General features: G+C 58.3%; 53 protein-coding genes (1 of these 53 running past the window's edge). 28 read left to right on the plus strand and 25 right to left on the minus strand.

Annotated elements, in window-relative coordinates; all coding sequences use genetic code 11:
- Window positions 1-35: 35 nt before the first annotated feature.
- From DA915_RS12955 to tssI, 10 genes are all read right to left on the minus strand, one after another.
- Entirely contained in the window at window positions 36-1,028 is a 993-nt protein-coding gene (locus DA915_RS12955; RefSeq protein ID WP_107676020.1) for a type VI immunity family protein, read from the minus strand.
- A gap of 9 nt (window positions 1,029-1,037) precedes the next feature.
- Window positions 1,038-1,667, minus strand: a complete 630-nt coding sequence (locus tag DA915_RS12960) for a type VI immunity family protein (protein ID WP_192886484.1) — start codon at window positions 1,665-1,667, stop codon at window positions 1,038-1,040.
- Window positions 1,668-1,681: 14 nt separating this feature from the next.
- On the minus strand, window positions 1,682-2,674 hold the full coding sequence (locus DA915_RS12965; RefSeq protein ID WP_107676026.1) for a type VI immunity family protein: 993 nt from the start codon (window positions 2,672-2,674) through the stop codon (window positions 1,682-1,684).
- A gap of 9 nt (window positions 2,675-2,683) precedes the next feature.
- Window positions 2,684-3,820 (minus strand): DUF4150 domain-containing protein, encoded by a 1,137-nt coding sequence (locus tag DA915_RS12970; protein ID WP_107676027.1) that lies wholly within the window; start codon window positions 3,818-3,820, stop codon window positions 2,684-2,686.
- A complete protein-coding gene (locus DA915_RS12975; protein ID WP_153064535.1) occupies window positions 3,817-4,863 on the minus strand; it encodes a hypothetical protein in 1,047 nt (348 codons plus the stop codon). The genes DA915_RS12970 and DA915_RS12975 overlap by 4 nt, the downstream gene beginning before the upstream one ends.
- Before the next feature lie 17 nt (window positions 4,864-4,880).
- The gene (locus DA915_RS12980; protein WP_107676029.1) at window positions 4,881-5,906 is read right to left on the minus strand and encodes a DUF2169 domain-containing protein; all 1,026 of its coding nucleotides are present in this window, start codon (window positions 5,904-5,906) and stop codon (window positions 4,881-4,883) included.
- A 6-nt stretch (window positions 5,907-5,912) separates the two neighbouring features.
- Window positions 5,913-6,161, minus strand: a complete 249-nt coding sequence (locus DA915_RS12985) for a hypothetical protein (protein ID WP_107676030.1) — start codon at window positions 6,159-6,161, stop codon at window positions 5,913-5,915.
- A 79-nt stretch (window positions 6,162-6,240) separates the two neighbouring features.
- Entirely contained in the window at window positions 6,241-7,404 is a 1,164-nt protein-coding gene (locus DA915_RS12990) for a hypothetical protein (RefSeq protein WP_153064536.1), read from the minus strand.
- Between the two features lie 16 nt (window positions 7,405-7,420).
- The gene (locus DA915_RS12995; RefSeq protein ID WP_153064537.1) at window positions 7,421-8,566 is read right to left on the minus strand and encodes a hypothetical protein; all 1,146 of its coding nucleotides are present in this window, start codon (window positions 8,564-8,566) and stop codon (window positions 7,421-7,423) included.
- An 8-nt stretch (window positions 8,567-8,574) separates the two neighbouring features.
- Window positions 8,575-10,686 (minus strand): type VI secretion system tip protein TssI/VgrG, encoded by a 2,112-nt coding sequence (tssI, locus tag DA915_RS13000; protein WP_107676033.1) that lies wholly within the window; start codon window positions 10,684-10,686, stop codon window positions 8,575-8,577.
- A gap of 157 nt (window positions 10,687-10,843) precedes the next feature.
- Between tssI and DA915_RS13005 the strand changes: the two genes are divergently transcribed.
- The gene (locus DA915_RS13005) at window positions 10,844-11,740 is read left to right on the plus strand and encodes a hypothetical protein (protein ID WP_244600706.1); all 897 of its coding nucleotides are present in this window, start codon (window positions 10,844-10,846) and stop codon (window positions 11,738-11,740) included.
- 600 nt (window positions 11,741-12,340) lie between these two features.
- On the opposite strand, the gene DA915_RS13010 is transcribed toward DA915_RS13005, so the two are convergent.
- A complete protein-coding gene (locus tag DA915_RS13010; protein ID WP_107676035.1) occupies window positions 12,341-12,769 on the minus strand; it encodes a hypothetical protein in 429 nt (142 codons plus the stop codon).
- Window positions 12,770-12,991: 222 nt separating this feature from the next.
- Between DA915_RS13010 and DA915_RS13015 the strand changes: the two genes are divergently transcribed.
- From DA915_RS13015 to DA915_RS13035, 5 genes are all read left to right on the plus strand, one after another.
- Complete coding sequence (locus tag DA915_RS13015; RefSeq protein ID WP_107676036.1) at window positions 12,992-14,023, plus strand: amino acid ABC transporter substrate-binding protein; 1,032 nt, start codon at window positions 12,992-12,994, stop codon at window positions 14,021-14,023.
- An 18-nt stretch (window positions 14,024-14,041) separates the two neighbouring features.
- A complete protein-coding gene (locus DA915_RS13020; RefSeq protein WP_107676037.1) occupies window positions 14,042-15,226 on the plus strand; it encodes an amino acid ABC transporter permease in 1,185 nt (394 codons plus the stop codon).
- Entirely contained in the window at window positions 15,223-16,305 is a 1,083-nt protein-coding gene (locus tag DA915_RS13025; RefSeq protein WP_107676038.1) for an amino acid ABC transporter permease, read from the plus strand. The genes DA915_RS13020 and DA915_RS13025 overlap by 4 nt, the downstream gene beginning before the upstream one ends.
- Before the next feature lie 314 nt (window positions 16,306-16,619).
- Window positions 16,620-16,808 (plus strand): hypothetical protein, encoded by a 189-nt coding sequence (locus tag DA915_RS13030; RefSeq protein ID WP_003504152.1) that lies wholly within the window; start codon window positions 16,620-16,622, stop codon window positions 16,806-16,808.
- A gap of 75 nt (window positions 16,809-16,883) precedes the next feature.
- The gene (locus DA915_RS13035; RefSeq protein ID WP_107676039.1) at window positions 16,884-17,939 is read left to right on the plus strand and encodes an isopenicillin N synthase family oxygenase; all 1,056 of its coding nucleotides are present in this window, start codon (window positions 16,884-16,886) and stop codon (window positions 17,937-17,939) included.
- An 84-nt stretch (window positions 17,940-18,023) separates the two neighbouring features.
- Here the strand turns inward: DA915_RS13035 and DA915_RS13040 are convergent, their stop codons facing one another.
- On the minus strand, window positions 18,024-18,998 hold the full coding sequence (locus DA915_RS13040) for a fatty acid desaturase (RefSeq protein WP_107676040.1): 975 nt from the start codon (window positions 18,996-18,998) through the stop codon (window positions 18,024-18,026).
- Here DA915_RS13040 and DA915_RS28660 point away from each other — a divergent pair.
- Genes DA915_RS28660 through DA915_RS13065 form a run of 6 tightly spaced genes read left to right on the plus strand, consistent with a single transcriptional unit; the run spans window position 18,997 to window position 24,595 of the window.
- Window positions 18,997-19,182 carry a hypothetical protein gene (locus DA915_RS28660; protein ID WP_128286955.1) on the plus strand — a complete coding sequence of 62 codons (186 nt, stop codon included), beginning with the start codon at window positions 18,997-18,999 and terminating at the stop codon, window positions 19,180-19,182. The two genes, DA915_RS13040 and DA915_RS28660, sit on opposite strands and share 2 nt — an antisense overlap.
- Before the next feature lie 52 nt (window positions 19,183-19,234).
- Window positions 19,235-20,797: an ABC transporter substrate-binding protein gene (locus DA915_RS13045; RefSeq protein ID WP_107676041.1), complete on the plus strand. Its 1,563-nt coding sequence runs from the start codon at window positions 19,235-19,237 to the stop codon at window positions 20,795-20,797.
- Between the two features lie 42 nt (window positions 20,798-20,839).
- Complete coding sequence (locus tag DA915_RS13050; protein ID WP_107676042.1) at window positions 20,840-21,820, plus strand: ABC transporter permease; 981 nt, start codon at window positions 20,840-20,842, stop codon at window positions 21,818-21,820.
- Window positions 21,817-22,650: an ABC transporter permease gene (locus DA915_RS13055; RefSeq protein WP_107676043.1), complete on the plus strand. Its 834-nt coding sequence runs from the start codon at window positions 21,817-21,819 to the stop codon at window positions 22,648-22,650. The genes DA915_RS13050 and DA915_RS13055 overlap by 4 nt, the downstream gene beginning before the upstream one ends.
- Window positions 22,647-23,621, plus strand: coding sequence for an ABC transporter ATP-binding protein (locus DA915_RS13060; protein WP_107676044.1), 975 nt, complete (start codon window positions 22,647-22,649; stop codon window positions 23,619-23,621). The genes DA915_RS13055 and DA915_RS13060 overlap by 4 nt, the downstream gene beginning before the upstream one ends.
- The gene (locus DA915_RS13065; RefSeq protein WP_107676045.1) at window positions 23,621-24,595 is read left to right on the plus strand and encodes an oligopeptide/dipeptide ABC transporter ATP-binding protein; all 975 of its coding nucleotides are present in this window, start codon (window positions 23,621-23,623) and stop codon (window positions 24,593-24,595) included. Before DA915_RS13060 ends, DA915_RS13065 begins: the two co-directional genes overlap by 1 nt.
- On the opposite strand, the gene DA915_RS13070 is transcribed toward DA915_RS13065, so the two are convergent.
- On the minus strand, window positions 24,577-25,383 hold the full coding sequence (locus DA915_RS13070; RefSeq protein ID WP_107676046.1) for a phosphate/phosphite/phosphonate ABC transporter substrate-binding protein: 807 nt from the start codon (window positions 25,381-25,383) through the stop codon (window positions 24,577-24,579). The genes DA915_RS13065 and DA915_RS13070 overlap by 19 nt on opposite strands.
- An 89-nt stretch (window positions 25,384-25,472) precedes the next feature.
- On the opposite strand from DA915_RS13070, the gene DA915_RS13075 reads away from it, so the two are divergent.
- Window positions 25,473-27,089, plus strand: coding sequence for an FAD-dependent oxidoreductase (locus DA915_RS13075; protein WP_107676047.1), 1,617 nt, complete (start codon window positions 25,473-25,475; stop codon window positions 27,087-27,089).
- On the plus strand, window positions 27,089-27,409 hold the full coding sequence (locus DA915_RS13080; protein WP_003504133.1) for a ferredoxin family protein: 321 nt from the start codon (window positions 27,089-27,091) through the stop codon (window positions 27,407-27,409). Before DA915_RS13075 ends, DA915_RS13080 begins: the two co-directional genes overlap by 1 nt.
- Before the next feature lie 123 nt (window positions 27,410-27,532).
- Here DA915_RS13080 and DA915_RS13085 read toward each other — a convergent pair whose 3' ends face one another.
- Window positions 27,533-28,579: a substrate-binding domain-containing protein gene (locus tag DA915_RS13085; protein WP_107676048.1), complete on the minus strand. Its 1,047-nt coding sequence runs from the start codon at window positions 28,577-28,579 to the stop codon at window positions 27,533-27,535.
- A 367-nt stretch (window positions 28,580-28,946) separates the two neighbouring features.
- On the opposite strand from DA915_RS13085, the gene DA915_RS13090 reads away from it, so the two are divergent.
- The 5 genes from DA915_RS13090 to DA915_RS13110 all read left to right on the plus strand — a co-directional run bounded on the left by DA915_RS13090 (window position 28,947) and on the right by DA915_RS13110 (window position 35,247).
- A complete protein-coding gene (locus DA915_RS13090; RefSeq protein ID WP_107676049.1) occupies window positions 28,947-30,428 on the plus strand; it encodes a sugar ABC transporter ATP-binding protein in 1,482 nt (493 codons plus the stop codon).
- Window positions 30,428-31,462: an ABC transporter permease gene (locus tag DA915_RS13095; RefSeq protein ID WP_003504127.1), complete on the plus strand. Its 1,035-nt coding sequence runs from the start codon at window positions 30,428-30,430 to the stop codon at window positions 31,460-31,462. The genes DA915_RS13090 and DA915_RS13095 overlap by 1 nt, the downstream gene beginning before the upstream one ends.
- A 33-nt stretch (window positions 31,463-31,495) precedes the next feature.
- A complete protein-coding gene (locus DA915_RS13100) occupies window positions 31,496-32,542 on the plus strand; it encodes a substrate-binding domain-containing protein (RefSeq protein WP_107676050.1) in 1,047 nt (348 codons plus the stop codon).
- Between the two features lie 67 nt (window positions 32,543-32,609).
- A complete protein-coding gene (locus DA915_RS13105; RefSeq protein WP_107676051.1) occupies window positions 32,610-33,863 on the plus strand; it encodes an LVIVD repeat-containing protein in 1,254 nt (417 codons plus the stop codon).
- 226 nt (window positions 33,864-34,089) lie between these two features.
- On the plus strand, window positions 34,090-35,247 hold the full coding sequence (locus DA915_RS13110) for an esterase (protein WP_107676052.1): 1,158 nt from the start codon (window positions 34,090-34,092) through the stop codon (window positions 35,245-35,247).
- Between the two features lie 356 nt (window positions 35,248-35,603).
- Here the strand turns inward: DA915_RS13110 and DA915_RS29445 are convergent, their stop codons facing one another.
- Window positions 35,604-35,750 (minus strand): RHS repeat-associated core domain-containing protein, encoded by a 147-nt coding sequence (locus DA915_RS29445; protein ID WP_107676087.1) that lies wholly within the window; start codon window positions 35,748-35,750, stop codon window positions 35,604-35,606.
- Window positions 35,751-36,186: 436 nt separating this feature from the next.
- Between DA915_RS29445 and DA915_RS13120 the strand changes: the two genes are divergently transcribed.
- From DA915_RS13120 to DA915_RS13145, 6 genes are read left to right on the plus strand one after another with little or no spacing between them, the layout of a single operon-like run.
- Window positions 36,187-37,215 (plus strand): LacI family DNA-binding transcriptional regulator, encoded by a 1,029-nt coding sequence (locus DA915_RS13120; RefSeq protein WP_107676088.1) that lies wholly within the window; start codon window positions 36,187-36,189, stop codon window positions 37,213-37,215.
- Between the two features lie 32 nt (window positions 37,216-37,247).
- Window positions 37,248-38,201, plus strand: coding sequence for a substrate-binding domain-containing protein (locus tag DA915_RS13125; protein WP_107676053.1), 954 nt, complete (start codon window positions 37,248-37,250; stop codon window positions 38,199-38,201).
- The gene (locus tag DA915_RS13130; RefSeq protein WP_107676054.1) at window positions 38,198-39,001 is read left to right on the plus strand and encodes an ATP-binding cassette domain-containing protein; all 804 of its coding nucleotides are present in this window, start codon (window positions 38,198-38,200) and stop codon (window positions 38,999-39,001) included. Before DA915_RS13125 ends, DA915_RS13130 begins: the two co-directional genes overlap by 4 nt.
- Window positions 38,998-40,002: an ABC transporter permease gene (locus tag DA915_RS13135; RefSeq protein WP_107676055.1), complete on the plus strand. Its 1,005-nt coding sequence runs from the start codon at window positions 38,998-39,000 to the stop codon at window positions 40,000-40,002. Before DA915_RS13130 ends, DA915_RS13135 begins: the two co-directional genes overlap by 4 nt.
- A gap of 4 nt (window positions 40,003-40,006) precedes the next feature.
- A complete protein-coding gene (locus tag DA915_RS13140; RefSeq protein ID WP_107676056.1) occupies window positions 40,007-41,074 on the plus strand; it encodes a phosphotriesterase in 1,068 nt (355 codons plus the stop codon).
- Window positions 41,075-41,098: 24 nt separating this feature from the next.
- A complete protein-coding gene (locus DA915_RS13145; RefSeq protein WP_107676057.1) occupies window positions 41,099-41,866 on the plus strand; it encodes a glutamine amidotransferase in 768 nt (255 codons plus the stop codon).
- 12 nt (window positions 41,867-41,878) lie between these two features.
- Here DA915_RS13145 and DA915_RS13150 read toward each other — a convergent pair whose 3' ends face one another.
- The gene (locus tag DA915_RS13150) at window positions 41,879-42,775 is read right to left on the minus strand and encodes a ribokinase (protein ID WP_107676058.1); all 897 of its coding nucleotides are present in this window, start codon (window positions 42,773-42,775) and stop codon (window positions 41,879-41,881) included.
- Window positions 42,776-42,799: 24 nt separating this feature from the next.
- On the opposite strand from DA915_RS13150, the gene DA915_RS13155 reads away from it, so the two are divergent.
- Together DA915_RS13155 and DA915_RS13160 are read left to right on the plus strand one after the other, a co-directional pair.
- On the plus strand, window positions 42,800-43,642 hold the full coding sequence (locus tag DA915_RS13155; RefSeq protein ID WP_107676059.1) for a BtpA/SgcQ family protein: 843 nt from the start codon (window positions 42,800-42,802) through the stop codon (window positions 43,640-43,642).
- A 13-nt stretch (window positions 43,643-43,655) separates the two neighbouring features.
- The gene (locus DA915_RS13160) at window positions 43,656-44,900 is read left to right on the plus strand and encodes a Zn-dependent hydrolase (RefSeq protein ID WP_107676060.1); all 1,245 of its coding nucleotides are present in this window, start codon (window positions 43,656-43,658) and stop codon (window positions 44,898-44,900) included.
- A 433-nt stretch (window positions 44,901-45,333) separates the two neighbouring features.
- Here DA915_RS13160 and DA915_RS13165 read toward each other — a convergent pair whose 3' ends face one another.
- The 5 genes from DA915_RS13165 to DA915_RS13190 all read right to left on the minus strand — a co-directional run bounded on the left by DA915_RS13165 (window position 45,334) and on the right by DA915_RS13190 (window position 51,353).
- On the minus strand, window positions 45,334-45,630 hold the full coding sequence (locus DA915_RS13165) for a tol-pal system YbgF family protein (protein ID WP_244600707.1): 297 nt from the start codon (window positions 45,628-45,630) through the stop codon (window positions 45,334-45,336).
- A 445-nt stretch (window positions 45,631-46,075) separates the two neighbouring features.
- Window positions 46,076-47,119: an L-glyceraldehyde 3-phosphate reductase gene (gene mgrA, locus DA915_RS13175; protein ID WP_107676061.1), complete on the minus strand. Its 1,044-nt coding sequence runs from the start codon at window positions 47,117-47,119 to the stop codon at window positions 46,076-46,078.
- Window positions 47,120-47,207: 88 nt separating this feature from the next.
- Window positions 47,208-48,470, minus strand: a complete 1,263-nt coding sequence (locus DA915_RS13180; RefSeq protein WP_107676090.1) for an SfnB family sulfur acquisition oxidoreductase — start codon at window positions 48,468-48,470, stop codon at window positions 47,208-47,210.
- A 10-nt stretch (window positions 48,471-48,480) separates the two neighbouring features.
- Window positions 48,481-49,749: an SfnB family sulfur acquisition oxidoreductase gene (locus tag DA915_RS13185; RefSeq protein WP_107676062.1), complete on the minus strand. Its 1,269-nt coding sequence runs from the start codon at window positions 49,747-49,749 to the stop codon at window positions 48,481-48,483.
- 158 nt (window positions 49,750-49,907) lie between these two features.
- Window positions 49,908-51,353 carry an FAD/NAD(P)-binding protein gene (locus DA915_RS13190; protein WP_107676063.1) on the minus strand — a complete coding sequence of 482 codons (1,446 nt, stop codon included), beginning with the start codon at window positions 51,351-51,353 and terminating at the stop codon, window positions 49,908-49,910.
- 308 nt (window positions 51,354-51,661) lie between these two features.
- On the opposite strand from DA915_RS13190, the gene DA915_RS13195 reads away from it, so the two are divergent.
- Window positions 51,662-53,080 (plus strand): LLM class flavin-dependent oxidoreductase, encoded by a 1,419-nt coding sequence (locus DA915_RS13195; RefSeq protein ID WP_107676064.1) that lies wholly within the window; start codon window positions 51,662-51,664, stop codon window positions 53,078-53,080.
- Window positions 53,081-53,159: 79 nt separating this feature from the next.
- Here DA915_RS13195 and DA915_RS13200 read toward each other — a convergent pair whose 3' ends face one another.
- The 4 genes from DA915_RS13200 to DA915_RS13215 all read right to left on the minus strand — a co-directional run.
- Window positions 53,160-54,161 (minus strand): ABC transporter permease, encoded by a 1,002-nt coding sequence (locus DA915_RS13200; protein WP_107676065.1) that lies wholly within the window; start codon window positions 54,159-54,161, stop codon window positions 53,160-53,162.
- Window position 54,162: 1 nt separating this feature from the next.
- Window positions 54,163-55,170 carry an ABC transporter permease gene (locus DA915_RS13205; protein ID WP_244600709.1) on the minus strand — a complete coding sequence of 336 codons (1,008 nt, stop codon included), beginning with the start codon at window positions 55,168-55,170 and terminating at the stop codon, window positions 54,163-54,165.
- Window positions 55,171-55,195: 25 nt separating this feature from the next.
- Window positions 55,196-56,755 (minus strand): sugar ABC transporter ATP-binding protein, encoded by a 1,560-nt coding sequence (locus tag DA915_RS13210; protein WP_107676067.1) that lies wholly within the window; start codon window positions 56,753-56,755, stop codon window positions 55,196-55,198.
- 89 nt (window positions 56,756-56,844) lie between these two features.
- Window positions 56,845-57,671, minus strand: the 3' portion of a protein-coding gene (locus tag DA915_RS13215) for a sugar ABC transporter substrate-binding protein (protein ID WP_107676091.1). It continues 181 nt past the right edge of the window; the window shows 827 of its 1,008 coding nt (coding positions 182-1,008); its start codon lies beyond the right edge, outside the window; its stop codon occupies window positions 56,845-56,847.

Here is a 57,671-nt window from a genome sequence, read left to right on the forward strand (position 1 = left end):
ATAAGTTTCGTTTAACTTCGCGAGGCTGGGCGAACTTAACGTTCACCATCGTCAAATCGATGTGTCCACCATTGCGTATACTCCATCTCATCGACATCGTAGGGAGCCCGTAGATAGGGATAGTCCCAGTTCTCGTAGCGCAGAGGCTTGAGGAAATCATTGACCGCGCGATAGGCCGTCGGCACCCGCCCCTTGATCAAGTCGCCAAGCACAGGCCGTTCACCCGCCTGGAAAACGACGCCCCCCTCATAGGGATGGAGGACGACCTCGTCTCCCAGCATTTCTCTCGCCTTTCCAAGACCACCGATGCGCGCCAGCAGTTCATCGTTAACGGCTGTCAGCCAATTCACGTCACGGATCACATCGGTGCGGTGTAATATTTCCAGAGTAAAATTGCTGCCATCTTCGTAAAGCAGGCCAGGAAACCGCCGGAACAGAGGATATGCTTTTTCAGTCGCACCCGCGGCATAGGAATAGAAAAAAAGCGACATCCCCGAAACAGCATAAAAAACCCGGAGATCACGGCAGGCGTCAACGAATAAACGAACCACGCCAGTTGGGTCGCGTGATAATTCCGATAGCCGTGTCTGATACATCAAGCGCCCGTTGCCGCCGCGATAGCCGGCGCTTGGAAGAAGGACAGTAAAGTAGTCATGGACCGGATCGGTCGAACGCGGCGCCTGTTTTGGCATATGCCTGATATAGAAGCTCGCAGTCTTCCCCTCATCAAAATATTCATCTTGTGACAGATTTTGCGCAACGTCTTCCCGTGAAGAGATGCGACGTACTCGCTCGTTAAAGGACAACAAATTTGTGTTGCCTTCCGCAAGGTCGTAGTAACGTAGCGCCAGATCGAGCATGGCTTGGCGTGTACGCCGTGTTTCACCAACCCCAAAATAGAACCCGGCCGTCAGCCCGAATAACCATTGAATGGCATTACCGGGCAGCAGGCCGATTTCGTCAAGCTTCCCTAGTTCGCCACGCTCTTCGAGGATCGCCATTGTGGCGAGGAGTTCGCTTATATCCAAAACGCCATCCTAGCGCTCGCCACCATCAAACCGGTGTGTCCACCATTCGGTGTACTCCATCTTATCGACATCACATGGCGCTCTAAGATAGGCGCGCTCCCAGTTCTCGTAACGCAGGGGCTTGAGGAAATCGTTGACTGCACGATATGCTGCGGGCACCCTCCCCTTGTTCAGATCGCCGAACACAGGCCGTTCGCCAACCTGGAAAACAACGCCATTGCCACCGCGATAACCGGCGCCGGGAAGAAGGGCAGTGAAGTAGTCGTGGACCGGATCGGTCGAACGCAACGCCTGTTTTGGCATATGCCTTATGTAGAAACTCGCCGTCTCCCTTTCGTCGTCATATTCCCTCTGCGACAGATATTCCTCAATATGTTTTCCTGCTGAAATGCGGCGTGTCCGCTCATTAAACGATAATAAATTGGTATTGCTCTCTACGAGATCGTAGTAACGCAGTGCCAAGCCGAGCATAGATTGGCGTATTTGACGTGTTTCTCCGTCGGCAAAATAGAACCCGGACGTCAGTCCAAACAGCCATTGGATGACATTGCCGGGCGGCGATCCAATTTCGTCCAGTTTTTCGAGTTCACCCCGCTCCTCAAGGATCGCCATCGTGGTGATGAGTTCGCTTAAGTTCACGAGGCTGAGCAACCTTAACGTTCACCATCGTCAAATCGACTTGTCCACCATTGCGTATACTCCATCTCATCGACATCGTAGGGTGCTCGAAGATAGGGATAATCCCATGCCTCGTAACGCAGGGGCTTGAGAAAATCGTTGACCGCGCGGTACGCTGCGGGCACCTGCCCCTTGTTCAAGTCGCCAAGCACCGGCCGTTCACCCGCCTGGAAAACGACGCCCCCCTCGTAAGGATGGAGGACGATTTCGTCTGCGAGCACTTCTCTCGCCTTCTCAAGACCACCGACGCGCGCCAGCAGTTCATCGTTGACGGCTGTCAACCAATTGACGTCACGGATCACATCGGTGCGCTGCGAAATGATTAACCCAAAACGGATGCCGTCCTCATAGAGAAGGCCGGGAAATCTGCGGAACAATGGATAGGCTCTTTCGGTTGCGCCTGCCGCATAGGAATAGAAGAAAAGCGACATCCCCGAAACGGCATAAAAGACCTGAAGGTCACGGCAGGCGTCAACGAAGAAACGCACAACACCTACTGGATCTCGCGATAGTTCCGACAGCCTCGTCTGGTACATCAGGTGCCCACAGCCGCCACGATACCCAATGCCGGGAAGAAGCGCCGTCAAATAGTCGTGGACCGGATCGGTCGACCGCAGAGCTTGGGCAGGCATGTGTCTGATATAAAAGCCTGCGGTCTCCTTCTCATCAAGGTAATTGCTTTGTGCTAGATGGCGCTCAATGTCATCTCTCGAAGACAGACGGCGCGAACGTTCACCGACCGTCAGCAGATTGGTGTTTCCTGTCGTCACATCGTAGTAACGCGCGGCCAGATCGAGTGCGGCTCGTCGTATCCGCGGTGTTTCACCACCTGCAAAATAGAAACCAGCAGTGAGACCAAACAGCCATTGAATCGCGTTGCCCGGCGGCAAACCGATCTCGTCCAATTTGTCGAGTTCACCGCGCTCTTCGAGGATCGCCATCGTGCCCACGAGTTCGTTTAAATTCATAATATTATCCTACCAGCTTGGTATCGGAGGTCGGCGTCCGCCAGGAAGCCTTGGGCCTGGCAACGGAAGCCAGATCGGCGGGCCATTCTCAAGGCCTTTTTTAAGCTGTCGCCATCGTTCTTCGGCCTCCCATTGGCGTTCCTGTTCGCGCTGCCTCACAGACTCCTCGCAATTGTCACATTCATCCAGCACCACGAATTCCCTGTATCTAGCCCTGTGACGTAATGCGATAGCCTCATAAGCGGCATTCTTCGTGGGATCATTCGGAAACTTGTCGCCGGGAAACTTCATGTCATACATATGGGTCATCTGGCCATTCTCGACTTTCACCACGTCCAGCCAGCGGGAGCCACGCACATTGAACCATCGCGTGCCGCCCCAGGGCGCCCGGCGGGGAACCTTTGGAATGTCGTGTTCCTCTCCCTGCAGGATGACATTACCGGGCGGTTTGTCCGGGAACTGATTGTTCGGGTTGTTCGGATCCCAGAATCCAAGTTCGGAAACATAACCGTAATTGGTGCGCGGATCCCCGACCGGCATGCTGCTACCAAGAACCGTGTTCGGATACTGCGCCTGGATCGTTGCATCGACACAGCGCTGATAGCGGCCTGGGCTCGACTCGTCGTCGCGCGGCAAAACCTGATCCATCCATTCAAGCCCCTCGGTAACGCTGTTTCTCGGACGATGCAGCGCATAACAGCGGCAGCCCACCTCGCAGAGATAACGTTCGGGATGGCCTTCGGGCAGGTCGGTCTTGTAGCCGCCGACCGATAAGGTGTTGCCCTTGTTGAGGAGCATCTTGTCGGTAAGGCGCGTTACTGCGCGGCCTTGCATGAACACGTTGGGAGACCACGACAGGAAAGTGGCCTCATGCAGATGCGTGCCGGATTTGACCCCTCCGGACGAACCGGGCTCGTCACCGATCGATTTGGCGAACCGGGAGCCGCGCACGCCATTCATCGCCCCGCCATGCGAAAACACCGTGGTGGTGCCGTCGGCGAGGTCGCGGGCAAATGCGGTATTCGTATATGGCACGGGCACAGGCTTGGGCGGGGTCAGGCATACATCCGGCAGCGTCGAGCGGACGTAGCCGTTCGAGTTTTTGTGGCAGAGCGTAATCCCGTTGATGCGGATTGTTTCCTTCATGCGTCTATCCTGCCGGTTTCCACGTCGCGCTGGACGCTTTCCACAATTACCGCCGCTCTCAGCCCGTCGCGGGAACTGGCGGACAGAAGGATGTAGAGAGATTCTTCGCCCACCGGCTCTGCCTTTTCTACGCGCGATCCCGGAGCAGGCCCAAGTGCAAGCGCCGCCATCACAAGCCCGCTCGCAGCCCCCAGGTCACCCAGCTGAAGCGACGGCATTTCTGCCCTGTCCGACAGGTCGGCCATTTGCGCGGCGTTGGTTGTGATCGCATACCCAAATTCCTCGGCGCGTACGCGATCACCATTGAGATCGACAATGAAGCGATCCGGAGAAAAGCCACCCTCGAGGAGAGCCCCATAACAGCTCGCAAGAGCGCGGCCCATCAATCCGCGCTCGGGATCGATCGGACTTTCAGGCTCTTCCATGATTGAAAGGCGAGCGATCCGGCCGAGCCGCGTATTGTCTTCCGGACCCAGTGCAAACACGGCCGCAGCTTCGCCGGGAACCATGCCGTAGGGGTTATCCCGTGTCAGCAGTTCACCGTGATAAGCCAGACTGTCGAGCATATCCGAATGAACATAACTGTCGACAACCGCAACAAGAACAACTCTCCCTGTTTTCCTCACGACTTCCGGACCATCCCGGCCAACAAGCCGCAGGCTTTCAGCCTGTCCACCAAAGCAAACGGAGAGACCCTTCACTTGCGCCAGGGGGTTCTGCTGGAGCCTGGCATTAAAGTCCTCAGCGACAGGTCCGCCCTCCATCCAATAGGGTAACAGCAAAAGCATCGCATAATCCGCGCTTTCCTGTCCGCGCTTCGCCAACTGCGCAACGCAATCGGCAAGTGCACAGGCGAGTAATTTTCGCAGTCGCTCGACATAGTCCCGCTCTTCCGTCAAAGGAAAGACCGGCGCAAGGGTTGGGGGTCGCCCATCCGCCATCACCAGGTTGCGGTCCTTCTCGGTGAATCGTTCGCCGCTCGAATAGGCGGCAATTGCCGTTTCAAAGTTTTTGCCCGCAGGGCATGTCAGGCCGGCCGCCAAGATTGAAACCGTCGCTCTCATGAGACGACCCCGGCCATTTGCCTCAGTCGTAGGAAAGAGACTTCAACATCCTGGTCGCGCCCGCCACATGGTACATGCGCGTTCCATACCAGATCCACGAGACGCTCATCGCCGGTGATTTCCACCTGAATCAGCCTGAACCTATGCGTTAGCGTCCTACCGGCGATACGCGTGTCCGCTTCGAGGATACATTGCGGCAGGCGAAATTCGTAACTGCCTTCAGCATGTAGCCCTTCCAGCCTAACCGGCTCGCCACCGCGTAGTTCGCCCGGATAAATCTGGTCGACAGGCGCGGTCTGATGGAAATTTTCGGAGAAATCGGAAGGCAAAAGCGGCGACCTGTTTTTAATCCAAGCCTCATCATAGGTGCCAGCGTGGATACGCCGCGTTGTCCAAGCAGGCTGAATCGCACCAAACCCGACCGGCTGCGAAAGCGGCCGACCTGGATCGAAGAGATCCACGGGAGCTGCAATCTGCGGTATAACCAGTTCCGCGCCCTCCGGGGCACGCTCGAAATGACGTGACCAGCCCCGGCCAATTGGATTGGCTTCGCACTCGGCCCCATCATCATCCCCAAAGAGATCGCTTCCGCCGAGCGAACGCCTCCATGACAGTTCGACGCGTGAGGCCCGCTCTTTTTCGGCAACCTCCCAGCCACGCTTCTTTTTGACCATTCGCGCTTCGCCCGTAACGGCGGCCTGCTTTGTCATTGTACCGACAGCAACCGTGACATCGATCCGATCTATCGGTTTCTCGTCAGGCGCAACGGCTGAGCCATGGATAAGAATATCTGCCGCGGGCCGGAAAGGTGCGAAATCTGCGTCCGCGAGGAGTTCACTTGCCTCGGCATCGCGATAGGCCGGAGAGAGCCGGATAGGCTGCGGCTCAAGAAGATCCGTCATGCCGTCCGGACGCGTACGAAACCGCCCACGCACGGCGACACACCAATATTCCTTTCCGTCGCGGTCCCGAACGAAGTAACCGTCCGCGGCAAAAGGCGTGTTGTTGCTGACAGCCCACATGCCCGATCAGTTCAAATCGATATAGGCGGCGTCCAGCGCGATATTCTGGCGGGCCGTCTGGATAATTTTCTTGCCTTCCACCCTCACGATCCCGTCAGAACCCAGTGAGATGCGGGCTTCTCCGTTGCGGATCGTCAACGTCCCCGAACCATCGAACTCGATCATCGTTGCGAGCTTCAGAAGCTTGCCCCATGCGTCCTCCGGCAACGGAAGAATTTCTGCTAAAAGCGCCTTGCGATCAGGGATCTGATTCATATCGTGCAAACTCCCACTAAATTCACCAGATGGAAGGCCGACCCTAAAAACAAGCGGCGCTTCCGTTGACTACGGACCTTTATTTCAGTTGATCCACCAAACCGTCCCCCATGGTACGCGTGACGAAGTCGGTGTGGATCATGGTTGCAACGTCTGTAGGCGTGGCAGGAAACGCCGTAAGCGAAGCCACTGCGGCGACAACGCCCTTCTTGAAACTCAACACGGTCTTGGCACGTATCTTCTGTCCACTTCCTTGAAGAGTAACGATGTCGATGAAACCTTTATCGACTTCACCAACCTTTTCACCAGGAACGAAACTGACGTCCTCGTCCAACTTGAAGCCCACGTCCGGCATGAGATTCTGCAGTTCGATTTCCACCACTTTCGCGGCGAGCTGCCGCAGTTGATCGCCAGTCGGCGACAGGTCCGACTTGGGTGTTGGAAAAATGAACAGGGACACAGCCGCGTTTCCGTCCGGATCATTGGAATTTGTGAATATCGCCCCGGTATAAGACGGATTGGGATCGCTGTTCTGCGTCAGTTTTTTCCATCCGTCCGGCAGGCGTGCGGAGTAGGCAGTGCCGCCGCTCGACGGCAACTCTTGCCAATGCATCGAGCCTTCAATGCCGTCGGTCGTTTCCTTGTCGAGCTTCAAAGCTCCGAAAAATTGCGCAATCTGGGGTTCGACGCGGGCGGCCTCCTCTTCCGCGTAGCCAGCACGCACAATGAGCAGAGACTTATCCTCGCGCCATACCGAGACCCTCTCACGGCGGTTGAACCCATTATCCGGCCCGAGGGCAAACACATCGCCAGCGTCACGACCATGTTCCTTCATCGCGGACACGGAAGGTGCCCATTCTTTCGCAAAAAGCCGGGCGTAATCAACGCCGCGCGCAACTTTTTCCGGTTTGATCTCGGCGGTGATGATCTGGATTTCGAAATGATCGCGATTGGCGGGATCATAGCCGATTGTCTGCAGCGTGACATTGTCGAAGGTTTCGTACTTGTCCCATTCGGACAGCGCTCGCTGTTCCTTGAACCACATAAACTTGTCGATCTTGACCGAGTGAAAATTAAGATCCTTGGCGTCCTGAAATGTATATGGCTCCGACGCCTTCGCTGTGGTGTCCAGGGTCAAACGGCTCGTATAATCTTCAGCCATAACATCCAATCCAATTGCGGTCGTCATCAAAACCATCGCCGAAAAAGACAGTCGGCGCAGCACCAAAAATAGAGGCTTCAACGTTCGGTTCTCCGTATCATTTTCCCCGCCATCCCTTGATCAGGTCTGCGGCCTTATCAAGACCGGTCAGGCCGGCAGATGCTTTTGCGCCGCCCCCCACGCCAAAGCCAAGTTTCGCGCCGACCTCCGCGCGGGCCTTGCCCTTTTTCACGCCTGCTTCCGCAGATGCTTCAGCCTGAGCGCCAACAGCCCCCTGCAGCTCACCGCCAAGGCACACACCAATATCCCATTTATCTTCGATGAGTTGGTTGTGCTCTTCGAATAGCCAGTTCCACGCTTTGATGACAGGATTGCCAACACGGCTTGGCGTCAGGCAAAGTTCCCCGTTCACCGAGCCCTCGATGACATTGGCCTTGGCCGCAAGTTTCAATGTCCCTGTTACCTCTTCAGGGTTACCGACAAAAGCAACCTCGCCCTCCAGCTCTCCTTTCAGCACCGCGCCTTTTGCGGCTCCGGAGATGACCTGGTCCTTGAGAACCTCGACTTTGCCCTGAGCCGCAGCGGCACTGGCTTTTGCGCTTAATTTGGCATCAACACCGCCTTTGGTGAGGGAAAATCCGGCTTTTCCATCACCTTCAAGAGCTCCGAACTTGTATTCTCCTGAAGCCCAATCCTTTGCCGGGTCGCCAAAGCTGTCTCCGGCCAGTTTTTTATCGGCTTTCCACCATGTATACTCGGCAACCTGGAAATTGCGTTCCTTCCATTTGCCGCGCCAGTCAGTGTCGTGGTCGGTCTTCCCGTCCGGGTTGCGGCGCGTGTAACCCGAAACGAGATACTCTCTCACGCCCCGTTGGTATTTCTTGCCAACGCCGGCTTCCTTGTAGTCCTTGCTCAGTTCACCAAACTTCCAGGCGCTTTCCTTGGTCTCGTTTTCACGTTCTTTCTGAGGAAGGAGTTTGTTTGCGCTGGACGATCGTCCGAAAAGCACGGTCTCGTCCACAGCGGGTATATATTCGCATAGTCCGCCGTTGGAATTGAACGACTGCTGGGAAGCATCCGCGCGATATGGCGGCGTGACCCTCGGAGACACAGGAAAGAACGGGTGGCGCTTGAATGTCGACAGGTCGGTTTTCAACATCTCCAGGACATTGTCGTCATCGTATGCGGAAAACGGCACACCCAGCATGCGAGACGGCGGCAATCCTGATGGTTTCTCAGCCATGGCCCTACTCAGTTCTGTGTAATCTGGTCGGCTTGGAAATGAATATGCTTCCCTTGAATCACGATATGCCCCTCGCGCGACATCGTGAGCATCGAGTTCTCTCCCACTTTAATCGTCAATTGTTCGCCCACCCGGATGTTCATGATGCGCCCGATATCTGTGTCGGAGCGCCCCCGGACGATGACGCTGTGAGATTTACCGACCGTCGTTTGATAAGTGTGTCCAACAACCGTCGATTTGGCACCGCCGACAACCTCCGAGGAACCAATACCAACGACCTGCGAGTGATTTTTCTCGACGAACAGCTGGAAATTCCCTTTTGCAAAATTGAAAGGATCCGGAATCTTGAGTTTGCCCAATGCAGCTCCAACCTTGTCAAAGACGAGCTTCGTCTTGTCCCTCAAAAGGTTCGACAAGGCATTTTCGCCGACTGCAATCGACATGTTGCCCGCTATGACCTCGTCATGATCGCCACCAACTTCCGTCGATTTGTCATTGGCCACGAGTTCCGATTTATCGCGTCCCACACGCTTGGAGTAATCGTTCAGAATTTCAAAATTCGTATCCTTCTGGGCGTGGAGAAATACCTCCTCCTTGGCCGCCTCGTCCTCAAACCGTAATTCGTTAAATCCGGACCCTTTGTGCGTGTTGGTGCGGAATGTGCTGCGCGTCTTGTTCGCCGGCAGCTCATAAGGAACGGTCTGACGTGCGTTCGGCACGACGCCGGTCACCAGCGGCCGGTCTGGATCGCCATCGATAAAGGCAACCATCACTTCCATGCCGATGCGCGGGATGATCTGACCGCCCCAGGTGGAGCCGGCCCAGTTCTGCGCAACACGAACCCAGCACGTATCCGTGCCGTCCTTCTTCGCCTTGCGGTCCCACGGGAACCACAGCTTGATGCGGCCATATTGGTCAGGGTGGATTTCTTCGCCTTCAGGGCCGGCGACGATCGCCACCTGCGTGCCTTCGATGCGAGGCCTTCTGGTGGCCCGGTGCGGCGTCAGCGGCACACGAGCGGGGATCGCTTCGAAGCGATTACGATATTCCGGCTCGTTGCTGTTTGTCTCATAGGAGAGATCAACAATGCTATGGCTTGCCCTAATGATCACATGCTCTTCATAGGCATGCTCTGGATGGGCAACCTCGAAAGGCGTGAAACGGCGGCCGGCCTCCAGAATGCGCGTGGTCGACGAACCGAACACCCGGTCGTGATCGGCCTCGATGGACTGGGTTCTGAGTTTCTGCGCCCGCTCGGCCTCTTCCACCGTCTTGATGCGGGCCGGATATTCGTAAAGCTCGCGCTTCGTCGCATCCGGCATCTGCACCAGCGATGGCGTCATCGTGCCCGGCACCATGCCCGGCGTCTCGAAATTCCAGTCTGCGCCCGCGCGCTGGCCCGAGACATAGGAGAAACGCCGCGCCCAGTCGTTGATGTGGTTGCGATCCGACGAGCCCTGCGCCAGACGCACTGTCCCCTCACCCTGCGCGGCCGGCGACGGCCCAAGCCAGCCGCTGGCGCTATCGGCCACATGCAGCTTGTGGGAACCATCCTCGTGGCTGAACCAGTAGAACAGGCCGTCCTCTTCGAAACGGCGGGTGAGATAGTCGAGATCGGTCTCGTTAAACTGTACGCTGTAGTGCTGTGCAGGCGGCGGCGAGATGATGCCTGACGTATCTGGTGCGGGAATACCGTGTTCGGAAAACAGCGTCTCGACGATCTCGACCGCCGTCTTGTCCATCCAGATGCGGCAATCGGAACGGCGTGACAGAAGCCACATTTGCGGGCGGATCGTCAGCGCATAGGAGCGCATGCCGCGTGTGATAGGCGGGCCTTCATGCAGCTCCGTCACCAGGCCGTTGAACGGGCGGCGAACACCGCCGCCGTCACCCTCGCCCTGGCTGATCTCGATGGAGATATCGACCAGCCGTCCGATCAGCTCTTCGGGCTTGACCGCTTCTTTCTTGGCCCGCACGGTCAGGCGAATGTCGAAGAGCTGCGACACGCCCTCCTCGACCGTCAGGCGCTCCGGCAGAAGCTGATCCTCGCCGAGAGGCGAAGAAACCTTCAGAACGCGGCTCGCCTGAACGAAATCGGAAAACGAAGGCTGGTCATTCATGGCGAACCTCGATAGCAGAGCCAAAAAAATCAATCAGCTGTCAAAATCTCGACAGAATGCAATCAAACATTGTGGCGAAACCATGGATTCACCATGAATTCCGCAACCTGGATATGCCAAAATTCCATCGATGAAATCTGACAGGCTGGGGTATGGAGTGACGATCGAAAGAAATCCGAGGCAGACAAAACACGGCGCCGACACCTACGGCCTGCGTCGAGAAGAGGCCGCCGGGGCTCACCACGGTGCCGGATGGTGGGTCAGTATCAGGCGGCGCGGCCACAGGATCGTCAGGCTGTTCAAGGACAGCATTTACGGCTCGGGCGATGCCGCCTATCGTGAGGCGCGCGCCTACCGCGACGCCATTATTCTTGCCATTCCGCCCGCCACCAATCACGAGCAGGCCGTGCTTCTGCGCAGAAACAACCGAAGCGGTATTTCTGGCGTCAGGCGTGTAGAGACGGCCGATGGTGATATATGGCAGGCAACCCTGATGACGAATGAGGGACAGAAAAGAGAAAACTTCTCCATCGCAAAACTGGGCGAGGAAGCGGCAAAGTCGATGGCGATCACGCAACGCCGCAAATGGCTGAAGGCACTACCCGTTACTCATCTCGCATACGCGCATCACGCTGCCGAGGTGGCACGCACGCAGTTTGGCGACGAGCTTGCGCCTGCAGGCGACGTCCTGCCCAAGGCGCATCCTGACGATCAGGGCATTGAGGCGCGTATCAGAGCCATCAACGACCGCTTTGATGCTGCTCGGCCGAAACGGCTGCGGGTCCGGGTCAAAAGCTACGAGGCGGACAGAGTGTCCATCGCTATTTCCGATGCGGGCAACCCGGTGAGGAAAAAACTCACGCACCTCAATACGCGGGGCAGGACCGCGATCGAAATCATCGACGCTATCGAGGGTGCTATGGAGGAAACGGTTACCGCCATTTACGATCAAGACACCTGGGTCTGGTTCATGGCCGAACATGGAAGCGAACTTCTGAGAGACTTCAATATCAATGAGGGATTCAATGTCCTCGTTATTGTGCCGGGGCGGTGACAATAGTCAGATGTCAAACGTCTAGCTGGAATGAGCGACTACACACAGCACGGAGAACAGACCTCATAGACGTAGAATAGAAAAACGGGACTTGAGGAGCCGCTGACGGTGTTGGCTTCTCCTACGTTCCAGATATCGCAGGCAATGGCAGAGAAACCGTCGAATTACGGCAAGGCCTGACAGCGGAAAGTGGCGACCGGTCAGTCGGGATCATAACTGCCGAGGGGAATGTCCCCACCCTCCGCGATACATTAGTTATGATTCATAATGTTAAATAGCAAGAATAAAAGCCCTGCCACATAGGTATCACGCGATCTGATTGATGCCCACGACCTGCCAGGAAATCTCAAACTTCCTCTGTAGACGGATGTCCCTGGCCTGTTCGGTGACCGTAATCTGTCATATACGATCGGCGTCAGAAATCGCCCAACGCACTTGGGTGATCAGTTTTGCATCCTGTGCAAGACGGGAGGTTTTTCCGAATGAATTTCAGAACGATGTCCTGCGTCGCAGGAGCTGCTTTCATTTTCGCAATGAGGCCCAATTGATACGGTCATGCAGGTAAATCGCCAGCCGCAATTATTTCTTAATGGCGCGCGCCTATCTGACAGCACCCTGTAGGTAGAGATCCTCACCACGTTTTTCTTGTGAGAAAACGAAATCATCTTGCCGCAAGAACCTGTCGAACCATTGCAACAGTTCATCCGCAGTCGCCGAATTGCGATAGGCATTCAGTTGAACAGTCAGCGGAGCATCGAAAGAGATGTCAAAACTCGTACCGAACTGCGTTTCGCCCGAAACATCCGCTTTGAACCTCCCGCCCCCATCATGACGCATGGTGATGTCAGCACGTTTGAAGAACTCGTCGCTGTATGCCGCGACAAGTCCGGGGGCTTCCCACCAGTCTTCATTAGTCAGGGCGTTGTGTGTTCCCAGTTCGGTTACTGGAGCGGATTCTCGTTCCGTGGAAGGGGAAGGCTTGATAGCCCTTTCTTTCAGGGCGGGTTGGACAGGACATCCGGTACGCAAAAAACAGCCACGCAGATGACCGTAGGAGCCATCCCCCTCTTCCGGAGCAACGGTGTGCCGACAATTCGAAAAATAAGCAATTGCCTTTTCTAAAAGCTTACATTTCGGGCAATCGATCCCTCGTTTATATATTCCATAAAATTACTATACTACTAGGTTCCGACCATCGGGGGATCAATCGGTGGGCGGTAAACCTGATCATTTCATCAGGAGCATTTTTGAATGTCATCTCAGGGATTTATCGGCGGCTTCGTCAGATCGGCAATTGCGGCGGCGCTGCTCGCCTCCGCAACACTGTCCGGCACAGCCCATGCCGGTCCGACACTCGACAAGATCAATCAGCGCGGCACGATCAAGGTTGGCGTGGGTACCACGCCTGGCTTCTTCTCACCGGACAGCAACGGTCGCTGGCAGGGTTTCTTCATCGATTACGGCCGCGCATTGTCCATCGCCGTCTTCGGCAATCCGGACAAGGTGGAATTTACCAATTCCTCTCCCCAGCAGCGTCTGCCTGCCTTGCAGAGCGGTGAATTCGACATTCTGCTTTCCGGTGTCACCGTGACCGTCACCCGCGCCTTCAAGCTCGGTTTCCACTTCGGCCCGACGATTTTTTATGACGGTCAGGGCATTCTGGTTCGAAAGGATCTTGGCGTCACCAAGGCCGCCGATCTGGACGGCGCCACCATCGGCGCCCAGAGCGGTACGACCGGTGAACTCAACGTTGCCGACTTCTTCCGCAAGACCGGCAAGAAATTCACGCCAGTCACGATTGAAGACACCGGACAGTTTATCGCGGCGCTGGAGTCCGGACGCGTCGACGCGATCACCCAGGATTCCTCCGATCTGGTCGGCAAGCGCACCCAGCTGAAGAAACCCGACGACTATATTGTCCTGCCCGAGCGGCTGTCGAAGGAGCCGCTGGCGCCCGCCATTGCCGGCGGCGACGACCGGTGGCTGGAAATCGTGAACTGGACCGTCAACGCCACCATCCAGGCGGAAGAATGGGGCATTACCTCCAAAAACGTCGATGAGTTCCTGAAGTCTCCCGACCCGGCGATCCAGCGTTTCCTCGGCGTCGACCCCTCGCTTGGCGAGGCCATCGGTCTTGATCCGAAATGGGCCTACAACATCATCAAGACGGTCGGAAACTATGGCGAAATCTTCGACCGGCATCTGAAGCCGCTCGGCTGGGATCGCGGCTATAATCGCCTCTGGACCGATGGCGGCCTGCTTTATTCGCCACCCTTCCGTTGAGACGGCCGAGTTTCACAGATGTCCTTAATCGTAGCGCCGGGCCCTCGCAGGCCCGGTATCCATCGTCGGTTCCTCAAGTGGTGGGGCCATCGCCCCATCACTCAGTTGGCGGTCATCGCATCATTTATCGCATTGCTCGTCTATCTCGGGGTCAACGTCACGATGACGATGGCACGCATCGGCGTCTCACCGGGTTTTGATTTTCTCTGGCGTTCGGCGAACTTTGAAATCGGCGAAAGTCCGATCACTTTCGCCGCTGGCGATCCATATCTGCGCGCCATGCTCGCTGGTCTGTTCAATACGCTGAAGGTCTCGCTGATCGGCTGCATATTCGCGACTATTCTCGGAGTAGCCGTGGGCGTCGCGGGCCTGTCTGGAAACCTGCTTCTCGCCTCCCTTGTGCGATGGTATGTGGAGTTGATCCGTAATACGCCGCTTCTTTTGCAACTCTTCTTCTGGATTTCGCTCGCCAAGGCATTTCCGGCACCGCGCCAGGCAGGCGCTTTGCTAGGATCGGTCTATCTGACCAATCGCGGCGTCTATCTACCGGCAATCTCCGTGGAAGGCCTCCCGGTCAATGGCCCGGTGTTTGCGACACTTATTGTCTTTGCCCTTGGCCTTATGCTCGCCGTGATGTCCAACTTGAAACGGCTGCATGGAAAAAACGTGGCTGTCGCCACCGTCGCCATTCTCGGCGCGGCGGCCATCGCTTTCGTGACGCTCGGAGCGAAGCTGACATTTGAAACGCCCGCATTGGCCGGCTTCAACATCCGGGGCGGGTATAATCTGACACCGGAATTTGCCGCACTCCTGACCGGTCTGATCGTAAAGTTTTCCACTGCAATCGCGGAGATCGTCCGGGCTGGCATTCAGTCGGTCAATCGAGGCCAGTGGGAAGCCGCCCGCGCGCTCGGTCTGCACAATGGACAGATCATGCGGCTGATCGTGCTTCCGCAGGCGCTGCGCGTCATCACCCCGCTCGCCACATCGAGCTATCTCGATCTGACGAAGGATTCCAGCCTGGCGGTCGCAATCGGCTACCCGGATCTCGTCAGCATCGTCAACACCACCGCCAATACGACCGGCCAGTCGCTGGAGGCCCTCATGATCCTCATCGGCACCTATCTCGGAATCAATCTTGTCGTCTCCGCCCTCATGAACCAGTACAACAAAAGGGTCGCACTGAAGGGAGTGGCACGATGACCAGGCATACTGGAAACATCTTTGCCCACCGGCTTCACGGGCGCCTGGGCAAGCTGCAAAGCGGTCTCTTCGGCACGCTTTCCAATACCGCCATCACTCTCCTGACGCTGGCAACCCTGACTTGGCTTCTGCCGCCGTTTTTCCGGTGGGCCCTGCTTGACGCGACATGGAGCGGAACGTCCGCAAACTGCGGCGCGCGCGACGGTGCCTGTTGGGCTTTCATTGCCGCCAAGCTGCGTTTCATCCTGTTTGCCTTCTACCCGCCGGAACTCCAATGGCGTCCGGCACTCGTCATTCTGATCCTTGTGGCCTTGCTCGTCACGAGCGCTCTTCCCCGCTTTTGGCGCAAGGAACTGCTGCTCGTCTGGCCTGTTGCGGCCCTGGTTTCCTGGATGCTTTTGACCGGCAGCCCGGGCAATTCGCCAGTTCCGTCCAACCAATGGGGCGGGCTGCCGGTGACGCTGTTTGTTTGGGCCATCTGCTTTGCGTCCGCGACGCCGATTGCGATCCTTCTGGCACTCGCCCGCCGCTCAAACCTCGGCGGACTGCGCACCCTTTCCATCGTCTATATTGAGGTGATGCGCGGCACGCCCATGGTTGCGATCCTCTATGTCGCCATGCTGATCCTGCCGATGGCGCTGCCGGAAGCACAGTTCGACAAGATGATCCGGGCTATGATCATGATCACTCTTTTCTGGGCGGCCTATATAGCGGAGGTCGTGCGTGCCGGCCTGCAGGCGATACCATCCGGCCAGCAGGAGGCGGCCACCGCGTTGGGGATCAGTTACTGGCGCACGATGCATCTCGTCGTTCTGCCCCAGGCACTGCGGATCGTCATTCCCGGCATGGTCAATTTGGCAATAGGTTTCCTGCTGGCCACATCCCTGCTCGCGGTTATCGGCATTTTCGACCTGCTGAACGCCGCTCGCGCAGCGGCGACCGATCCGGGCTGGCTCGGTTTTTATAACGAAGCCTATCTGCTCGTGGCTCTCCTCTACTTCGCGATCTGCTTTGGCGCCTCCCGGTACAGTCTGTGGCTGGAGCGCCTGCTGCGAAACAGACCAACCCGAGGGGAATGACAATTCCCTAATGGGAGTTTTTTGAGATAATTGCCTACGCGAGCTCGCGAATATGGAGAAGTATAGATTTTTCTTCCGTATCGATATCAAAATCAGTGGTTCCATTGCTCAAGTTAGTATATGTTTTTTGTAGAAAATTATCGCAAACAGGAACTTCGGAAATGGCCCTTGCATCCGCTTCGCCTGCATCGACGTCACGTCATATCCGTAGTTCCAGGTCGTGTTGTCGCTTCTCCCTGCCTCGAATGCCAGTGCCGTCGAAAGACGGCCCGTCCCGAGCAAACACACAAAGCCCAAATTGGCGGAGAAGCGAAATGCAAAGACAAACGATCGAATACCAGGGACTGCCGGTCGGCATTGCTGTCCCGAACGAGGATAAACTGCGGTTCATCGCGGTCAAATTTCACGTCATCGATCTGGACAACCGACAATTTTCCAGTGTTGCCGAGCTGACGTCGGCGATCCGGGCGCATCTGGACGGCCAACAGGCACTGGCAGCCTGAGCTACCCGAAAAGCGATTATGGTGAGCGCCGTGTACCGGCCGACCAAGCAACCACCCAGAAGCCGGAAACAGGACATGGCATTTCAAATCGCCCCCATCGAAAATACGGCTTCGCTGCCGACACTCGACTTTTCCCGTTTCCATTCGCCGGAAGCGCGTGCTGAATTTATCGGCGACCTGCGCAACGTGCTCCACGATCACGGTTTCTTTTATCTCACCGGCCACGGTGTCGATCCCCGGCTGGTGGAAGACGTGCTGTCGACCTCGAAACGTTTTTTCGCCCTGCCGCTGGAGGAAAAGCTCAAGATCGAGATGGTGAAATCACCACATTTTCGCGGCTATAACCGGGCCGGTCAGGAGCGCACGCGGGGCGAACAGGACTGGCGTGAACAGCTCGATATCAACACCGAAGGCGAACCGGTCAAGATCGGTCCAGACTCGCCGCCGTGGAAGCGGCTGTTTGGGCCCAATCAATGGCCGGACGCTTTGCCTGAACTCAAACCCCTGCTGTTGCGATATCAGGCGGAGGTGACAAGGATCGGCATCGATCTCCTCAAGGCGATAGCTGCCGCTCTCGGGCAACCGGAAAATGTCTTTGCCGAAATTTACGAGCCACAGCCGACGCAACTTCTCAAAATCATCCGTTACCCGGGGCGGGATGTCGCGGAAACCGATCAGGGCGTTGGCGCCCACAAGGATGGCGGCTTTGTCACCGTGCTTCTCCAGGACACAACACCGGGGCTGCGGGTGCGCACCGAGACAGGAGACTGGATCGACGCACCGCCCGTGCCCGGCACCTTCATCATCAATACCGGCGAATTGCTGGAACTCGCCACCAACGGTTTTGTCCGCGCAGACGTGCATGACGTCGTGGCACCGCCGGCGGGCGTAGAGCGCTTCTCCGTCGCCTTTTTCCTCGGCTCCCGGTATGATGCGACCATACCGGTCATCGAATTACCCGACGAGTTGAAGCGCTCCGAACGGGGCATCACGGTTGATCCCCTGAACCCGATTTTCCGGGAAGTCGGGCAGAACCACCTGAAAAGCCGTTTGCGCTCGCATCCCGACGTCGCACTCGCGCACCACGCCGATCTTCTGTCTCCAGAACAAAAACCGCTTCGGCCGGCTTAATTTCGCAACAACGACCTTGATGGCGTGCATTGGTTTTGACGCCTCATGTCGGCGTGAGGTAATCTTTCCGCTCACTCTTTACGATCAAACATCCTTCGTCGCAGCATCGACAGGTGATACGTTGAGATGACGAGGATGACGGGGATCGTCATGGGGTTTCAGGAAGAAGCGGCGGGCGACATCGAGATAGCCGTCATAGACCAGACCGCCATTGATCGTGACAAGCGTGTCTCGATGGCGGCGGTAGAGAACGGGGATGCTGTACCAGGGGATGGCGGGCAATTTGTGATGCAGCACATGCAGATTGTTGTAGAGAAACAATAGCCCGAACAGCGGGCTGTTCTCGACGATCGCGGTGCGCTCATCCTGATGGTCGGCATAACGGTGCTCCGCATAGGACCGGAGCCTGCTCAGCGCCGCGCCGACATAAACAAAACCGAAGAGATAGAGCCAGAGCGGCATTCCGCAAATCCCCACCACCCAGGTCAGGACACCCGCGACACCAATCGCATGCCGCGCCCAAAGCGCCGCCCGTATCCTGTCGCCCTTGAAGATCAGGGATACCTCCTGCACCAGGAAATTGACAATCATGACCAGCGGGCCAAGCGTCAGCCGCCCCAGCAAGGTGGTGTTCCAGAGCGCCAGATATCGGCCGATCAACCCCATTCTTTCCCAGGCCGCCTGGGTGAAATAAGAGGATTCCGGATCTTCGATCGGATCGGTCAGATGTTCGTCGCGGTGGTGGGTCAGGTGCCCTTCCCGGTAAATGGCGTAGGGTAACCACAGAGGCAAAGGCGGCCAGCCGATCGCATCGTTGATGGCGCGATAGCGGGTCGGATGCCCATGAATGACCTCATGCTGGAGCGATCCATGCCAGGCGACCAGCCATCCACCAAGGGCAATCACAACAGGAACCGACAAAGATTGCCAGAACCATGTCACCGCCAGGAAACCGCCATAGATGACGATCGCCAGAACCACCGTCTGCCATTCGATGCGGGATATGGTGAGAGAGTTGGGGGACGAGGAAAAAATATCAGGAGAGGGAAGACGGGACATGAATCAGGTTCCGGCTGAGACGGGTTTCTCGCACCACTATAAAGCCGGGCGCTGGACGCCGCGCCGCACGGCTTTGCAGCAGAGACGCCAAAAAGGGAAAAATGGTTTTGCAACAGGGTTCTACGGAAAATATTTATTCTATAAAATTTGTAGGTTATTAGCTTTAATCCCTCCATCGAATTGAGGAGCGCTGCCCGCCTCATGCGGGCAGGCGCTTCATACCGGAGGGCCATTTCTTGACATTCGACACCACACGCCGGCAGGTGCTATTCGGCGGCGCATCCATTGCAGGTCTTGTCGCTCTTGGCGGCGTTCATCCCGTTTTTGCCAATGCCGACCGCTCCAGGATCGTCGTCCGCGTCGAGAAAGACCTTTCAAACCTCGATCCGGCCAATCGTTCAGGCCCGATCGATCTGAACGTCCTCTGGTCAGTGCAGCAGGGCCTGATCTCCTTCAAGCCGGGCTCGACGGACTGGGAACTCGACGCCGCCGAAGAACTGGAACAGGTAAGCGGCACCGAAATCCGTTTCAAACTGCGCAGCGGGCTCAAATTCACCGACGGCTATGGCGAACTGACCGCTGAAGACGTGAAATTCTCCTTCGAGCGTTTCCTCAAGCCGGATGCCGAAGGCAAGCCCGTTACCTACGCCAAGGACTGGTCAGCTCTTGATCGCGTCGAGATCACCAGCCCCCTCGAAGGCCGCATCATCCTGAAGCAGCCGGCACCGGCACTCTACACGATCGCGCTCGCTGATGGATCTGGCCGGATCATTTCCAAAAAGGCTTTCGAAGCGCTCGGCAACAATATCGCCACGAAACTGATCGGCAGCGGCCCCTACGTTCTCAAGGAATGGGTTCCGCGCGAGCACTTCACGCTCGAAATCAACCCCGACTACAAGGGACCGATCAAACCGCACTTCCAGCAGATCGTCGGCAAGCCGATCGGAGAGCAGAAGACCTCGGAAATCGCCTTCCAGTCCGGCGAGATCGACTTCACCGCGATCGATCCCGAAAACGGCAAGGCCTTGGCGAACCTGCCGGATGCAAGCGTGACGGAAATTCCGGCCATCGACTATGTCTGGTTCGGGCCCAATATCGAGAAGGCTCCCTTTAACGACATCCGCGTCCGTCAGGCCATCCGTTATGCCGTCGACATCGACGCGATCCTGCAGGGTGCCTATTCCGGCATCTACCCACGCGCCAATTCGCTGCTTGCACCAAGCCTGCTCGGATACTGGAAAGAAGCGCCCGTCTATGCACGGGATCTGGAAAAAGCGCAGGCATTGCTGGCCGAAGCCGGCCACACGAACGGTTTCAAGACCAAGCTCACCATCGAAGCGACGGCGCGTTATGAGGCCATTGCCCAGATCATTCAGGCAAACCTTTCTGAAGTCGGCATCGAAGTAGAAATCGAGGCGCTGGAATCCGCCGCCTACTGGGCGCTCGGCAAAAATGACGCCAGCAAGGACCTCGAGCTGTCGCTTGTCAAGTTCAACGGAAAATTTGACCCGGGCTTCCAGACGCAATGGTTCACATCGGCGCAGGTTGGTCAATGGAACTGGCAGCGCTGGAAGAACGCGGATTTCGATGCCCTGCATGAAAAGGGCGGCGTCACGGTCGACCCCGCAGAACGGGAAAAGATCTACATTGAGGCCCAGAAGCTGCTCGACGAATCCGTAGCCTTCATCTGGATCACGCACAATCTGAATGCCTTTGCTTCGCGCAAATGGCTGAAGCCCGGTGTTCTTCCGAATGGCAATAACTGGCTCTATACAGCCTTTACGGAAGCGACGGCCTGATCCGGTGCGTGTTTTCTCAGTGACTGAAAGGGATGCGCTGCGATGAGGAGCGCATCCCTGCAAATTCATCTTGCCTTCAAGCTCGTTACGGCGCTTCTCGCCGTGGCGGGCTCCGTCGTATTGCTGATGGCGCTCACACGGCTGATTCCCGGCGATCCCGCAACGGTGATCCTCGGTTCACGCGCAACGCCCGAGGCCGTGGCGGCGCTCAACGCCCGCATCGGTCTCGACAAGCCGCTGATCGAGCAGGTGTTCAGGTTTTTCGGCCGGCTGGTTTCCGGCGATCTCGGCGAAGATGTTTTCAACGGCCGCCCGGTCATCGCCCTTGTTGCGGCAGCTTTGCCGAACACGGTGGCCCTTGCTGTTTCCGCCATGCTCTGCGCCATCGCGCTCGGCGTGCCGCTTGCCCTCATCTCCGCCCGCTGGCCGGGCGGCAGGACGGACCGGCTTATCGCATTCCTGAGCGTCGGCTTCATCTCGACGCCCAGCTTTGTCGTCTCGGTGTTCCTCCTGATGATGTTTTCGGTAAAGCTGCGGTGGTTTCCGGTGCTGGGCGCCGGCAACAGCGGCGATATCGGCGACCAGCTCTGGCATCTCGCCCTGCCGACGGCGGCGCTTGCTGCAGGCTGGATCGGCTACATCGCCCGTCTGCTGCGCGCCTCGCTGCTGGAAGTGCTCGGTGAAAACCAGATCCGCACATTGCGGGCCTATGGTGTCAACGAGACGAAAATCCTGGTGAAGTACGCCCTCAAGCCGGCGATATTGCCCACCGTCGCCGTGCTTGGCATGGGGTTTGGCGAACTTCTGGGCGGGGCAGTTTTTGCCGAAGTCATTTTCAACCGTCCCGGTCTCGGTTCGTTGATCTATGACGCCATCCGCACCCGTAACTATCCGGTGGTTCAGGGCGGCGTCTTTGTCATCGTGCTGCTTTACGTCCTGACCAATCTCATTGCGGACCTTTCGCAAAGCCTGCTCGATCCGCGCGAGCGCGCCCGGCTCGTCTCTGGAAGGCAACAGCAATGACCGTCCTCCACGATCTTTCCCGCCGGCCCGGCGGCACATTTGCGCTCTTTGCAGTCACGCTGCTCTGTCTCGTGGCAATCGCTGCTCCGCTGATCGCGCCTTATGGCCCGAACGCGATCGCGCCGGCCAACCGGTTCATGGACCCGTCGTTGCAACATCTTCTCGGAACCGATCATCTCGGCCGCGACATATTGAGCCGACTTATCTACGGCGCGCGGATAGCGCTTGGCATTTCTCTCTCCGTCATCGCCATTTCGCTGACAACGGGTGTCGCACTGGGTGTGGCGGCTGCCCTCTCCTCACGCGTCGTCGACCTCTTCATCGTCGGCGTCTTTGATGTCGTGACTTCGTTTCCAAGCATCATTCTTGCTCTGGCGCTTGTCGCAGTCTTCGGCCCGGGTCTCGGCAATGTCGTTCTGCTTGTCAGCATCGTCTTCATTCCGCATTTCGGTCGGGTCGCCCGCGCCCAGACGATCGCAATCCGCAACAGCCCCTTCATCGAGGCGGAAAGGGTTCTCGGTGCCGAAACGTGGCGCCTGGTCCTGCATCATGTCACGCCCAACATCATCGGTCCGATCTTCGTACTGGCATGCATGGACATCCCCGTCGTCATCACCATCGAGGCGGGGTTGAGCTTTCTCGGTCTTGGCGTGCGTCCGCCGCTTGCAAGCTGGGGCAACCTGCTCAACGACGGCTACACCTATCTCGACCAATCGGTCTGGCTCGCCACCTTTTCCGGCCTGGCGCTGATCCTCGCGACACTCGGTTTTGCGCTTCTGGGTGAAGCCCTGCGCGACACACTCGACCCGAAGCTGAGGAAAAGCCTGTGACAGATGCCCTCGTCCTCATCGAAAACCTCAACGTGTCTTACAAAAGCGCCGGTCGGAGCGCGCATATCATCGACGGCGTCGATATCACCATTGGTCGCGGCCAGTCCGTCGGCCTCGTAGGAGAAAGCGGCAGCGGCAAGTCAACGGTCGCCTTCGCCCTGCTCGGCCTGCTTGCCGATAATGCGGAAATTTCGGCAAACCGTGCGGCCTTTGACGGACGCGAGACAAACCTGGCATCAGGGGAAACAGCAAGGCTGCGCGGCACTGACATAGCCATGGTCTTTCAGGACCCCATGACCGCGCTCAACCCGATGTTCACGATCGGCACCCAGCTCGTCGATATCCAGCGCCGGCGATTTCCAAAGGAAAGCCGGAGAGCGCTCTGGGCGCGGGCGGAAGCGGTGCTTTCCCACGTGGGTTTGCAGGATGCGGCGCTACGCATGCACCGGTATCCGCACGAATTTTCCGGCGGCATGCGACAGCGCGTTGTGATTGCCATGGCGCTTCTGGTCGAACCGAAGCTGTTGATTGCCGATGAGCCGACAACAGCGCTCGATGCCACGGTTGAAGCGCAGGTGGTGGAAATGCTGCATCGGCTGCGGCAACGAACTGTCGCTTCCATGCTGGTCGTCAGTCACAGCATGGGGCTTATCGCCGAACTCTGCGACAGCGTTATCGTGATGTATGCGGGAACGGTGGTGGAAAGCGGTCGGGTCGCGGACGTCTTGCATCGCCCTCACCATCCTTATACCCGGGCCTTGCTCAACTGCGAGATCGACCCTTACGCGGCCTTCGACCGCCTGCAGGATCTTGCCACCATTCCCGGTACTGTTCCCGATCCCGCCCACCGGCCGCAGGGCTGCATCTTTGCGCAACGATGTCCCTCCCGCCATGACCGCTGCGTGGAAAAACCGCCACGTCGGCAGGCGAAGAGCGAGCAGAGCTTCTTCTGCTGGCTGGAGGCGGCGTGATGACCATACCGGCCCTTTCACTCAAGAATGCGGTGATCCGCTACGATCGGCTGACTGCCGTCGATGGCGTGTCACTGGATCTGCTCTCCGGCGAAACCCTTGGTCTTGTCGGCGAAAGCGGATGCGGAAAATCCTCTCTTGCCCGGGCAATCGTCGGGCTTCAGCCGCTTGCTGCCGGTACGCTTTCGGTTGCCGGCGAAACGCTGGATAGTACAGCAACCAAGCGCCGCAACGATCTGCAGCGCCGTATTCAGCTATTGTTTCAGGACCCAGCCGCTTCGCTTTCACCGCGCATGAAAGTGCGCGCGCTTCTGGCCGAACCGCTTAAAATACGCAAAGTGCATTCTCCCGAAAGCTGGGCGCAGATATCCGCGCTTGCGGAAAGCATCGGCCTCGGCGAGCAGCTTCTTTCACGTTATCCGCATCAGCTGAGCGGCGGGCAGGCGCGGCGTGTGGCGCTCGTGCGCGCTCTTGCGGCCGAACCCTCGATCATCGTTGCAGATGAACCGACGGCTGGCCTCGACATCTCCATTCAGGGCGAGTTGCTCAATCTCCTGCGCGAGCTTCGGGATCGGCTGAAGCTCAGCTATCTGCTCATCTCCCACAATCTCAATGTCGTCGGCCGCGTTACCGATCGTGTCGCCGTGATGTATCTCGGCCAGATCGTCGAGAGCGGGCCGACAGCCGACCTGTTTCGTTATCCAGCACACCCCTATACGCAGGCGCTGCTCTCCGCCAATCTCACGCTCGATCCCGGTCGTCGGCGCGAGCGCATCGTGCTTTCCGGAGAATTGCCAAGCCCGGGCAACCCGCCATCCGGCTGCCGTTTCCACAAACGCTGTCCGCTGGCGCGTCCACGCTGCTCAAGCGAAGTTCCAACGCTTGTTTCCACCGGCTCATCCGGCCGCAGTGTCGCCTGCCACTTTCCACTCATGACGGAAGCAGAAGCCCTGCCTCAGGCGATAACGGGGTAACCATGACGCGCGGCATCCCGATCAAGCTCGGCCAGCACTTCGTAGTCGGCATCGCCGAGCAGACTGATGCCGCGCAACGAGAGCGTATCGCAGACGCCGGCAAATGCGGGGTCAGCGATCGTCTCCGCCAGCGCACGCCGCAGGATCACGAGTTCCCTTGCCGGTGTCGCAGCAGCCGTGATGAAGGGCAGCCCCGGCCCCCTGGCAGTTTCGGCAAGAATGCGCACGCCCGCAACCCGTTGCGGATCAAAGCGCAGGGTGTTGCCGAAGGTGACGCAGTCGATGGAAGCGACATCCGCCTCGCCTTTCGAAACCGCATCGATACTCGCCAGATGACCACCGGTCTTCAAGACCGAGGAGAAGAACCGGCCGGCATTCGCATGTGGCGCCACGAAAGCCCGGAACAGATTGTAGCCCGAATTGCTGCCGGGTTCGTTGATCGCAGCCCGGGCGCCCCTCAATTCCTCGATCGACTGCGCTGTCGAGGCAGCGTTGACGATGATGAAACTGCATTTGAGCGGGCCATCGCATCCGGGCAGGCCATAGACGGGGGTTGCCACCAGTTGCACCTTGCCGCGCAGATGCCGCACATAGGGATATCCGCAGGTCTGGCCGAACAGCAGATCGGGCCGGAGCCACGCCTCGTCATAACGAATTCCATCATCCAGCGCGACCGGCGCATCTACACCACCTGTGCGAAGACGCTCGCCCAGCGCCGCCCAGAACAGCGCCGTCGCCTCCTTGACCGGCGTAGGGCTGGCATACATGGCAAGACTGGCGAGCGACATCGGGAAAACTCCGGAAAAACAATTCAAAAACCTATGCAATACATAGATTTAAAGTGCAATTCGATTTCTTCGCTGAAAGGATGCCTGCCATGAGCCTGCCCTTGCAAGACGCCCGCTCCACACTTTCAACCACGACCGAAATCACCTGCGATGTGCTCGTCATCGGCGGCGGTCCGGCCGGCTGCTGGGCGGCGCTGGAAGCGGCCGGTGCCGGAGCGCGCGTTGTTCTGGTTGACAAGGGCTACTGCGGCAGTTCCGGCGCAACGGCCTCTGCCGGCACGCAAATCTGGTATGTGCCACCGGATGAAGCCGCGCGGGATGCTGCCATGGCAAGCCGCGAGGCAATGGGCGGCTATCTTTCCGAACGGTCATGGATGGCCCCGGTGCTCGACAAGACTTTCGAAAGCGTCAACCGGCTGGCGGACTGGGGTTATCCCTTTCCCAGCGACGAGAAAGGCGAGCAGCAGCGCATCTCCGTTCAGGGACCGGAATATATGCGGCTTTTGCGTCGTCGGGTGAAAAATGCAGGCGTCACCATTCTCGATCATCACCCCGCAACCCGGCTGCTGACAGAAGGCGGGCGCGTCGTTGGCGCAACCGGCCTGCGGCGGCAACAGGGCGGGCAATGGCGTATCGCCGCCGGAGCGGTGGTGCTGGCAACAGGCGGCTGCGCCTTCATGAGCAAGGCGCTCGGCTGTGATGTTTTGACCGGGGATGGCTATTTGATGGGCGCCGAGGCGGGTGCAGAACTATCCGGCATGGAATTCTCTTCGGCCTATGCGATTTCACCCGCCTTCGCCTCGATCACAAAAACGGCTCTCTACCGTTTCGCACAGTTTTATCACAGGGACCACAGCCTGATAGAAGGCGCGGGCTCCGCCAAGGGTCGCTCGATCATCGCCCGCACCCTGCTTTCGCAACCCGTCTATGCCCGACTCGATCTTGCCGAAACCGACGAGGTGAAGGCGATCCTGCGACGCGCACAGCCAAATTTCTTCGTGCCGTTCGATCGTCGCGGCATTGATCCCTTCACCGAGTTCTTTGAGATCAAGCTTCGGCTGGAAGGCACAGTGCGCGGCACCGGTGGACTGCGGCTGACCGGGCTCGACTGCGCAACAACGGTTGCCGGCCTTTATGCCGCTGGCGACAATGCCACTCGCGAGCCAATCTGTGGTGGTTTCACCGGCGGCGGCAGTCACAATGCAGCCTGGGCAATTTCCACCGGCGCCTTCGCCGGCGCCTCAGCCGCGGCCTTCGCCCGCGAAAAGGAGGCGCGATCGGGGAGCGATCTTCCGCAACCGACCACGAAAACCACAGCGTACCGGGAGACTGTCGACCCCGCAGCCATCATCAAGGCAGTACAGGACGAGGTCTTTCCCCTCGAAATCAATTATTTCCGCACGCATTCCGGCCTTTCGGCAGCATTGACGCGGCTTGACGCCCTATGGATAGAGACCGCCGCTGCTACGGTGACCGACGAAAGCCAGATACTGTCGCTGCATCAGGCGCAGGCGATGATCGCTACCGCGCGCTTCATGTATCGCGCTGCCTTGGCGCGCACGGAAACGCGCGGCATGCACCGGCGCGACGATTTTCCGAAGCAGGATCCCGCCCAGCATCACCGGCTCATTCTCAGCGGCCTCGATGTGATCGCCATCCGGCGGGAAACCGTTGATCCCGGCATTTACAAGGAGGCAGCGGAATAATGATCGAGGTTCTGGATAAAGACGCCTGCACGGACTGCAATCTCTGCGTTCAGGTATGCCCCACCAATGTCTTCGAGGCGATGCCGGAAGGCCCGCCCGTCATACTGCGGCAGGATTCCTGCCAGACATGTTTCATGTGCGAGGCCTATTGCCCGGTGGATGCGCTTTATGTCGATCCGGATGCCGAGGCCGTACACGGCCTGACACTGGACAGCGTGCGGGCGAGCAATCTCTTCGGCAGTTACAGAAAGGCCATTGGCTGGCACAAGGACACGCGTCAACGCCGCCACATCGACGATCACTTCCGACTTCCACAATGACCTCGACGCACTCACGGCGTCGTTTCGGCGGGGAGCCGACGGCGCTCCCATGGCATATCCAGAAAGGAAACCGCCCCGGCACGGCAGGCCGGGGCGGTTCCGATATCCGTGTTTCCAGGCAGTTTAAAAGGCTGCGGCTGGTATCCAGCTCGCTGTGGCGGCTGTGCTGGTCGAGAAGGCGGGAATTTTCTTCGCAAGTTCTTCAATGGTTTTCACGTCTGCCGACCGTAACTGCTCCTGCGTAACAAGAACCGGATCGACAACGATGTTTCTCGGCACGTTCTCGCCAGCGATTTCGAGTGCGGCGGCGCGTACCGACACTGCACCCACGACAGCCGGGTTGGTCGCCGCAGTTGCCATCCATGGACTGCCCGGCTCAACGATTTCCTGAATATCGGCCGTAGAAATATCGGCGGAATAAATCTTGATTTTATCGCTGATGCCGAGATCGGCCGTCGCCAGTTTGACGCCGCGGGCAAATTCGTCATAGGGTGCGAAAATCACCGAAATTTCCGGATTGGCGCGCAGAACGGCCTTGGCCTGATCCGCCGTCGCCGCTGCGGTCGTATCGCTGACCGTTCCGAACCGGGCTTTCTCGACAATGCCCTTGTTGGCGGCCTTTACCTTGTCCCATACTTCGTTGCGGCGGTCGAGCGGTGCGAAGCCCGCCACATAGGCATAACCGGCCTCAAACTTCGTACCATTGTCCTTCAGCGCCTGATCAAGCGCCAGCTCGGCGAGGCGATGATCCGACTGCTCGACTTGCGGGATCTTCGGATTGTTGAGGTTCACATCGAAAGCAACGACCTTGATGCCCTTATCCAGCGCCTGCTGAACCACATCCGTCAGCGATTCCGGCTGGCCATGGTCGATGATGATAGCCTGAACGCCGAGATTGATCGCTTGCAGGATCTGCTCGCGCTGCTGCGCCGCATCCTGTCTGCCGGGGAATATCCGCAGGTCGGCGCCCAGCGCCCTGGCCTGTGCTTCGGCACCGGACTGATAGGCTTGGAAGAAATCGCCGGCGGAAATATAGCTGATCAGTGCGATCTTGACGCCGCCCTTGTCGAAAGGGTCAGGCGCGCCTTTCAATCCTTCCGCCCCCGCCACCCCGGCGGCCAGTAGCGAAGGCAAAAGCGCAAGGGCGAGATAACCGGGTTTCAAAGACATCGGGATTTTTCTCCAATTGGATGGCAGCTGCATGAGTCATCAAATTAAGAGCATATAATCTATCGTTTTTATGGGTTTAAAATTGCTATTTTGCACGGGATAGCGAGTTTTCTTTTGTTCGCAAGACGCGCGCGGGGAGAGGTTTTTCTCATGACAGGGAAGACGAGCGTACCCCATGGCGCCCGGGAGAGCAGCGGATGTCTCATGGCCGGTGCGGCGTAAAATTGATGAATTTCAAAACCTTGGAGCACATGTCGGAAGGCGCGGAAATTTATTCCATGCTTTGGCAACACAATAGAAGGCCCATTCTTGTTTGCCACAGCAAAAGTATTACCAAACTGGATTGTTACAGGATGGATTTCCGCACATGCCCCTTCTCGACGTTCAAAATATCTCGCAAGCCTTCGGTTCCACGAAGGCCTTGGTCGATGCTCACCTTACGATCGAAGCGGGTGAAGTCGTCGCGCTGATGGGCGCGAATGGCGCTGGAAAATCCACACTCGTCAAAATCCTCTCCGGGCTTTATCGGCCCGATGCCGGAACGATGATATGGCAGGGCAAGCCATTTTCACCGCAGAGCCCGGCGGATGCGGCGGCGCAGGGCATCGTGACAGTGCACCAATCGACGGATGTGGTGGGCATTCCGGGGCTGACGGTCGCTGATGCGCTTCTGCTCAACCATTTCGTCGATGGCCGTCATCCTTTCTTTCTGTCGAAAAAATCCGTCCGTCGGCAAGCGGCGGCGATTCTTGCCGAAACCGGCTTCGATCTGCCGCTTAACCGGGATTTCGAAACACTGAGCGCCGCCGACCGGCAGCAGGTTGCCATTGCCCGCGCGCTGGCGAACAAGGCCCGGCTGATCATTCTCGACGAACCGACGGCCAGCCTATCCTTTCGCGAATCCGCCCGTCTTTACGATCTCGTGCGCTCCCTGAAAGCGCGCGGGATCGGTGTTCTCTATATTTCGCACCGGACCGCCGACCTCGAAGCGCTCGCGGACCGGGTCGAAATCCTGCGGGGCGGGCGCAATGTCGGCTCCTTTGTGCGGCCTGTCGATTTCAACGCCGCCATTGAAACCATGATCGGCCGCTCACTGAATGCAGCGCGGCCGGACCGGCGACGCGATTTCGAAAAAACGGTGCTGCGACTGGAGAATACGCATCTGCTGCCGGAAAGCGCGCCCTTTTCCCTTTCCGTTCGGGAGGGAGAGGTGGTTGCCATCACCGGCGTTCTCGGCGCCGGCAAAAGCCGTCTTCTGTCCACGCTGTTCGGTCTTGGCGCCTTCTCGGGCGGACAGGCATTGCTGGATGGAAAGGCCTATGCGCCGGGCGGCCCCGCCGAAGCAATCGCCTCCGGCGTGGTGATGGCCGCCGAGGATCGGCACAGGTCTTCCTTCATCCATGCCGACTGGCCGGGCGAAAGCGTCGCCGCAACGATCAGCCTGCCGCATCTCAAAAAATGGTATCCGTCCGGCTTCCTCCTATCCAACCGGGAAAAGGAGGAAGGGCAGAAAGCGATCCATCGCCTGTCGATCAAGGCGCAATCAGCGGACGCCTCCATCTGGTCGCTTTCGGGCGGCAACCAGCAAAAGGTCGTCATCGGCCGGTGGGAGGCCGAACCCAGCCGTCTGCTTTTGCTGGACGAACCGTTTCAGGGCGTCGATGTCGGCGCGCGGCAGGATATCATTGCCGCCATTCGCCATCATTCCGAGCGAGCCACCCTCATCGCCACCTCCGACCCGGAAGAGGCCTATGAAGTGGCCGACCGGGTACTCGTCATGGATGGCCACACCCTTCTTGAACAAACCAACGATGCCGGAACGCCGCATCTTCACAAGGAACCTGCCTGATGGTTGATGGCGCGAGAGATATTTCAGAACAATCAAAAGAAGCGGGGACACTGGAAAGCCTGCGAAACGCGATAAGGCGCGGTGCGGTTTTCCTGCTGCTGGCGGCGATGGTCGTCGGCTTTTCACTCGCTCAGCCCGCCTTCATCAACATCAACAATCTCATGAGCATCCTGCAGGCGGTCTCCGTCGTCGCCATCATCGGCGCGGGCGTCAGCATCACGCTTGCGATCAACGGTTTCGACCTGTCGGTCGGGGCGGTAGCGGCATCGAGCGTCATGGCTGCAAGCTATGCCATGATAGTGCTTGGGCTGAACGCCTGGCAGACGGTGCCGCTGGTGCTGGCCTTTGGCGCGCTTGTCGGTCTTGCCAATGCTTTCCTGATCGTCAGGCTCAAGGTGCCGGATCTGCTCGCCACCCTCGCCACCATGTTTCTGCTGACAGGTCTCCAGCTAATTCCCACGGCTGGCCGCTCCATCTCCGTCGGCCTCATCCTGCCTGACGGTTCGACTGCAAGCGGCAAATACGATCCCGCCTTCCTGACGATCGGCCGCTCCAGCCTGTTCGGTTTCATTCCCCTGCCCGTGGTGCTGATGGCCATCGTCGCCATCGTTCTCTTCATCCTGACCGAAAAAACGAGGCTCGGCCGTCTGATCTATGCCACCGGCGGCAATGAAACGGCCGCGCGGCTTGCCGGTGCCAATGTCGACAGGATCAAGACCTTCGCCTACGTGCTGTCGGGCACGCTCGCAGCCCTTGGCGGCATCATCGTCGCCGCCCGCGTTGGCCGGGGCGATGTGTCCTCCGGCGCCTCGCTGCTGATGGATTCGGTCGCAGCCGCGCTGATCGGCTTTGCGGTTCTGGCGCTGCGCCGCCCGAACGTTCTCGGCACGCTTGTCGGCGCCGTTTTTGTCGGCGTGCTGCTCAATGGCCTCACCATGCTGAATGCGCCTTATTACACGCAGGACTTCATCAAGGGTGCCGTTCTGGTTGGTGCGCTGGCGCTGACCTACGGCGTTGCCCGCACGAAAATCTGATCTCTTCAATATCCGTCCAGAGAAGTGGAAACCATGTTCAAGACCGTCAAGAAACTGGCTGCGGCCGTCATTTCGCTTACCCTCGTCTCCACCACCAGCGCCTTTTCCGCCGGCATCGAAGGTGCCCCGGCACCCTTCGACAAGAAGACCGTCAACATCGCCGTCGTCAGTTTCCTCGGCAGCGGCGACTGGCTGCAGGCTTTCGAGGCGGGCGTCAAGCGGCAGGCAGATACGCTGGGCGTCAAACTCACCGTCTCCCAGGCCCGCAACGACAACGACACGCAGAGAAACCTCGTCGAGCAGGCCATCAATCTCGGCGTTGACGGCATCATCATCAATAACGGCCGCCCGGAAGTGCTGAAGGACGTGGCGCAAAAGGCGCTCGACAAGGGCATCAAGGTCGTCGCCTATGACGTCAACCTCGAGAACCCGCAAATTCCGCAGATCGAGCAGAGCGACAGGGATATGGCCAAGCTCGTTCTGGATCAGGCCGTGAAGGACAAGGGTGAGGGCTTCGTCGGCGGGGCCGTCTATGTCGCCGGCTTTGCGCCCCTCGACCGGCGTTACGCCGTGTGGAAGGACTTCATCGGTAAACACAATCTGAAGGAAAAGGCCGTGTGGGGCGTCGTCAACGATACGGTACCGGCCTCCATCGCAGACCAGACCAAGGCCATTCTGCGCGCCAATCCGGATATTTCCGTCATCTTCACCCCGTGGGATGAATTCGCCAAGGGTGCAAAGCTCGCCATCGATGAACTCGGCCTGTCACAGCAGGTGAAGATTTACGGCGTCGATATTTCGACGGCGGACATCCAGCTCATCACCGAGCCCGACAGCGCCTGGGTCGCCACCGCCGCAACAAACGCCGCCGTCGTCGGCGAAGTGTCGGTCCGCGCCGTCTCGCTCTCGATCGCCGGGCAGTTCCCCGGCCGGTCGGTCCTGTTGCAGCCGACCCTCATCACCCGCGACGATCTGGTGAAGAACGACATCGGCACCATCGAGGATCTCCAGAAGAAATTCCCGGCGTTTCTGAAGAGCGACGCCGCGACCGCCTCGTGGATCCCCGCCGTCCAGCACTGATCGCCTTCGCCAATATGCGCCGCCACTGATCGGCGGCGCTTTTCCTGTCGCAACGCAAGAGCACATCATGGCCGCCCCAGACATTCCGACTCCCGATTTCGCCCGCAACATGAAACTCATCGGCCATAGCGATATCGGTGGTCGTGGCGATGGCCTGCAATTGATGGTCCATCGCGGTTACGCCTATGTGGCGCATCCGTGGTCGCAGGGTTTTTCGATCATCGACGTCCGCGATGCCAAAAACCCTCTCGTCGTCAACTACATGCAGGCCCCGGCCAACACCTGGAACATTCATCTCCAGACCCATGATGACCTGCTGCTGGTCATCAACGCGCTCGATCTTTTCGCCGATGTCCAGTCCTTCACCGACGAAAAGGCCTATTACACCAAATCGGTCGGCGAGACGGTCGCTGCGGAAAAAAGGCAGCGGGTGTGGACCGCGGGCATGACCGTGTTCGACATCTCGACACCCGACAAGCCCCGGAAAATCGGGCAGCTGGATGTCGACGGCATCGGTTTCCATCGCCTGTGGTATGTGGGCGGGCGTTATGCCTATGCCTCCGCGCTGCTGGATGGTTTTTCCGACTACATCTTCGTCACCATCGACCTTGCCGATCCGACAAAGCCGCAATTGCTGGGCCGCTGGTGGCTGCCGGGCATGAACACGGTCGAGGGTGAAAAACCGGCATGGGGCGAGGGAAAACGATATGCCCTGCATCACGCTCTGGTGCATGGCGACACCGCCTATGCCTGCTGGCGCGATGGCGGCCTGACCCTGCTCGATGTCAGCGATCATTCCGCTCCCAAACTCATCGCACACCGCAACTGGTCACCACCCTATGGCGGCGGCACCCATTCCCCACTTCCCCTGCCCGACCGCGAACTGCTGGTCGTTGCCGATGAGGCGGTGCTTGATAATGAGGAGGACGGGCGCAAGCATACCTGGATTTTCGATATCCGTGCCCCGGAAAACCCGGTCAGCATCTCGACATTCCCGATCCCCAACGAGATCGATTACAGGAAAAAGGGTGGTCATTTCGGGCCGCACAATCTGCATGAAAACCGACCGGGGTCCTTCGTATCGGAAACACTGATCTTCGCCACCTGGCAGAATGCCGGCATCCGCGCTTTTGATATATCCGACCCCTATCATCCCGTTGAAACCGGCGCGCTCGTTCCGGCAGGGCCAGCAGCAATGACTGACCGACGTCCCGGCCGGCCGAAAGTCATCCAATCGGCGGACGTCTTCGTTGATGCCAATGGTCTGATCTATGCGACCGACTACAATGCCGGGCTGGAAATCATCGAATATGGCGGTTGAAGACAATAGCAATGCATAAAAAGTAAACTCGCCTCAATGCCTTCAGCATGAACTGCATCGGCCACAACAATCATGGTCTGTGGGCTCGTCCGCACGACGATCGGTAACCGACAACACCATCGCCTATTGGACCAAACTTGCCGGCACCTTGGAGCGTGGTGCTTGATAAGGCCGGGTGCCTCTGCCAGTCTCGGCGCGGGGAGCATTTGATCTGGAGGAGGTTTTCATGCGCTTATTCCTGTTTTGCCTTGTTGTCGCCAATTGCATTGTGAGCGAACCCGCTATGGCTTTCGATTTACCTGTAGCACCACCCGCCGACCGTCCGTTGAACGAATTCGTCACCGCCGTCGAAAAAGATGGGTCGATCACCTTTCGGCTCTTTGCACCCAGTGCGAAGTTTGTATCGCTGGCCCTTGGTCAACGCCCTCCACTGGAGATGAAGAAGGCCGAGAATGGTTTGTGGAGCGTAAAGAGTGAAGCGCTGAAACCCAACCTCTATGAATATTACTTCAATGTGGACGGTTTCCGGAGCATTGACACCGGTACCAATTCGCCCAAACCGCAGCGGCAGGTAAATACGAGCCTCATTTTGGTGCCCGGCAGCATTCTCGATATCCGCAACGTTCCCCATGGGGAACTTCGCCTCGTAACGATCCCGTCCAAAGCACTGAAATCCGAGCGACAGACCTATGTCTACACGCCGCCGGGCTACACTAATTCCGCCGAGCCGTTACCCGTGATTTACCTCTATCACGGCTTCGGAGACACGGTCGCCTCCTGGGTCAGCCAAGGCCGCGCACCGCAGATTCTCGACAACCTGCTGGCTGAAAAGAAAACTGAGCCGATGATTGTCGTCATCCCGGATACCGAGGCCGATATTCCCGAAGCGATCCCCGAAAACTTTCCCGGAGCCGACCGCCGCAAGAACTTTTACCCACTGAACGCTGCAGCGGTTGACCGGGAACTGATGGAGGACCTTATTCCTTATATGAAGCAACACTACCGCGTGCGCGACGACGCCGACGGGCGCGCTGTCGTTGGCCTTTCGCAAGGCGGCTATCAGGCGCTGGTCTCCGGCCTGACCCACCTCGGCACATTCGGTTGGGTCGCCACTTTCAGCGGCGTTTCAACAACTACCGTGCCGAACACGGCTGTGGACGCAGCGCTGAACGACCCCGAAAAGATCAACAACATCCTGCGCAACTTCACAGTCACTGTCGGCAAGAAGGATGAGGTAACGGGCAAGGATATCGCTGGTCTCAAGACGATACTGGACGAAAAAAAGATCGTACATGATTTCGTGGAATACAAAGACCTGGGGCACGAAATGGACGTCTGGCGCCCTTCGCTCGCGGCGTTCCTGGAAAAGGTGTTTAAGAAGTAATGCCAACCGCCTCGTCGTCTTGCTCTAAAAGAGGCGCTGTGCTGAGGACTGCTGTCCCAATCGATTTTAAGATTCCAGAAACGACGGCTTAACGCCGTCGTTGCGGCCATTGTGTTGTCGAAAAGCTCCCTATTTCGTTACATCGTAAAAATCAGAGAGGCAGTACTGGTATAATCGAGGATTTTGCGACCGCAGAAACCCAATGTAGCTTCGGTGTATCCGGAAAAGATTGACGCATTCGTCACTTCCGCTCCTGTTCCCGCCCGGGAATCTAGCGCGGAAAACTCCAATCAGAAACGATCCAGTTTCTAGGGGTCAGAGCACTTCCCTCAACTGCCGCGTAACTCGCACTATGGTCACCTGCAGACAATCCCGGGGGCAACATCATTTAAGGGATTATTGCGAGCGTAGGCATGTAGATGTGCGTCGTCATCGGCGCCAATCGGGTTCGGCTCGAGGAGCCGGCCAAGCGAAGGGGAATAAAACCGGGCATGATTTAATATAGCCCCGTTTCAAGGTCTAATCGCTGCCCGGCAATCGATAAGCGGCGGTGTTCGTCCCGGCGCGACGGCCGAAAGGATCGAAGCACGCAATACAAGCCGCGCAACCTTCCTGACTCCATCCAGTTCGCATCTGGTTGCGATCTTGTGAGTCTCGCCAGGGCTTGCTGCCTGGCTATCAGGACGCTCATCACAGATGGAAGCGATCGCGAAGAGGAAGGTCTGCGATCCGCCGCTCTCAACAACAGGCACCGTGCCATCTGGATTCTCCTTTGCATCCCGCACGCGTCACGCCACAGAAAAATTTCAGGAAACGATAAAACCGTGTTGACACTGCAGGTCTTTTGGATTTTCTTGTAAACCGGTTTAGTAAATCGCTTTACAAACCACACAGAGGTCGAAAAGGCCCGAATTGAGCGGAACAGAAAGCGGGAGTATGATGGCGCGTAACCATGCGACCAGTCTGAAGGATGTTGCCCAGGCGGCAGGCGTTTCCGTCGCGACCGTATCGCGTCTGTTGAACGGCACGCTGGAATTGCCCTCGGAGACAAAAACGCGGATCGAGACCGCCATTCGGGAGCTCAATTACGTTCCCAATCCCCACGCCAGGCGCTTGAGCCGGGGCCGCTCGGATACGATCGGTCTGGTCGTTCCCGACATTGGCAATCCATTTTTCGGAATGCTGGTCGCCGCCGTGGAAGAGGAAGCCGACAGGCGCGGCCTTGCCCTGTCGCTCTTTGCGACGTTGAACCGAAAGGGTCGCGAATTGTCGTATCTGAGATTACTCGCACGCAATCACGTCGATGGTCTCGTCTTCATCACCAACCATCCCAATACCGATGAACTGGCAGAACTGATCAACACAACCGGCAAGGTGGTGGTCGTCGATGAAGACGTTCCCGGCGCGACCGTGCCGAAACTCTTCTGCGACAATGAACAGGGTGGCCGTCTGGCCGGTGAGCATCTGGCGGAAAACGGGCACAGCCGGGTTCTCTATATTGGCGGGCCGGAAGAGATGATCAGCACCGAACGCCGTTTTCGCGGCCTGACATCCGCCCTTGCCGAACGGATATCCGCGGCAGAGCTTTCCATTTCCCGATATTGCGGCGCCTATACGGTGGAGTTCGGTCGGGCGGCAGCGCGCCGGTTCATTGACGAGGGCCGGCCTGCAACGGCAGTGTTTGCGAGCTCGGACGAAATCGCCATCGGCTTTGTTGAAGTGCTGCGTTCTGAGGGCGTACGCATCCCGCGGGATGTTTCGATGATCGGTTTCGATGATGTCGGGCCGCTGCATCTGTTTGCGCCGCCGCTCACCGCCATTCGCCAGCCTGTCAGCGCGATCGGCCAGCGCGCCCTGTCGCTTCTGCTTGAAACCAATTGGGATCAGGACACTCCGTTGCTGTCGGAGGAACTGTTGCCCGTCGAAATCGTCGTGCGTGAATCCGTTGCGCCGCCTGCGATCAAATAAAAAGCAACGAAACCAACAGAGGAAGAACGATAATGCTGAATTTTAAACGTCGATATTTTTCTGCAGCACTCGCTGCGACCGTTCTTGCCGGCGCGACCTTGTCTGCCGGTCTCGCCAACGCCGCCGAAAAGACCATTGCCCTGGTCCAGATCAACCAGCAGGCCCTGTTTTTCAACCAGATGAATGCGGGCGCCGAAAAAGCTGCGAAGGAAGCCGGCGTCAAGCTGGTGATCTTTAACGCCAACAATGACCCGGCAGCACAGAACAGCGCCATCGAAACCTATATCCAGCAGAAGGTGGATGGCATTGCCGTCGTCGCCATCGATGTCAACGGTATCATGCCGGCCGTAAAGCAGGCAGCTGCCGCCAATATTCCCGTCGTCGCGATTGACGCCATTTTGCCGGAAGGTCCGCAGCAGGCGCAGATCGGCGTGGATAACGGCAAGGCGGGTGCCGACATGGGGAAATTCTTCCTCGATTACGTGAAGTCCGACATGGGCGGCAAGGCCAAGATCGGCGTCGTCGGCGCGCTGAATTCCTTTATTCAGAACATCCGCCAGAAGGGCTTTGAAGAGACCATCAAGGACAAGGCCGGCATTACGGCCGCCGGCGTCGTCGATGGCCAGAATGTTCAGGACACAGCACTTTCGGCCGCCGAAAACCTGATTACCGGTAGTCCGGACATGACCGCCATTTACGCCACGGGTGAGCCGGCCCTTCTGGGCGCGGTCGCCGCGGTTGAAAGCCAGAGCAAGCAGAAAGACATCAAGGTCTTTGGTTGGGACCTGACCAAGCAGGCGATCGCCGGCATCGATGCGGGCTATGTCGCAGGCGTCATCCAGCAGGACCCTGCTGCGATGGGCGCCGCTGCGGTCAAGGCGCTCAAGACTGTTTCCGATGGCGGCACCGTCGAAAAGACCATCGCCGTGCCGATTACCATCGTCACCAAGGCCAATGTCGAGCCCTACCGCGCGGTTTTCAAATGATGATGGCCGGACAGCACACAGGCGCTGTCGATGGTGCCGGGGGAGATATTCTCTCCCGGCAGCCCGATCGTGAAGCGCGTATCTCACTGCGCAATATCCGCAAGACATTCGGCTCGCATCAGGCGCTTCGCGGTGTCGATCTCGATATCTTTCCCGGCGAATGCCTCGGTCTCGTCGGTGACAATGCGGCAGGTAAGTCAACTCTCACCAAGGTGATTTCCGGCACCTACATTCCAGACGACGGCACGATCACGATGGAAGGTGAAGCCATTCGCTTTTCAGGCCCCGCAGATGCCCGCAACCGCAACATCGAAATGGTCTTCCAGGATCTCAGCCTTTGCGACCATATCGATGTCGTGGGCAATCTCTTTCTCGGGCGAGAAATCACAAAGGGTCCGTTTCTCGACCGTCCCAAAATGCTGTCGGAAGCCCGTAAGATGCTGGATGCACTGGAAATCCGCATTCCGCGTCTCACCGCCAAGGTGGAGAAACTCTCCGGCGGCCAGCGGCAGGCAATCGCCATTGCGCGTGCGGCCTCCTTCAATCCGAAGGTCCTGATCATGGACGAGCCGACATCGGCGCTTGCCGTTGCGGAGGTGGAAGCGGTTCTTTCGCTCATCAATCGCGTCAAGGCAAAGGGCGTGTCGGTCATTCTCATTACCCACCGCCTTCAGGATCTGTTTCGGGTCTGCGACCGCATCGCCGTCATGTATGAGGGCACCAAGGTGGCGGAACGCCAGATCAACGACACCAGTCTCGAGGATCTCGTCCGCCTAATCGTGGGAGGGCAACGTCATTGACCGTCTACACTGAACGCGCCAAAGGTTCGCCGCTCTCGGATTTCTTTGCCGAGAATGCACAAGTGCTCTCGATTGCGGCATTCTTTGCCCTTTGCATGGTATTCTTCTCCGTAACCACGGATACGTTTCTCACGGCCGGCAACCTTCTGAATGTCGTCCGTCAGGCAGCACCCATCCTGATCGTCTCCGTCGCGATGACATTCGTCATCATCACCGGCGGCATTGATCTGTCAGTCGGCTCGATGGTTGCCCTGATCAATGCCGTCGGGGCCATCCTGCTTGCAGCCGGCTACGCCTGGCCGCTGGTTCTCGTGGCCATGCTGGTGCTCGGCGGAGGACTTGGACTGGTACAGGGGTGGTTCATTGCCTATCAGGGTATTCCGGCCTTTATCGTAACCCTTGCCGGTCTCTCCATCCTGCGCGGCGTGGCTCTCTACATTACACAGGGATATTCCGTACCGATACCGGAGGCACCCGGGTTCTTTTACCTCGGCAGGGGTGATTTCCTCGGCATGCCCGTCCCTGCCCTGATCGGTGTCGTCGTCACCGTGATCGCCTATATCGTCCTTTCGAGCACCCGATATGGCCGTCGTGTGGTAGCCGTCGGCTCCAATCCTGAAGCGGCACGCCGCGTGGGAATGCCCGCCAAGTGGATTCTCGCCTCAGTCTATCTGGCCGCGGGTGTAGCGTCAGCCATTGCCGGCCTCATGATCGCGGCGCGGCTGGGTTCCGGATCCTCAAATGCAGCAGTCGGTTTCGAGCTTCAGGTGGTTGCGGCCGTGGTGCTCGGCGGCACGTCGCTGATGGGCGGCCGCGGCACCATTCTCGGCACGGTGCTCGGAACCATGACCATCGCCGTTATCGGCAACGGTCTTATCCTCATGCACATCTCTCCGTTTTTCACCCAGATCGTGACGGGCGCCATCATCCTTGCCGCCATCTGGCTCAATACGCGCATCTTCACCGCGAACTTCCGCCTTGGCGCGAAGAGAAAGGGTTGATGCGATGAAATCGGAACTGTCTGAAGGGCATATCCGATCGGGAAAGATCATGACTGTGCGAGGCCCGATCGCTGCGGATCAACTCGGCATCACGCTGATGCACGAGCATATTCTTAATGATTGCCGCTGCTGGTGGCATGCTCCCAGGACACCGGAGCGGCAATATCTTGCCGAGGGTTTCGTCTGTATGGAAATCCTGGGCGAGCTGCGTCAGGATCCCTTCGTCAACAAGCACAATATTACGCTGGATGACGAGCCACTTGCGATTGCGGAGCTGAAGGATTTCTCGGCCGCCGGTGGACATACGGTCGTGGAACCCACCTGTCAGGGTATTGGCAGAAATCCTCTGGCTTTGCGGAGGATTTCAGAGGCAACCGGGCTCAGCATCGTCATGGGAGCGGGTTATTACCTTGCATCATCCCACCCTGAAAAGGTGGCGGGGCTCACGGTCGATGCCATAGCCGACGAGATCGTGCAGGAGGCGCTAAGCGGTGTCGATGGGACCGATATCCGCATCGGGCTGATAGGCGAAATCGGGGTTTCCGCGGATTTCACGGCCGCTGAGGAAAAGTCCCTGCGGGGTGCGGCGCAAGCGCATGTCCGTACAGGCCTTCCCCTGATGGTTCATCTACCGGGATGGCTTCGGCTGGGACACAGGGTTCTCGATATCGTCGCGAATGAAGGTGCGGATCTCAACCACACCGTTCTTTGTCACATGAACCCGTCCCACGCCGATATTGCCTACCAGAGCGAACTCGCGGGCCGCGGCGCCTTTATCGAATACGACATGATCGGCATGGATTTTTTCTATGCCGATCAGCAGGTTCAATGCCCCAGTGACGAGGATGCTGCCCGATCGATCATCACGCTGGTGGAAGGCGGTTATCTCGACCGCATTCTGCTGTCCCACGACGTCTTCCTGAAAATGATGCTGACGCGATATGGCGGCAATGGCTACGCCTATATTCTCAAGCATTTCCTGCCGCGCCTGAAACGGCACGGGCTCGACGACGCCACTCTTCAAACCCTTATGCGGGATAATCCGCGCTCGGTCTTCCAGGCGAAGACCTGACGAACCTATGGAAATGGAAAGATCATGACAAAAAAAGTGCTCCTCGTCGGTGAAAGCTGGGTCAGCTCCGCCACCCACTACAAGGGCTTTGATCAGTTTGGCAGCGTCACCTTTCATTTGGGTGCAGAACCGCTGGTGAAGGCGCTGGAAGGCAGCGAATATGAGCTGACTTACATGACCGCCCACGACGCGGTGGAGAAGTTTCCCTTCGAGATGGCAGGGCTTGACGCCTATGACGCCATCATCCTTTCGGATATCGGTGCGAATTCGCTCCTGCTGCCGCCGGCCGTCTGGCTGCAGTCGAAGACCGTGCCGAACCGGCTGAAGCTCATCAAGGCATGGGTGGAAAAAGGTGGTGGCCTGCTGATGGTCGGCGGCTACTTTTCCTTCCAGGGGATTGACGGCAAGGCCCGTTGGCGCCGCACGCCGGTCGAAGATACGCTGCCAGTTACCTGCCTTCCGTGGGACGACCGCGTGGAAATTCCGGAAGGCTCGACGGCCGATATTCTGAAACCCGACCATCCAACCGTCGCGGGCCTCTCCGGCGAGTGGCCGCTTCTGCTTGGGGTGAACGAGGTCGAGGTGCGTGACCGCGCCGATGTCGAGGTGGTCGCCCGGCTGCCGGCAGATCAGGGTTCCCATCCCCTGCTCGTCACCGGACGTTTCGGCAAGGGCCGCACGGCCGCATGGACGTCCGACATTGGTCCGCATTGGCTCTCTCCCGCCTTCTGCGAATGGGATGGGTATGGACGCCTATGGAAGAACATTCTCGGCTGGCTGACGGAAAAGTAGTGACCAGTGCGGCTAAGCCCGCAGAATGGTTATCAGCTCGTCATGGCTGGGAAAGGCATCCTGCGTGCCACGGCGGCCGACCGTGATGGCTGCGGCCCTGGAGGCAGCCTCAAGGGCGCGCGCATCCACGGCGCCACCACGAAGCACCGCGGAGGCTAGCGCAACACCCGTAAAGCAATCGCCGGCCCCCGTGGTGTCGACGATCGTCGCGGGCGCGGCTGGCACCTCGATAGCACCATCGGCGGAGACGAGTACGGAGCCCTGCCCGCCGAGCGTGACGATGACGAGGCCGACACCGGCACGCAGCAGAAAAGCGGCAGCCTCAGCCCCGCTCTTGCCGGTCAGCGCCTCCGCCTCGATACGATTGAGGACGGCGATATCGATGAGCGACAGAACGCCCGCGAACCAGGGTTGCAGGGGTGACGGATTGAAGGCCGTATTCAGCTCCTTCGATCTCGCCGCATTGAGAATGGCGAGGGTTGTTTCTTCCGAGAGATTACCCTGCAAAACGACGAGGTCACCTGATACGGCGTCGCCAAGTGCGTCTAGGGCAGCTTTCTCAGTGAGAGCTGCCGCTGCTGACCGGGTGGTGATGATCGAATTTTCGCCGTCCGGGGTCGTCAGAATGATGGAAATATCGCTGGTGGCGCTGTCGACGGGAATGAGATTTGGTGTCAGGCGCTCACGGGTGAGTGCTTTTCCGATCGCAATGGCACGATCATCCATGCCGACGGCGGCGACCAGAGTGGTTTCGACGCCGCACCGTGAAAGAACAATGGCCTGGTTGCAGCCTTTGCCACCGAGACTGCGCGAGGCCTGCTCGCCGAAGATTGAAGCGCCTGCCTCAGGCAGTGCGGCAATGGAATAGGTTTCATCAAGTGCGATATTGCCGATAACAAAGGCGCGCATGGAGAACTTTCGAAGGGGACTGAAATGCAGACCATATCCGACAACGCGGCCAATGCCATTCAGGAAATTTTCGGTCGAAGCAAGGCACTGATCGGCATGATACATTGCCCGGCCTTTCCGGGGGCGCCGCGTTATCGCAACGCGAACATGGATGCGATCTATGATGCGTGCATGCGTGATGCGGAACGCCTTGTCGAAGGCGGGATGCACGGTCTGATCGTCGAAAATCATGGCGACGTCCCTTTCTCCAAGCCGGATGATATCGGGCCGGAAACGTCAGCCTTCATGAGCGTGGTGACTGACCGCATCGTTCGCGCCGCCGGCGTGCCAGTTGGCATCAACGTGCTGGCCAATGCTCCCATCCCGGCCTTCGCGATCGCCATGGCGGGCGGGGCAAAGTTCATCCGCGTCAATCAATGGGCCAATGCCTATGTGGCCAATGAGGGTTTCATGGAGGGGCGTGCAGCCGAGGCGATGCGCTACCGTTCGCTGCTGAGGGCAGAGCACATCAAGGTTTTTGCCGACAGCCATGTCAAGCATGGAGCCCATGCCATCACGGCGGATCGCAGTATTGATGAACTGACGCGCGACCTCGCCTTCTTCGACGCCGATGGGGTCATCGCAACGGGGCAGCGCACCGGCAACAGTGCATCCTTGGAGGAAATCGAGGAAATCGGTGCGGCTACACATCTGCCGCTACTGGTCGGCTCGGGTGTCAATGAAGGCAATATCGTCGAAATCCTCAAACGCACCAACGGCGTGATCGTGGCCTCATCGCTCAAGGAAGGCGGCGTCTGGTGGAACCCGGTCGAACTGGCGCGGGTACGCTCTTTTGTTGCCGCAGCCCGCCCCGGCCTCGAAGCCTGAGGGGGAGACAGCGATGGCAAAATTTTTGATCAACGGTAAAAGACTACTGGGAAATCTTGACCGGTTTGCAGCGATCGGAGCAACCGAAAAGGGCGGGGTCAACCGGCAGGCGCTAACCGACCAGGATCGCGAGGCAAGACGCTTGCTGGCGAAACTCGCCATAAACAGGGGATTTTCCGTATTTCAGGATCCCGTCGCCAATCTCTTCATTCGCCGGAGCGGCCGCGACGAAACACTTCCCCCGCTTCTCATCGGCAGCCACCTGGACAGCCAGCCCGCCGGCGGCCGGTTTGACGGAGCGCTGGGGACGCTTTCGGCATTCGAGGTACTCGAAACACTCGAGGATTTGGGGATCGAAACGGAACGCCCGGTTGAGGTGGTCGCCTTCACCAACGAGGAAGGTTGCCGTTTCGCCCCTGGCTGCATGGGATCCATGGCTTTCGCCTCCCGAACGATACCACAGGACTGGCTGAAACTCCTTGCCACAGATAACGGAGCCGATTTTGCGGGTGAACTTTCCGCAACCCTGAAAAGCCTGCCAGAAGCTACCATGCGCGATCTCGGTTTTCCGGTTTTTGCTTATGTCGAGGTTCACATTGAGCAGGGCCCCTCCCTTGAGGAAAAGGGAGTGCCGATAGGAATAGTGACGGGCATACAGGGCACACGCTGGCTAGAAGTATCAATCACCGGCCAGACCGCGCATGCCGGGACAACGGCGCTCGCGTATAGACGCGATCCATTTCACGCTGCGGCCAATGCGCTGGCATCACTTTTCCCTGCCATGATGCCGCAGGATCCTGACGCCCGCTTCACCGTCGGGCGAATGGCATTGCAGCCCGGCGCTGTCAACGCCATCCCTCAGACCGTCGCATTTACCGTGGATATCAGGCATCCGACGTCCGAGACGCTCAACAGGATGGAAGATAAAATCCATTCAGCCGTACAGCAGGCAGCAATGGCGCAAAACTGCGAAGCGACAATCAGGCAGATTTTCGACATGCCGCCCGCGATTTTTCAGGAAGGTATCATCTCGGCGTTGGACTGCGCCGCTCGGGAACTCGATTTTGTGACCTTGCGAATGTTGTCCGGTGCTTTCCACGACGCACTTTTCATGAACCGGGTCGCACCATCGGCGATGATTTTTGTCCCGTGCCGTGATGGTCTCAGTCATAACGAGGCAGAGTATGTTGAGCCCGAACATACCATTGCAGGATGCAATATGCTCTTGGCGTCAGTCCTTCAAATATCACCGTTGTGAGCCTTGACTGAAAGATGCTTTGCTCAAGATCAAAGTCTATTGGCGACCGATTCCGCATGCTCATCTAACAACGTCGACCAAAGAACCGATAACCATGTTGGTTCGCTAGCTGCTGGCGGTCTTTGCCGAGTTAACTCCTGTTCCCGGAAGTTGATTGAGCTGCACCGGATCTCAGTGCCAGGGAGACGCTCCGGCAATGGATGGCCGAGGCCGGCATCTGGATTTCGCGCGCTGTGTCCTTGATCTTTGCCAGAGCGCCGATTTGTTTTGCTTTCACTTCTATCCGTTGCGTCTTCTCGGGGATCTGCAGCAGAATATCGCCGCATTCGTCACGATGCCAAAGGACAAACACATCGATACGCCTGTGCGTTTTGTACCAAGTCCTATTGACAAATTAGTTTTCGGCGCGTGGTCCGCTGCTGGCGAGCTGCCACTACTCTTCTGTGCCCCCCAGGAAAGGATCTATGCTAACTTGGCGGAGCCTTTTACGTGCTTCCACAGAGACCAGCCTGACGTCTGGATTTTCTTCAGCCGCTCTTCCATACCAATATTTTGCGGCATACACGTCACCAAGGTTCTCATAGCACTCCCCCAGTCGCTCTCCGAGATATCCGGCATCCAGCGACCGGTCGCCATCTGCCATGAAAAGATAAATCTTGATGGCGTCCGCTGCCTTCCCGGTTGCGATCAATTCTTTTGCTCGGCGTTCTAAATGATTGAAGTCATACACGACTTTGTCTCCATCAAAGCAACTGGGTGCATTTCCATCAAGACGTATAACCCACGAATTGGAGCAAGTGGGACAACCATATTTTCGCGGCTGCCAACACGAGAGAGGCAGCAAAGGATTTTCGGTCCTTGTAGGCCCGGAAATCGCAGGCAGGCGGTCTTTTCTATTGGCTTTGGGAGGAGTTAGAGGCCTGATGTCACGGGTCAGCAATTCCTCGCGAAGGATGCGATTTGCGCCTTTTTTCTCTAAAGAATGGCTCAACAATATGCCCCTCTTCGTCGCTCAAATCGCCTCGCGCCAACACTGACTCCCAAAAAGCAGCGTTGAACCACGTCTGAGCAGATTTGGGAATCCACTTTGTCAACACGGCTTAGCAGACCGATCCATCTACAAAAAAATCGCCCAGAGATATCCGGGCGATTACGGTTATGCTGAGAGGCGTAAATCAGACCGCTTCGTCGTGAGACGGTTTTTCCCAGAGGTTGATGCCACCTTCGACAGCGTGACGGTCGATTTCGGCCAGTTCTGCCGCCGTGAAATACGGGTTCTTGAGCGCCGCAACGTTTTCCTCCACCTGTCTGGCCGAGCTTGCACCGATCAGCGCCGAGGTGACGCGCTTGTCGCGCAGGACCCAGGCAATTGCCAGCTGCGCCAGCGACTGACCGCGATTTTTGGCAATTTCGTTCAGTGCACGAGCCCGCTCGATATTTTCCTGCTTCAGATGTTCCGGCTTCAGGAAATCCCCGCCCGGACGGTTGACGCGCGCATCCTGCGGCACACCATCAAGATATTTGTTGGTCAGCAACCCCTGTGCCAGCGGCGTGAAGGCGATCACGCCCGCGCCCACCTCGTCGGTCGCGTCCAGCAGGTCTTTTTCGGCCCAGCGATTGAAAAGATTATAGGCGGGCTGGTTGATGAGAAGCGGCACACCGCGCTCTTTCAAAAGGGTCGCGATTTCACGCGTCTTCGCGCCGGAATAAGACGACACGCCAACATAGAGCGCCTTGCCCTGACGGACGGCCTGCGCCAGCGCATCGGCGGTTTCCTCGAGCGGCGTGTCCGCATCAAAACGATGGGAGTAAAAAATATCGACATAATCCAGTCCCAGCCGCGTCAAGCTTTGATCAAGGCTGGAGAGCAATGCCTTTTTGGAGCCGCCGCCACGTCCATAGGGCCCGGGCCACATGTCCCATCCGGCCTTGGTGGAAATGATGAGCTCATCACGATAACTGGCGAAATCCTGCTTCAGAATGTGGCCGAAATTCACTTCCGCGCTGCCAGCCGGCGGACCGTAATTATTGGCGAGGTCGAAATGCGTGATACCAAGATCGAAGGCCTTGAAAAGAATGGAGCGCTGCGTCTCCAGTGGCGTCGTATCGCCGAAATTGTGCCAGAGACCAAAGGAAATTGCCGGCAGTTTCAGGCCGCTGCGCCCCACACGGCGGAAGGTGGCGTCTTCGTAACGGTTGGGTTCTGGATGATACGTCATGGTCGCTGTTTCCTGATGGCGTTGAGTGGCCGTCCGGCGATCAATGATCGCCGGCTCGGATGGGAGATTTGTGATTTGAAACCGGACGCTAGATGGCTCCGTGTCGCGGCGGCAACGCGCCGTTCAGATAAAAATTGCCGATATGGTGATATTTCCAGCGGACGGGATCATGCAGCGAATGTGTCCGGGCATTGCGCCAGTAGCGGTCGAGCCCGTAGCTCTCCAGCGTGGAGCGCGCGCCACCGAGTTCGATGAGTTTCGTTGAAGCAAGTTGCGCGACTTCGGTGCCGAGTGACTTCACCTCTGCCACAGCGATCGAGGCTGCTGCCACTGTTTTTTCGTCCGCTGCCGCACTCGCAATATCAAGAATACGGCCGGCTCTTGCGAGAAGCGCGTCCGCCGCATGCACGCGGATGGAAACGTCTCCGACGGCGTGGATGGTATGCGGGTCTTCGTAACCGTGCTCGATGCTTAGTTCGAAAAACGGACGGGCATGGGCTCGAACATAGGAGATCGTCTCCGCCAGGGCTCCGCGTGCAATGCCAACCTGAACCGCGGCATGGATGATCTGCGCAAAAGGCCCCATGGGCGTCGGCCGCTCGAAAACGACGTCGTGATCCACCACCTGAAACGGTGCGATTTCGACATCATCGAAGGTGACAGTGCCGCTGCCGGTCGTGCGTTGGCCGAAGGACGTCCAGTCGTCAACAAGAGAAAGGCCAGCCGTCGCGCGGTCGATAAAGACGATGTTCACCCGTTCGTCCGGTCCCTTGGCGACAACAACGATGATATGGGCAAAAAGAGAGCCGGTGGAATAGAACTTCTGTCCATTCAGCAGCAGCCCGCCGTCCCGCTCGGCAAAATGCGTCTTGTAGTCAACGGGGGTTTTTGTGCCGATTTCGGTGAAGGCATTGCCCAGCCGGTCTCCTTCGAGGATGCGCTGGAAATAATGCCGCTTCTGTTCTTCGCTGCCCGCAAGCCGCAACGCCTCCACCATGTAGAAGTGGTTTTGCGGAATTTGCCCGATGCTGCCATCGGCGGCGGAAATGATCGCGGTCACTTCCGCCAACGTTACGGCCGAAACGCCGGCACCGCCATAATCTTTCGGTACGGTGATGGCCCACAACCCGCTTTGCGAGAAACGCTCGATCTCGGCGAGCGGCAGTCGCCGCTCCCGGTCACGTTCGGCGGCCCCGGCGGCAAAGACGCGCGCCAGTTCTTCGGCCACGGCAATGGCCTCGGCATCGTCCTTTATTATATGGGCCTTCGTCCGGCGCGGCGGGATATGCGGCGCGGGCTTTCCCGGCGTCAAAGCGGCCTCGCGATGCAGCTTCCGGTCAGTCGTTGTCATCGAAACGGCCTCAATTCCAGGCATGGCGCGGGGGATACGCGCCGTTCAGATAATAATTTCCGACATGGAAATATTTCCATCGCACCGGATCGTGCAGCGTGTGGACGCGGGCGTTTCGCCAGTGCCGATCAAGCCCGTGCTCGGCAAGCGTCGAACGGGTACCGGCAAGTTCAAAGAGCTTGTTGGTTGCCAGAATGGCAATTTCAGTGGTCAGAACCTTCGATTCCCCGGTCCTGATCGTCGCTTCCGAAACGGTTTCGAGCGTCGTGTTCCGCTTTGCAGCATCGATGCTGTGACCGGCAATTTCGAGAAGCGCTTCAGCCGCGTGCAGGCGGATTTTCAGATCGCCGATGGCGGCAATGGTGAAGAGGTCTTCGCCCGCCGTCTGCTTGCCGCTGTCCAGCCACGGACGGCTGTGTTTGTTGATGAAAGCGATGGTGTCATCGATCGTTCCCCGCGCGATGCCCACATCGATTGCCGACTGGATGATCTGCGAGACCGGGCCACCAATGGTGGGGTGATCGAAGGACGTCACCTTCACCGCCCTCTCCTTCGGCACACGAACGTTTTCGATCTTCACCGATCCCGATGCCGTGGTGCGCTGGCCAAAGCTCGACCAGTTGTTGGTCACCGTCAGACCCGCAGCGTCGCGGTCGGCGAAAACGAGGTGTCCCTGCCCCGTCTCATCAAGCGCAACAATCGGCACGATATGCGCGAGAAGCGCACCGGTCGTGTAAAACTTCTCGCCATTGACGACGACACTATCGCCCTCATGGACCACTTTCGTCTCGAAATCGGCGACGGTCTTGCTTTTCAGTTCGGAAAAGGCGTTGCCATAACGAATGCCCTGAAGCGCCCAGCCGAAAAACAGCTTCTTCTGGTCTTCCGTGCCGTCCAGTTCGACAGTGGCGACAATTGCCAGATGGTTCTGGGTGATTTGAGCAATGGCGGGATCGGCTGCCGCAATCGTTGCGATGACCCTGGCAAGCGTGGCGTATGATACTTCCGGCCCGCCATAGGCCTTGGGAACATTGATGCTCCAGAGACCGCTCTGGGAATATTCATCCAGTTCGTCGATCGGCAAAAGACCTTCGCGATCCCGCAACGCCGCACCGACCCTGAATTTCTCCGCCAGCCGCTGCGCGATTTCTATCGCTTCCGCGTCCGAGGAAACGATATGCGCGGGCGTCACAGGGCGCGGCCGCGGCGAAATCGGATCAACGGAATTGACGCGCGGATGAACACTGTAGTCGATCTTGGTCTCGGAAATCGTGCCCATGGGACGCCTCGCAAACACGGTGAATGATGGCGTGAGCATCGCACAAGGCACAGCACTGAACAGTAATTCTATGTTTTTTATGCTCTAAAAAAGGAAAGGTTTTTCTCTGTAATCAAGAAAAAATAAAAGATGCATTGAGCGAGTAGAGAGTGAAATATCTACCCAGGGACTGATTGCGCCGGGGTCGGCCGAGGGTTCACCACAATCGATGCAAGGCTGCGCGCTATCTCATGCGCCACATAGACCGCATGTTCCGTGACCTGAGGCAGCCCCATCAATTCTCCGAAGGTTCCGCGCGCCAGCGGACCGCCGATCAGCAATGTTTCGATTGTCTGGCCCTGTTGGCCAACGGCGCGTGATTGCTCGTCGCAGCGAATTCCGAGCCCGGTGGGGCAGAGGGTCAGCAGACCCGCCACCTCCAGACTGGCAAGAAAGACTTGCGATTTCAGTATTCCACCATGGGCCGGGCCAGTCGTGACGATCACCGCATCGACGTCAATCGGCGTGACATCCTTTTCACCACGATATCTGAGATCGATATGCAGCGAACCGCTTTGGCCAAGCCGTGCGGAGACAAGCGAACCGGCGACGATCTGCAACTGGCCGGCAATGACGGCCGCATCCAGCAGCGTCTCCACCTGCGGCGCAACCCTGAAGCGATGCGCATCCCAGAAGGGACGCAGCCAATGCACAACCCTGCGCCGTTCGTGAAGGGGGAGATTCCGCCATATATCCCGCCCCTGCAGGCGGACGGCATCCAGAACGCCATGCCAGCTCACGCCACCGGCTTGCGCCTCTCGCAAAGCCACACGAATCCGCCGCAATAATTCCGATGCGCGTCTCGACGGCGGATCGATGAAGTCCCCATAGGGCTCCTGCGGCACGGCCGGATGACCACGCGACCGCAAACCCCGGCGCGACAGCGAAACGACCGACCCATGATGGCCGCGCCGCTTCAGCGCAGCAAACGCATCGGCCGCCGTCAGGCCATTGCCAACAATCAGAATGCGGTCACCCGCCGCGATATTGTCCAGTGCGGCGTCTGCATTCACGTCAGCCACCAGCTTCGGATGGCTGGCAAGCGTTTCCAGCGCGCGTGGAAGAGCCGGCGGGGGGTGGCTTGTCGCCACCACCACGATATGCGCGAAGTGACTGTCGCCATCTGCGGTATGCACTTGCCAGCCATCACCGTGGCGGGCCACATGCTCCACGCGGCTGCGCTTGTGTTCGACGATACCCGCTTCCAGCAACGGAGCGATCTCGGCGGCGACATAGGCGCCGAAGACACGGCGCTGAGGATAAGCCTGCCCGTCCGGTAAAACTGCGTCCACATCACCCGCCAGCACATTGGTTCTCGCGAGATAACGGACAAAACTATCCGGATCGTCGGGATAAAGCGTCATGCGCCCGGCCGGCACGTTGATCCGGTTGGCAGGTTCCGGCGTGGAATAGGCAAGCCCCGAGCCGAGCTTAGCCCTCGGTTCGAAGACGATGATCCTCACCTCCCGCCCTTCAACGGCGCGATGGAGATGGGCAGCAAGCGCCGCCCCACTAAATCCACCACCAATAATGGCGACGATGGCACTCTTTCCGTTTACTGACATTTCAACTCGTGTGATCCCACCGGTTCTTTGGCCCACGGAGAAAATCTACAGCATTTGTCGTTTTAGTAGCCTGCTGAAGTTCCAATTTTGGCGCGCAGCGGGGAAAATTCATCTGCCACGCCTGTCATGCGGCATCGGTTTCGTTCCCGTACACATTTTGCTCTCCGGGAGGTGCGGGGATGAGGCTGCTGCCCGTCCCGGCCGACACGCAATTTTATTCCTCTGGTTAGTCTATAAAGAACATCATGAAACTATCACCCGCTTGCTGCACTCTTTATTCTCGGCTGCGACATATCTGGGAGTTCAGCATGAGCAAGACCATCCGCTTCAATGCCTTCGACATGAATTGCGTTGGCCACCAGTCGCCCGGGCTTTGGGCGCATCCACGCGATAAATCCTGGAAATACAAGGATCTCGACTATTGGCAGGATCTGGCCCGAACGCTGGAACGTGGCGTGTTCGACGGCATCTTCATCGCCGACGTCATAGGCTATTACGATGTCTATAAGGGGTCGAATTATCACGCCCTTCATCAGGCGGCGCAGATACCGGTCAATGATCCGCTGCAGCTTGCCGCCCCCATTGCGCTGGCGACGGAACATCTGGGCATCGGCATTACGGCTTCCACCTCGTTCGAACATCCCTACACATTTGCGCGCCGGCTCTCGACCGCCGATCACCACTCCAAAGGCAGGATCGGCTGGAATATCGTGACCTCCTATCTGGAAAGCGGTGCGAAGAATATCGGCCAGGGCGGCCTGCGCCGTCACGATAACCGCTACGAAGTCGCCGCCGAATATATCGAAGTGCTCTACAAGCTTTTCGAGGGAAGCTGGGAAGAAGGCGCGGTGCTGCGCGACCGTGACCGGCGCATCTTCACCGATCCCGCCAAGGTTCACGAGATCGGCCACAAGGGCAAATATTTCGAGGTGCCGGGTTATCACCTGAGCGAGCCCTCTCCGCAACGCACCCCCGTTCTCTATCAGGCGGGCGCTTCAGGCCCCGGCAAGGCCTTTGCCGCCGAACATGCGGAGTGCATTTTCGTGGCTGCCCCGACCAGATCGGTTCTCAAACAGCACGTCGCGGAAACCCGCCGCCGCGTCGCCGAAGCCGGGCGCGATCCCAAAAAGGTATACATCTACACGCTGGTCACCATCATCACCGACGAGACGGAAGAAAAGGCGCAAAAGAAGTTCGAGGAATACCGGGATTATGTCTCCTATGACGGCTCGCTGGTCTTCATGTCCGGCTGGAGCGGTATCGATTTTGGCCAGTATGCACCGACAGATCAGGTCAGGAAGGTCGAAACCAATGCGATCCATTCTTTCGTCGAGCACATAGCCGGCAGCGATAAATCCTGGACGATCGACGAACTGGCGAAATTCGGCGGCATCGGCGGCATGGGGCCGGTTTTTGTCGGCTCCCCTTCCCGCATCGCCGATATTCTGCAGGAATGGGTGGACGATACGGATGTCGACGGCTTCAACCTTGCCTATGCGGTGACACCAGACAGTTTCGAGGATGTTGTCGGTTATATCGTACCGGAACTCCAGAAACGCGGCGTCTATCCGATCGCGTATAAGCCCGGAACACTCCGGGAAAAGCTCTTCGGCGATGGCGACTACCTGGCAGCCAATCATCCGGCCAACCGCTATCGCGACATTGAAGCAATCAAACGGGAAGAGGCAGAAGCGGCCAACGCGGTGCCAAAGAGCGCTGCGGTATAAAACGACCCATCGCCCAAGCCGTTCCACACCACCTGCGATCCCAAGACTTTATCTTGCGCGCCGCCCCTTACGGGGCGATTCATGCATGTGCGGTCGCCTTGCGATTAGCAAAGCCGATGGCGAGCACGAGGAAGATCAACAGGCCCGTGCCGACCTGCTGCCAGTAGAAATTCAGGCCAGACAGCAGAAGACCGTTGGCGACGATGCTGAGCAGCAGAACGCCGAGAACACTGCCGGGCACATTCGGCCGGCCCCTTGGATCAAGTGTCGTGCCGATGAAGGTTGCGCCAATCGCATTCAGCAGAAAGGCGTTGCCGGATGATGGAATGTAAACAGTAACCGTCGAGGTGATGATGAGTCCCGCAATGGCGGCAACAGCCGCCGCCAGAACATAGACCGCCGCCACATGACCGGAAAGCCGGATGCCCGAATAGCGGACGACACTGGCCTGGATTCCGGAGGAAACGACGACGCGACCAAAGCGCGTTCCAGACAGAATGATCCAGGCAGCGACGACGACAGCAAACGCGACAACCAGTGAAACAGAGACACCGAAGAGGTGTCCATGGCCGAGAAACCGAAAGGTCTCCGGCACGCCGGCGGGAGGCAGATAGACAGGATTGCCACCATTGGTCAGCAATTGCTGAATGCTGCGGCCAACGAACAGGGTTCCAAGCGTGGCGAGGAACGGCGAAATGCCGATGCCCGCGATGAGAATGGCGTTAAAGACGCCAACCAGCGCACCAGCAGAAATACCCGCCAGCGCGGCTATTGCCACTGGCTGCCCGGCAAGGACCAGCGACACAAAGGCAAGACTTGCAAAATCGATGGCGGCACCGACCGAAAGATCGATTCCGCCCGAGGCCACAACGAAGGTCATGGCGATGGAAACAATCGCCAGCAAGACGAAATTATTGACCAGCACGCTGATGAGGTTCGTCGCGGTCAGAAATCCGGGCGCAAGCGTTGCGAACAGGGCAAAAACGATCAGCAGCGCCGATGGCAGCGCAAAGCGCCCCGCGGCCCGCAGGATCGGGATGATCGTGGTTTTATCACGCGGAGTGGTCGCGACAGACGACATCTTACCGGTTCTCCCGACGTAAAAGGGTCGTGGCCGACACGACGAGCAGGATCAGCAGACCCTGAACACCGCTCACCAGCGTGCTGGAAATGTTGAGAAGCTGAAAGCCGTTGACCAGAAAACCGACGAAGAGAACCGACAGCAGCGTGCCGGTTACCGTCGGCACCAGACGGCGTGAAAAGACGGCGCCGAGAAGCGCAGTGACCACCACGGGCAACAGCATTTCACCCGACCCGGTGGTGCTGCCGCTGAGATAGGATACGGATAATATTCCTGCGAAGCCGCCAAACAGACCGCTCGTCACGAATGCGCCAGCCACAAAGGATTTTACCGGCAGCCCGGCAGCCCGCGCCGCTTCAGGAAATTCACCCACAGCATAAAGACGCAGCCCCAAAGGCGTATATTGCACCACCGCTGCCACCAGCCCGGCAAAAAAGATGAGCACATAGGCCAGTACCGGTATTCCGGCGGGGCCGCTGGCGGAGAGCGCCGAGAGGAAATCGGTGGAGGCCGGGATCACGGTATTCTGCGTCAGAACCAGTTCGAGCCCGGCCACGACATTCATCACGGCCAGCGTCGCCAGAAGCGGCACGATGCCGACCATCGTGACGGCGAGCGCATTCACGGCGCCGATTGCAGCGCCAGTTCCCAGCGCTCCCGCAGCGGCTGCGGCATCGCCATATCCGGCCTGGGTCAGGGTTGCGTAAACCGCAGCGCTCAGCCCCATATTTGCCGCCAGCGACAGATCGATGCCGCCGGTCACCACGTTGGAACCGCCGGCAATGACAACGATCGTCAGCCCGATGGCGAGAACGCCGCCAATGGCCGATTGCGCCAGCACGTTACCGATATTGCCTACCGACAGGAAAAATGGCGCCGCTAGCGAAAAAAAGGCAAAAACCGCGATAAAGACCGCAAGCGCGCCGCCGCGCAGGGCACCGGTGGCAAGCCTTCGACGAATATTGCTGTCGCGTGAAAACCGAAAGGGCGCTTGCTGCGGGAAATTCAAATCGTGAGGCGCGGTGGACGCGGCGTCAGCGACTGTGAGTATTGGCGTCCGAAACACCTGTGACCTCCGATAGAATTTGTTCCTGCTGTGTGTCTTTCGAGATGAATTCGCGTGTGATTTGTCCGCGGAAGAACACCAGGACCCGATCCGTTATGCCCAGAAGCTCCTCGATATCGGAGGAAAGGACGATGACGCCGGCACCACGCGCCGCGAGTTCGCCGATCAGCGTATAAATCTCGACCTTGGCGGCAATATCGACCCCGACCGATGGTTCATCGAGAAGATAGATTTCCGATTGACGGCTCAGCCATTTGGCGATTGCGACCTTCTGCTGGTTGCCGCCGGAGAGGGTTCTTACCAGCGCATCCGGCCCTTCCGTTTTTATCTGCAACCGCTTGATCAGATCGTCCGTCTGCCGCCGTTCGTCTGTTTTCCTGAGGAATCCAAGACGGGAAAAGCGCCCGAGACTGGCAAGGGTGGTATTTTCAGCAACGGTGAGATCGAGCGCGACGCCATCGCGGCGGCGATCCTCGGGAACGAGTGCGAGACGCTGCGCCGTCGCATATGCCGGGCTGGCGGCCGATATCGTCCCGCCGCCCGCTTCTATGGTTCCGGACGAGGCCGTCTCAAGCCCGAAAAGGGTGCGGATGACTTCCTTTGCGCCCGAACCGACCAATCCGGCGAGGCCGAGTACCTCACCTTTTCTTAAGGTGAAGCTGACATCCGAATATCTGTCGGCAAGCGAAAGAGCCTTTACGGAAAGGAGATTTGCGCCCGGAACGATCTCGGGCTTGGGGTAAAACTCGGCGATCTCACGATTGACCATCAACGCGCCGATTTCAGCTGCCGATGTCTCGGGAACAGAAAGGGTCGCCACATCCCGACCATTGCGCAGAACCGTCACCTTGTCACAGATATCGACGATCTCGCTGAGATAGTGCGAGATATAGATGACAGTTACGCCATCCTCTCGCAGCCGGCGGATGAGCGCAAACAGCAGCTCCACCTCACGCCGCACGAGGGCTGCAGTGGGTTCGTCGAACACCAGCACCTTGGGATTGTCGAGCAGCGCGCGCGTGATCTGGATGATCTGTTTTTCCGCCGCCGAAAGATCGGAAATCAGCGCCGAGTTCGGCAGGCGCACACCGAAGTAGCGCTCTAAAACCTCTGCGGCGCTGCCGCGCATCAGAGGGCGGTCGAGAAACGGCGTTCCCCTGATACGTGGTTCACGCGCCAGAAACAGCGCTTCGCCGACCGTGAATGTCGGCACCAGCAACCGATCCTGATGGATGAAATGAATACCGAGCTTTTCCACGAGATGCGGCGTCAACCGATCATGGGATTTTCCGTCGATCTCGATCGAACCGCCATCCGCCCCGTACAAACCGGCCAGCAGCTTGATGAGGGTCGATTTGCCGGCGCCATTCTGGCCAACGAGACCGTGAACGGTACCACGACGCACGGCAAGCGATGCACCGGAGAGTGCCTGAGCGCCGCTGAAGGACTTGGTAATATCGCGCAGACGAATGATGTCGTCCGTCTCACGGGACTCGACTGGATGATCCGGATATGTTGCGACAGCCACGGCAAACGCTCCATGCAAGGCGATTCAGATTCCTGGGCCAAATCCCGACAGACGCGGAGCAACCCCACCGCGCCATGCAGGCCAGTGCCTCAACCGATGCCGAGCTTCTTGGAGACCTCACCGACATTCACCTTGTTTGCGAGAAGGGCAGGAACATATGTTTCACGCGGCAAGGTTTCGCCCGCCAGATAACGTGCGACATTGCGGATGGCCGTTCTACCGAGTTCGGCAGGCTGCTGGGCGACATCGGCCGCAGCGGGAGAATTGGCGTCGGCGACAAGCTGAAGAACTTCAGGGCTACCATCAACACCATAGGTCTTGATTTCCGTGCGGCCCGCCGCGACCAGCGCCTGTGTTGCACCGAGCTGCGGAATATCCCACGCCGACCAGATCGCCTTGATCGAGTCCTTTTCCGGATATTTGCTCAAAATTGCGGTGATCTGCGTAAAGGCGTCCTGAACGGTGTTCGGAATGACGTCCCGCAGTTCCGGCTGGATGATCTTCACCTTGGGGAAATACTTCGTGACGTTGACAAGCTGGTCATAACGGATGGCGCAGGGCGTCACGCCGTAAAAACCGTTGAACACAACGATATTGCCTTCGCCGCCGATATCGGAAACGAGCTGCAACGCCAGATCCTTGCCGATGCCCCAATTGTCCGAGGTGGCGTTGTTCAGTGAATTGGTCGAGCCGACATCGATGGTGAAGACGGGGATGCCCGCATCACGCGCCTTTTTCAGCCAGGGATCGATGACGCTCAAGGTGCCCAGAAGCTGCACGATCGCATCCGGTTTCTGGGCGATCAGCGTCTGGAGCTGCGACACCAGTTTGCCGTCATTGCGGCTTGCGTCAACCGCGATCGGTTCGCCGCCGAGGCGCTTCACTTCCTCGATCTGGGCATTATAGGCCTGCAGAT

Source organism: Agrobacterium sp. LAD9 (assembly GCF_003031125.1).
Lineage (GTDB): Bacteria > Pseudomonadota > Alphaproteobacteria > Rhizobiales > Rhizobiaceae > Agrobacterium > Agrobacterium radiobacter.

What these genes read in the sequence shown, in the direction of transcription:
- DA915_RS13150 (WP_107676058.1), bottom strand. Translation starts at nt 42,775, where the DNA reads ATGCGCGCCTTTGTTATCGGCAATATCGCACTTGATGAAACCTATTCC.
- DA915_RS13120 (WP_107676088.1), top strand. Translation starts at nt 36,187, where the DNA reads ATGGCGCGTAACCATGCGACCAGTCTGAAGGATGTTGCCCAGGCGGCA.
- DA915_RS13160 (WP_107676060.1), top strand. Translation starts at nt 43,656, where the DNA reads ATGGCAAAATTTTTGATCAACGGTAAAAGACTACTGGGAAATCTTGAC.
- DA915_RS28660 (WP_128286955.1), top strand. Translation starts at nt 18,997, where the DNA reads ATGAATCAGGTTCCGGCTGAGACGGGTTTCTCGCACCACTATAAAGCC.
- DA915_RS13095 (WP_003504127.1), top strand. Translation starts at nt 30,428, where the DNA reads ATGGTTGATGGCGCGAGAGATATTTCAGAACAATCAAAAGAAGCGGGG.
- DA915_RS13065 (WP_107676045.1), top strand. Translation starts at nt 23,621, where the DNA reads ATGACCATACCGGCCCTTTCACTCAAGAATGCGGTGATCCGCTACGAT.
- DA915_RS13190 (WP_107676063.1), bottom strand. Translation starts at nt 51,353, where the DNA reads ATGTCAGTAAACGGAAAGAGTGCCATCGTCGCCATTATTGGTGGTGGA.
- DA915_RS12965 (WP_107676026.1), bottom strand. Translation starts at nt 2,674, where the DNA reads ATGAATTTAAACGAACTCGTGGGCACGATGGCGATCCTCGAAGAGCGC.
- DA915_RS13100 (WP_107676050.1), top strand. Translation starts at nt 31,496, where the DNA reads ATGTTCAAGACCGTCAAGAAACTGGCTGCGGCCGTCATTTCGCTTACC.
- DA915_RS13020 (WP_107676037.1), top strand. Translation starts at nt 14,042, where the DNA reads ATGTCCTTAATCGTAGCGCCGGGCCCTCGCAGGCCCGGTATCCATCGT.
- DA915_RS13015 (WP_107676036.1), top strand. Translation starts at nt 12,992, where the DNA reads ATGTCATCTCAGGGATTTATCGGCGGCTTCGTCAGATCGGCAATTGCG.
- DA915_RS13155 (WP_107676059.1), top strand. Translation starts at nt 42,800, where the DNA reads ATGCAGACCATATCCGACAACGCGGCCAATGCCATTCAGGAAATTTTC.
- DA915_RS13055 (WP_107676043.1), top strand. Translation starts at nt 21,817, where the DNA reads ATGACCGTCCTCCACGATCTTTCCCGCCGGCCCGGCGGCACATTTGCG.
- DA915_RS13070 (WP_107676046.1), bottom strand. Translation starts at nt 25,383, where the DNA reads ATGTCGCTCGCCAGTCTTGCCATGTATGCCAGCCCTACGCCGGTCAAG.
- DA915_RS13090 (WP_107676049.1), top strand. Translation starts at nt 28,947, where the DNA reads ATGCCCCTTCTCGACGTTCAAAATATCTCGCAAGCCTTCGGTTCCACG.
- DA915_RS13180 (WP_107676090.1), bottom strand. Translation starts at nt 48,470, where the DNA reads ATGACAACGACTGACCGGAAGCTGCATCGCGAGGCCGCTTTGACGCCG.
- DA915_RS13185 (WP_107676062.1), bottom strand. Translation starts at nt 49,749, where the DNA reads ATGGGCACGATTTCCGAGACCAAGATCGACTACAGTGTTCATCCGCGC.
- DA915_RS13030 (WP_003504152.1), top strand. Translation starts at nt 16,620, where the DNA reads ATGCAAAGACAAACGATCGAATACCAGGGACTGCCGGTCGGCATTGCT.
- DA915_RS13050 (WP_107676042.1), top strand. Translation starts at nt 20,840, where the DNA reads ATGAGGAGCGCATCCCTGCAAATTCATCTTGCCTTCAAGCTCGTTACG.
- DA915_RS12985 (WP_107676030.1), bottom strand. Translation starts at nt 6,161, where the DNA reads ATGAATCAGATCCCTGATCGCAAGGCGCTTTTAGCAGAAATTCTTCCG.
- DA915_RS13140 (WP_107676056.1), top strand. Translation starts at nt 40,007, where the DNA reads ATGAAATCGGAACTGTCTGAAGGGCATATCCGATCGGGAAAGATCATG.
- DA915_RS12980 (WP_107676029.1), bottom strand. Translation starts at nt 5,906, where the DNA reads ATGTGGGCTGTCAGCAACAACACGCCTTTTGCCGCGGACGGTTACTTC.
- mgrA (WP_107676061.1), bottom strand. Translation starts at nt 47,119, where the DNA reads ATGACGTATCATCCAGAACCCAACCGTTACGAAGACGCCACCTTCCGC.
- DA915_RS13110 (WP_107676052.1), top strand. Translation starts at nt 34,090, where the DNA reads ATGCGCTTATTCCTGTTTTGCCTTGTTGTCGCCAATTGCATTGTGAGC.
- DA915_RS13025 (WP_107676038.1), top strand. Translation starts at nt 15,223, where the DNA reads ATGACCAGGCATACTGGAAACATCTTTGCCCACCGGCTTCACGGGCGC.
- DA915_RS13105 (WP_107676051.1), top strand. Translation starts at nt 32,610, where the DNA reads ATGGCCGCCCCAGACATTCCGACTCCCGATTTCGCCCGCAACATGAAA.
- DA915_RS13200 (WP_107676065.1), bottom strand. Translation starts at nt 54,161, where the DNA reads ATGTCGTCTGTCGCGACCACTCCGCGTGATAAAACCACGATCATCCCG.
- DA915_RS13145 (WP_107676057.1), top strand. Translation starts at nt 41,099, where the DNA reads ATGACAAAAAAAGTGCTCCTCGTCGGTGAAAGCTGGGTCAGCTCCGCC.
- DA915_RS13085 (WP_107676048.1), bottom strand. Translation starts at nt 28,579, where the DNA reads ATGTCTTTGAAACCCGGTTATCTCGCCCTTGCGCTTTTGCCTTCGCTA.
- DA915_RS13080 (WP_003504133.1), top strand. Translation starts at nt 27,089, where the DNA reads ATGATCGAGGTTCTGGATAAAGACGCCTGCACGGACTGCAATCTCTGC.
- DA915_RS12970 (WP_107676027.1), bottom strand. Translation starts at nt 3,820, where the DNA reads ATGAAGGAAACAATCCGCATCAACGGGATTACGCTCTGCCACAAAAAC.
- tssI (WP_107676033.1), bottom strand. Translation starts at nt 10,686, where the DNA reads ATGAATGACCAGCCTTCGTTTTCCGATTTCGTTCAGGCGAGCCGCGTT.
- DA915_RS13040 (WP_107676040.1), bottom strand. Translation starts at nt 18,998, where the DNA reads ATGTCCCGTCTTCCCTCTCCTGATATTTTTTCCTCGTCCCCCAACTCT.
- DA915_RS13035 (WP_107676039.1), top strand. Translation starts at nt 16,884, where the DNA reads ATGGCATTTCAAATCGCCCCCATCGAAAATACGGCTTCGCTGCCGACA.
- DA915_RS12995 (WP_153064537.1), bottom strand. Translation starts at nt 8,566, where the DNA reads ATGGCTGAGAAACCATCAGGATTGCCGCCGTCTCGCATGCTGGGTGTG.
- DA915_RS13195 (WP_107676064.1), top strand. Translation starts at nt 51,662, where the DNA reads ATGAGCAAGACCATCCGCTTCAATGCCTTCGACATGAATTGCGTTGGC.
- DA915_RS13075 (WP_107676047.1), top strand. Translation starts at nt 25,473, where the DNA reads ATGAGCCTGCCCTTGCAAGACGCCCGCTCCACACTTTCAACCACGACC.
- DA915_RS13130 (WP_107676054.1), top strand. Translation starts at nt 38,198, where the DNA reads ATGATGATGGCCGGACAGCACACAGGCGCTGTCGATGGTGCCGGGGGA.
- DA915_RS13125 (WP_107676053.1), top strand. Translation starts at nt 37,248, where the DNA reads ATGCTGAATTTTAAACGTCGATATTTTTCTGCAGCACTCGCTGCGACC.